Consider the following 56,387-nt stretch of genomic DNA (forward strand, 5'->3'; position numbering starts at 1 on the left):
GCTGGCCATGGCCGCATAGTTTCTACTTTTGAAACCCGTGCAAAACGGGGGCATTACCGCCCCGGCCCTGGTGAAACGCTTAGCGCTGGCAGGACTGCACAGCGTGCCGGGGCGGGCGCGCCGCCGGCCTGCCTGAGCGGGGCCCGGGCCTGAAGCCATGACGGCGCGCCAACACGGCAACCGTCAGAGCCGCCAGGGCCAGGCCGGCCAGCACGCGGGGAAACGCCGTCAGGCCATGGCTTTGCAGCAACACCCCGCCCATCGCCCCGCCCCCCGCGATGGCGCTGTTCCAGATCGTCACGCTCATGGATTGGGCGGCATCGGCGGCTTCGCCGGCGCTGTCGGCCAGCGCGGTCTGCAACAGCGTGGCGGCGCCGCCGAAACTCAGGCCCCAGAGGATCACCGCCAGATACACCGTAGCCGCATGCGTGGCATCCGCCATCAACAAGACCGCCGCCGCCACAAACAGCACGAGGCTGCTCAACACGCACCGACGCAAGCAGCGATCCACGACCAGACCAGCCAGCCACAGGCTCAGCAAGGCGCAGAGACCGAACACCAGCAACACCTGATCGACCTGTGCGCCAAGACCGGCCTGCGCCACGAATGGTGCGACATAGGTGTAGAGCATGTTGTGCGCCAACATCCACAGCGCCGTGGTCAACAGGATGGCGCGCAGACCCGGCAGCCGAAACACCGCCCTCAGGGTCTGCTGCCCCGCGGCCACCTGGCCCGGAAAATCGGGCATGCCGCGCAGCACGCCGACCAACAACAACACGGTCACCGCAGACACCAGGCCGAAAGTGTTGCGCCATCCGATCGCCTGGCCCAGCCAGGCTCCCAGCGGCACACCCAGCGACAGCGCCACCGGCGTGCCGGCCATCGCCACCGCCATTGCCCGCCCCTGCAGCGCCGGCGCCACCATGCGCCGGGCGTAGCCGGGCAGCAAGGTCCATGACAAGCCCGCCGCCAGACCGGCCAGCAAGCGCGCCGCCAGCGTGAGCGGGTAACTGCTGGAAAGCGCGGTGATGGTGTTGAACACAAGAAAGCCGATGATGGCCATCAACAGCACCGAACGGCGGCGCCAATGACGGGTGGCCAGGGTCAAGGGAATGGCCGCGACGATGGAGCCCATCGCATAGACGGTGATCGTCTGCCCGGCCAGGGCCTGTGACACGCCCAGCCCCTGGCTGATCTGCGGCAACAGGCCGGCCGGCAGGGTCTCGGTCAGGATGCCGACAAAGCCCGTTGTCGCCAGCGCCAGCAGACCCGTATACGGCAGGCCTGGGCCGCCCGGCTCAGCCTGGGAAGCACTGGCCGCGTCCTGGGCATCCATGCCCGCTTTCTGCCTCAGCGACATGCGGCCCCCATCCCGGCCGGGTGTTCTGCACCACCGCCCGCCGGGCCCGCCCTGCCAGACCCTGTGCCAATGACGCTCCCTGAAACACCCGCCCTGAAGACCCTCATGTCGACCCTCAATATATATATCGATTGGTACATATATTGGCGAGGCCAGCGTGCGTTGTCAACGACTTATGTATCAAGTAGTATGGATATCACAGCACAAAGGAAATCCGCCATGGCACAGATGGGCCGTCCCCGCCGCTTTGACCGCGACGCCGCCTTGGAACAGGCCATGCACCTGTTCTGGGAGCATGGCTATGAATCCACCTCGCTGGCCCTGCTCAAGGCCAATCTGGGCGGAGGCATCACCGCCCCCAGCTTCTATGCCGCCTTCGGTTCCAAGGAAGCGCTGTTTCGCGAGGTCGTCGAGCACTACCTCGCCACGCATGGCCAGGTGAATGCCGCGCTCTGGGACGATAGCCTGCCGCCGCGACAAGCCATCGAGCAATCGCTGCGGCGCTCGGCCAGGATGCAGACCGGGCGCGGTCATCCCAAAGGATGCCTGCTGGTGCTGTCGGCCAGCACCTGCTCGCCCGAGAATGAACACTTGCAGCAGTTGCTCGCCAGACAAAGGGCGCGGACTCACGACGGACTGCGTCGCTGCGTGCAGCGCGCCGTGGACGCCGGCGAGCTCCCCGCCGATACCGATGTGCGCGCCCTGACGGCAGTCTTTCAGACCTTCCTGAACGGCCTGAGCCTGCAAGCCCGCGATGGCGTGCCCGGCACGGTGCTGGACGCCGCCGTCACACAGCTGTTTCAGGGCTGCTGGCCTGCGCAGGCCAGCTCCCCTGCGTAAGGCCTTGCGCCCCGGGCGGCCCATGACCTTGAATGCCGCCTCGCCAGCCGGGCGCTGCCCGACGGCAGGCGCAGCCCCTCAGAACGGCCAGAACATGGGGATGAACACAATTCCCAGCACCCAGAAGATCAGGTTCAGGGGCAGCCCCACCTTGATGAAGTCGGCGAAACGATATCCACCCGCGCCGTACACCATCGTGTTGGTCTGATAGCCCACCGGCGTGGCGAAGCTGGTGGATGCGGCAAAGGTCACCGCAATCAGAAAAGGCGTGGCGTCCACCTCCATCATCCTGGCCGTCGAGATACCGATGGGCGTGAGCAACACGGCAGCCGCGGCATTGCTCATGAACTCGGTGAGCAGCAAGGCCATCAGATATACCGCGGCCAGCACGATCAGCGGCCCCTGCTCCCGGACCAGCCCCACGGTATTCTCCACCAGGAACTGGGCCGCGCCCGTTTCGCTCATGGCCATCCCGAGGGGCAGCAACCCGGCCATCAGGATGATGATGCGCCAGTCGACGGCATCATAGACATCGTCGGCCTTCAGGCAGCCGGCCAGGGTCATCGCCACCGCGCCGATCAACGACGTAATGCTGATCGGCACCCAGCCCAGCGCCGACACCAGAATCACCAGCGCCATGGTGGCCAGTGCGAACGGCGCGCGCCAGCCCATCTCCTTTTCCGCCTCGCGTTCGGACAGCACGATCAGATTGCCATCGCCGCGCAGATCGGCAGCTTCGGCCGCCGGCGTCAACACCAGCAGGATGTCGCCCACCCGCAAGCGCACTTCCTTCAGCTTGTCGCGCAGCACCTGGCCGCGGCGATGGATGCCCAGCACCGTGGCATTGCGATGCCAGCCGGCGCCCAGGCTGGCCAGGGTGCGACCGCTGATGCGCGAACGCGGCGCGATCATGACCTCGGTCAGCACCTGTTCGACCTCCTCGAAGGAACGCTGCTCCAGCTTGAACTGGGGGTCCACCTCCAGCCCTGCCTCCTTGCGCAACTCATCCAGCTTGGTCCAGTCGCCGCGCGCGAGCAAGACGTCGCCCGCCTCGATCTGCTGTTCGCGCGGCCCCCATACCTTGGCGTCGCCGCGCAACAGCTCCAGCACGAACACCCCGTATTCCTCGCCCAGCTTGGCGTCTCCGACCGACTGGCCGATCAGGGAGGAATCGGGCATGACGCGCAATTCGGTGATGTACTTGCCGAGTTCATATTGCTCGACCAGCTCGCCGCCGCGCGCATCGGGCAGCAGCCAACGACCGACCGTCAACAGGTACAGACAGCCCACCCCCATGCAGATCAACCCCAGCGAGGTGAACTCGAACATGGTGAAGCCAGGATGGCCATGCTCGCGCGCGATGGCATTGACCAGCAGGTTGGTGGAAGTCCCCACCAGCGTGCAAACCCCCGCCATCTGCGAAACATACGACAGCGGAATCAAGGCCTTGGAGGGCGACATGCCGATACGCGCCGTGGCCGCCATCACGATCGGGATGAACACGGCCACCACGGCGGTATTGTTCACAAAGGGCGCAATCGCCGCCAGGATGAGAAACAACACCAGCAGAAACTGGAACGGCGAGCGCGCCCGGCCCAACAGATCGCCGATGCCGGACAAGGCGCCACTGTTCTGCAAGCCTGCCGCCAGCACGAACATCGCCGCCACCGTTATGGTTGCCGGATTGCTGAAGCCCGCCACGGCCTGCTCCGGCGTCACCAGCCCCAGCACCGCCAGCGAGCCCAGCACCAGCAAGGCAATCGCATCGATCCGGAGTTTCTCGGTTGCGAACAGAACGATCGCCACCAGGGCCAGACCCAATACCACCGCGATCTCGGTCGTCATGCAGCATTTCTCCTTTTCTTGTTCTCTCGACCGGGCTTGCCGCCCTGCCTCATGGTAGCGTCCTTGAGGCAAAGCCGGCGCTCCAGCAACAGCTCGGCGGGATTGTTACGCGGAGATACGGTTCAGGGACGGGCTCGGCGCAGCAACACCAGGCCGCCCAGCGCGCACAGCCCGGCGGCAAAAAACCCGGTTCCATAGCCGTGCGCCTGGATGACGAGGCCGATCACCGGCCCGGTCAAGGCATAAGAGGCATCCTGAAAGCCGGCGTAGAAAGCCATCGCCGTGCCGCGCTCATGCGGGCTGCAGCGTCCGGCGGCCAGCGTACCCAATGCCGGGAAGGTCAATGAGCAACTGCCGCCGACCAGGGCCACGAATAGCAGCGCCCAATACTGATTGGGGGCCAGGGCCAGCAACGCCAGGCCCAGCGCCTGGCAGGCCAGCGACAGCGCCGCCAAGCGCTGCAGGCGATTGCCCTGCAGCAGGTGGCCAAGGCTCAGGCGCACCGCCACGAACGACAGCCCGAAAAGCGATAGCGCCACCGTCACCATCGACCAGCCCGAAGCCGCGAAGTACAGGGAGACGAAAGCTTCGATGGAGACAAAGCCCACCCCGTGCAGGAACAGCACCGCGCCCGGCACCAGCACCTTGCCGAAGACCTTGCCGCCGGCCGCCTTCTGCTCGCCATGGCGGACCTCGTCGGTTACCGTCGCCAGGGCGGCCAGGGCCAGCAGCGCGACCACGACAGCCACGCCCCCCGCAGCGGCCAGCCCCCAGAGCTTGAACAGCACAATGCCCACCGGCGCGCCGCAGGCCACGGCCCCGTAGATCGAGATACCGGTCATCGCCAGCACCCGCGCCGTGCTGGATTCGCCGAGCTTGTCGATGGTCCAGACGATGGCTGCCGTGATCAACGTGCCCACGGCCACGCCCTGAACGATGCGCGCGGCCACCAGCAATGGCACCGTCCCCTCGAACGCCTGCCCGCCGAGCGCCAGCAGTGCGCCATACAGAGCCAACGCGCCCAGGCTCACGGCCACGCAGCGGCGCGCCCCCGAACGCAGCAGCCTGCCCACGAACACCCGGCTGCCCAGGGATGCCAGGAACTGCGCCCCGATCACCATCCCGACAATGCTGTCGCTGGCCCCCAGCTCATCGCTGATGAACAGCGGCAAGGCGCCCAGCGACAGGCCGACGACAAAGAAGCAGGTAATGACGGCGAACTGAATCCGCACGACATCAAATCGGGATGGGAGGGAAGATGGCATTCGAACCCCAGAGACTGGACAGGGGCCGCGCACCCACGCTAGCGCCCTGCCACGATTGAGCAGTGCGCGTTGGTTGACGTTAACGCTTACGGTGCATGATCCGGACGATGCGGGTGAGCCCGCCGCCCGGATGCCACTGAGAATAGTTTACCTGCGGACCGCGGGACAGGCCAGCACCGCCGGCGGGCCGGGCCGCCCTGCCCGCCCCGGCCTCAGCGCGGCACCTGGTAAAACCGCAACTTGTCCGGGTCGATCTCCAGGCCCAGCCCCACGCTGTCGCCCAACACCAGATCAAAGGCGTCGTAACTCACAGGGGCGCAGGCCACATCGTCCTTGAGCAGACGCGGGCCAAAAAGCTGGCAGCCCCAGGCCAGTGACGGCAGAGTGGCGAACAGCTGCGCGCAGGCGGAAGTGCCTATGCCACCTTCCAGCATGGTGCCGCCGAACAGCGAAATCCCGGCCGCCTCGGCCACGGTGGCGACCTGGCGCGCGCGCATCAGGCCACCATGCTTGGACACCTTGATCGAGAAGGCATCGGCAGCCGCCTCGCCGGCGAAGGCCATGGCGTCCTGCAGGGTGCACACGGCCTCGTCGGCCATGATGGGCACCGTGAAGCGCGCTGCCAGCCGCTGCATGGCCGCGCGGTTCCACGCCGGCACGGGCTGCTCCACGGCATCGATGCCGCCGGCCTCCAGTCGCTCGATGCACCAGCTTGCGGTGGCCTCGTCCCAACCCTGATTGGCATCGACCCGCACACTGGCATGCTCGCCAAGGGCCTGCTTGATATCCAGCGCGCGGCGCACGTTCTCGGCCGGCTCCCCCTTGCCCACCTTGACCAGGAACAAGCGGTGCGAACGGCTCTCCAGCAGCGACTGGGCCTCTTCAATGTCGCGCCGCGCCTCGCCATGGCCAAGCACCCACAGGGCCGGCATCCTTTGTCGGAGCGCCCCGCCCAGCAGGGTGGCCACCGAGACGCCCAGTGCGCGTCCGGCACAGTCCAGGCAGGCCATCTCCAGCGCCGCCTTGGCATAGGCATGGCCAGGAATGGCCGCATCCATACGGGCATGTATCTGCATCAGGTTGCGCGGATCGGCGCCCGCCAGGGCAGGCACGAGACAGGCGTCGATGATGTGCTGGACGGTGCCCGGCGTCTCCGCGCCATAGTGCGGGATGATGGACACTTCGCCCAGACCCGCGATGCCCTCGTCCGTGAACAGTTGCACGATCAGCATGTCGTGATCCGTCAGGGTCGCCATGGCCAGGCGGTGCGGCCGCCTCAGCGGCAGGGCAATCCGCGTGGTGACGATGCGTTCAATCTTCATGGCGGATGCCTCCATAGGCCAGCGGCCGTTTGTCCAGGAAGTCGGCCACGGCGCGCTGGTGGTGCGGCGTCGAACGACAGTCGGCCTGGGTGCGGGCCTCGAACGCGAGCAGCGACTCCAGCGAACCCGAGTGCTCCGCCAGCAGGGCCTGCTTGATGCCCCGCATCGCCACCGGCGAGGCCTGGGCCAGCTGGCGGGCCACCGCCATGGCGCGCACTGACAGACGCTCGGGCGCGACCACTTCGGCGCACAGCCCCAGCTCATGGGCCTGAACCGCGCTCAACTCGCGCGCGCCCAGCATCAGCGCCTTGGCTCGCAACGGCCCCACCAGCCGGGGCAGTGTATACAGTGCCCCGCAATCCGGAATCACACCCAGCCGCAGAAACGGCAGCCCGAAGCGCGCCCGGTCACTGCACAACAGATAATCGCAGGCCAGCGCCAGGCTCAGGCCGGCGCCGAAACAGCAGCCGTCAATAGCCGCCACCACCGGGCAGGGCAGATAGGCCAGGCCGCGCACCACGGGATGGTATTCCTCCTCAAGGCGGCGCTGGCTCTCCTGCGGGGAAACGTCCCCGCCACGCATATCTTCGATGTCTCCGCCCGAGCAGAAATGCCCGCCGTTGCCGGCCAGCACCAGTACCCGGGGCGGATCCTGGGCCAGCGCCTGCAACTGGCAGGCCAGCGCGCGCCGCAAGGCACCGTCCAGAGCATTACGGCGCGCCGGGCGGTTAAGTCGCAACAGCCCGATGCCCCCCTCTTCCTCGTAATGCAGGACGGCCTCTTCCTTCAGACGAAGATCAACTGTCATGGAACGCTTACCTCCGAAAGAAAAGAAGGCGGCATGGCCGGCGCCGCACTCAAGCGCGCCACGCCGTGGCTCAGCACCATGGCATTGCGCGGCAACGCGCAGGCGTCGAAATGGATCAAGCCGTCGGCTTCCTGCCACAGACGTACGCGCAGACGCTCACCCGGGAAGACCGGCTGCGAGAAGCGCACGTCCAGTCGCGCGAGGCGCTCCGCCCCGGCCTGCCCGCCGAAGCACTGCATCACCGCCCGCGCCGCCAGGCCATAGGTACATAGCCCATGCAGGATCGGGCGATCGAAGCCCGCGGCGGCGGCGACGGCCGGATCGGCATGCAAGGGGTTCATGTCGCCGTTCAGGCGATACAGCAAGGCTTGCTGCGGCAAGGTGCGCAACGCCATTTGGGCATCCGGTGCGCGCGCCGGGCAGGCAGGCAAGGCCTCGGGCGGCGTGTCGCCGGCGCCGAATCCCCCGTCGCCACGGCAAAACGACGTCTGCTCCAGCTCGGCGACCTCGTGCCCGGCCGCATCCGTGAGACGGCGTCGCACCACTACCAGCGCTCCCTTGCCGGCCCCCTTGTCCGTCACATGCGTTACTTCGTGCCGGGCCGTGAGGGTTTCGGCAGGCAACAGCTCGCGGTGCAAGCGCATGCGCTGCTCGGCATGCACCATGCGCCGCCAGTCGATGCCGGCAGCCGGATCGCGCATCCACAAGCCGGGATAGCCCACCGTTACGGCAAAGGTCGGAAACACGCGCGGCGCCTCGGCCTGCAGAAATCGCAAGTGGCGCGCATCCAGGGGATCCTCGCCCAGGCCCAGCGTGGCGGCGTAAAGCAATACATCGCGCACGTCGTGGCGCTGCTCGATGACCGGGAACGCCCAGCGACGGATCGTCTCGTAGGAGATCGCCATGGTCTCAGATCGGATCCCAGCCGATGACTTCCGGAGACCGCTCCAGCGCCATGAAGCTCGAATGCATGGCCGGCAGGGCGACCTCCGCAATCGACTGCGCCGACCATCCCTCGCTCATATGCACCGAGCGCACCGGCCGGGGCTGGCTCATCAGCATGATCTCGTTGGCGCGCACCGCGAAGATCTGCCCATTGACTGCGCTGGCCGCCTCGCTGGCCAGAAAGACCGCCATCGGCGCGATCTTGTGCGCCTCCATGCGCTGGAACTTCGCCACGCGCGCTCGCTGCGCTTCGGTCTCGGTCGGCAGCGAATCGGTCATGCGGCTCCAGGCAAACGGCGCGATGCAGTTGGAACGCACGCCAAAACGCGCCATGTCGAGGGCGATCGATTTGGACAGCGCGACGATGCCCAGCTTGGCGGCGGCATAGTTGGCCTGCCCCAGATTGCCGATCAAGCCGGAAGTCGATGTCATGTGCAAGTAGGCGCCGGACTGCTGATCCTTGAAGTACGGCGCCGCCGCCCGGCTCACGAAGAACGTGCCGTTAAGGTGCACGTCGATGACCGCGCGCCACTCCTGCTCGCTCATGCGAAAGAACATCCGGTCGCGCAGATTGCCGGCATTGTTGACGACGATGTCCAGCCGGCCATAGGTATCCATGGCAGCCGTGGCAATCTGCTGGGCGGCGGCCCAATCCGAAACCGAGTCGGTGTTGACGATGGCCTCGCCCCCGCTGGCGCGGATCTCATCGACCACGAGCTGGGCTGCCGAACGATCCCCGCCCGCGCCATCCAGCCCCACCCCCTGGTCGTTGACCACCACCTTGGCGCCGGCAGCCGCCAGGCCCAACGCAACACCCTTGCCGATCGCTCCGGCCCCGCCGGTGACGATGGCCACCTTGCCTGTCAGTTCTGTCCGCATGCCACGCTCCGCTCCGCTTCAAATACGCCCGCCGCCAGATGCCGGCGGGTCGCCAGGTACTGCGCTTCCAGTCTGTCGACCACCGTCGCCACCGGGGGAAGATCATCGATCTGCCCCACCCCCTGCCCCGCGCCCCAGATATCCTTCCAGGCCTTGGCCTTGGAGCGCCCATCGGCAAAACTCATGCGGGACTTGTCACCGCTTGGCAGCTCGTCCGGGTCCAGACCCGCGCGCGTGATGCTCTCGCGCAGATAATTGCCATGCACGCCCGAGAACCAGTCGCTGTAGACAATATCGTTGGCCCCGGCGCGCAGGATGGCAGCCTTGTAGGCATCGCTGGCATTGGCCTCCTGCGTCGCAATGAAACGCGTGCCCATATAGGCGAAGTCGGCGCCCATGGCCTGTGCCGCCACGATGGCCTGGCCGGTGCCCAACGCCCCCGACAACGCAATCGGTCCATCGAACATCCGGCGCAACTCGCCCACCAGGGCAAAGGGCGACAGCCGCCCCGCGTGGCCGCCTGCGCCCGCCGCCACGGCGATGATCCCGTCCACGCCCGCCTCCAGCGCCTTCTCGGCATGGCGCAGGCTGATGACGTCATGCAGGATGATGCCGCCATAGGAGTGCACCGCATCGACGATCTCCTTGACCGGCGCACGCAGCGAACTGATGATCACCGGCACCTGGTGCGCCACGCAGGTCCGCATGTCCGCCTCCAGACGGACATTCGACGTATGAGAGATCTGGTTCACCGCGATCGGCCCGATGATGGCCTGCGGGTCGCGGCGGGCGTGATCCGCGAGCGCCTCGCGCAGCAAATGCAGCCACTCGTCGAGCAACTCGGCCGGGCGGGCGTTGAGCGCGGGAAACGAGCCCACGATGCCGGCCTTGCACTGGGCCAGCACCAGCTCGGGATAGCTCACCGTGAACATCGGCGCGGAGATGACCGGCAGGCGCAGGCGGCTCAGTGCCGCCGGCAGGCGGCGGGGGGAAGTGGTCAGGGTCATGGGTTCAGACTTCAATTCAGTGTCACGCCCGAGGCTTTGATCCGATCGGCCTGGATGCGCGAGTCGGATTCCAGAAACGCCTTGAACTCGGCCGGATCTCCGGCCACCGGGACATAGCTGTAGGCATCGATGTTCTTGCGGCGGAACTCCGGATCGGCGATCACCTCGCGGACATCGGCGGCAATCTTGGACACCAGGTCCGGCGGCGTGCCGCGCGGCGCCAGCAGGCCGATGTTGAACACCGCCTGGATATCCTGCAGCCCCGCCTGCGTGAACGTCGGGACCTCGGGCAGCGAGGCGCTGCGCGACGGCGCGGAGATGGCCAGGGCTTTGAGCATCTGTTTGCGCACATGCTGCTCGATCACCGAGACGCCCAGCACGGCCGCATCGACCTCACCGGAGATGACGTCCGGAATCAGGTTGGAAGCGCCCCGGTATGGCACGTGCGTCAGCGAAATGCCCTCCTGCCGTTCCAGCGTCACGATGGGCAGATGCGCGATCCCGCCGCCGCCCGTCGAGCCGTAGCTCAAGGGCTTGTCCGCGGCAGCGCGCGTCTTGGCCAGCTTGACGAAATCCTGCATCGTCTCGACCGGCAGGCTGCTTGACACGAAGAACACCAGCGGCAGGCTGACCATGCGCGAAATCGGCACAAAGTCTTTCTCCACCGAGTAGGGAAGCTTCTTGTAGAGATGCGGGCTCATGGTCAACGCCGCCTCCGTACCCGCGAACAGCGTATAGCCGTCAGGCTGGCTCTTGGCAACGGTGTCGGCGCCGATGATTTCATTGGCCCCGGGCTTGTTCATCACGATCACCGGCTGGCGCCATGTATCGCCCAAACCCTGGGCCACGGCCCGGGCAAAGTTGTCGACTGGTCCGCCGGCGGAATAAGGCACGACGATCGTCACGGGCCTGTTGGGATAGCCCTGCGCCTGGCTGCCGCTGGCAGCAAGCAGGGCCGCCGCGCCCAGCAGGCGGGCAAGGGAGCTAGATAGCATGATGGTTGTCTCTCCGTTGTTGTTGTGCGTGGAATCTCAAAGGCTCAGCTCAGCCAGGCCTGCGCAATATCAGCAAGGGACTGTTCCCCTCCTGAATCACCCGTCCCTTTTCATCGACGAGCTGCAGATGGCGCCCCAGGCGACCGGTGCGCGCGCTGCTGCCCTGATGCACCTGCGTGATGGTCATGTGCAGGCTCAGGGTGCAGCCCACCGTGATGGGTAGCCGGAACTGCCAGTCATCGAGCGACAGCATCCCCACCGCCGACCTGTCGAAAATCCCCATCTGGTGCATGAAGCCGGTCAGCAGGGCGATACCGAAAGCCCCGGCCACGATGCGCTCGCCAAAGCGGGTTTGCGCCGCGAACACGGCATCGGCATGAATCGGGTTCCAGTCGCCCGACAGCATGTTGAAGAACGTCAGATCCGCTTCGGTGACCGTGCGCCCGGAACTGCTGAAACGCTGGCCCACTTCAAAATCTTCGAGATACATCGTCATGTCGCCCTCCTTGCATCGTTGCCCTGCTCGGCAGCCAGACGCTCCTCGGCCTGCTTGCGCAGCAGGACACGGGAAGTCTTCAGCCCGTTGACCCCCACCGTCTGTGGAAAGCCCTCGACGATCCAGACCCGGCACGGCACCTTGAATCCGGCCACGGACAACCTCAGGCGCGCCAGCAACGCCTGCGGCTCGAAGCTGCCCTCGGGACTTGCCACCACAAAAGCCACCGGCCGGGGCTGGCCATCGACATCGGCGCTCACCACATGCGCATCCTCGACCCCCTCGTGCTGTTTGATCGCCTCCTCGATCTCCTCGGGATTGACCAGATGGCCGCCCAGGCGCATGGCGTCGCCCAGCCGCGACATGAACACGAAGCTGCCATCGCCGCGCAGATAGCCCAGGTCGCCCGTGCGGAAGTAGCCCTCGTGCATCGCCTGGGCGCTGGCCTGCGGATTGCCGAAGTACCCCACGAAGTTGCCCGGGGACCGTATCTCCAGCTCACCCGGCATGCCATCAGGCAGCAGGGCGCCGGTCTGCGTGTCGCGCACGCGCAGGCAGGTCTGTTCAGCCGCCATGGGGCGCCCCCCGCCCAGCAGCCGCTCCTCGAGGGGCAAGCTGCCCGGCTGCGCCGAGAACAGGGCCTGCACCTCGCTGGAGCCATAAAGCCCGTGCAAAGGCATCCCGCGCTCGACACACTCGCGCGCAAAGGGCCCGAAGCTGGACGTGAACGCCCCGAAGCCGAAGTAGCGCGCATGCGGAAACGGGCGGGGTCCGGCAGCGCCCTGCGCCAGCCGGCGGAACATCTCGTCGCTGCCGAAAGCATGGGTCACGCGCTCGGCCTGCATGAGCGCCACTGCCTGCGGCGCGTCGAATACATCCTGGATGACCACCACCGCGCGGCCGGCCAGGGCAGCCAGCACGCTGTTGAGCCCGAACACCCCGCACATCGGCAACATCGCCAGCAACACGGCGTCGGGTTGATCCAAGCCCAGAACCGCCGCGCAGCGACGCGCGTGACCGATCAGGGTGGCCTGCGTATGCATCACCAGTTTGGGTGCCTTGGTCGTGCCCGACGTGGAGAACAGGATCACGACGTCTTCGGGATCCGAGCCATCGGGCTCAGGGCCGGGCGGCATCGCGCCAGCCCCGAATGCCCGCAGCGGCCAGGCGCAGGCCGGGGCCGGATCAGCCGGCGTCTCCAGCACGGCGACCTCTTGCAGTCCGGGCGCGGCCGCCGGCGTGACGTGGGCAAGTATCCCCAGCGCGTCCAACCGGGGATGCTGCCCATGGGTGATCAGCAGCCTCGCCCCGCTGGCACCCAGCAGATAGGCGACCTCGTCACTGCGGTAACGCGTATTGATCGGAATGGCCCTGGCCCCCAGACGCGCCAGGGCCAGCAACAGGGCAATCCACTGCGGACTGTTGAGCAACCACAAGGCCACCGCATCGCCGCGCCCGATACCGCGGCTGCGCAGCCAGGCCGCCGCCTGGTCCACGCTCTCGGCAAAGGCCTGGTTGCTCCATCGTCGGCCGTCCTGCACGAAGGCAGTGGCCTGCGGCTCGGCCCGGCATCGCGCCTCGATCAGGCGGGACAATCGCATCGTTTCCATGAGCTCCCTCACGCCCGCTCAAACACGGCGGCCACGCCCTGCCCGCCGCCCACGCACATGGTTTCCAGCGCGTAGCGGGCGCCGCGCCGTTTCATTTCGTGCAACAGGCTGGCCATGATGCGCACCCCGGTCGCGCCGATCGGGTGCCCCAGCGAGATGCCGGAGCCATTGACGTTCACCCGGGCGTGATCGTGCAGTCCCCATTGCCGCAGCACCGCCAGCACCTGGCAGGCAAACGCCTCATTGACCTCGATCAGATCCATGTCCGCCAAGGACAAACCCAGTCGCGCCATCAGCTTCGCAGTCGCCGGCACCGGCCCCATGCCCATGGTGGCCGGCTCGCAGCCCGCCGCCGCCCAGCCGACCAGATATCCCATCGGCTCCAGCCCCAGGCGCTCCAGTTGGTCTTCGGCCACCACCAGGCAGGCGGCAGCGGCATCGCTTTGCTGGCTGGCATTGCCGGCCGTCACGACCCCGCCGTCCAGCAACGGCCTCAAACGCGCCAGGGCGGACAGACTGGCCTCGGCGCGCACGCCTTCATCCTTCTCGAAACGCAGCGCCGGTCCCTTGCGCTGCGGCACATCCAGCGCCACGATCTCATCGCGGAACAGGCCCTGGGCATGCGCCGCGCTGGCGCGCCGGTGGCTCTCCAGCGCATAGGCATCGGATTGTTCACGCGTAATCGAGAACGCCTGCGCAACGTTCTCGGCGGTCTCTATCATTCCCGAGATCACCCCGAAACGCTCCACGGGCTGCGAACGTTCGCGACCGCGCTCCAGGCGGTCGTAGAAGCTGCCGCTGCCGGCGCGCTTGCCCCAGCGCATATCCATCGAGTAGTACTCGATGTTGCTCATGCTCTCGACGCCGCCGCACAGCACCACGTCCGCCGCGCCGGTCTGCACCATCATCGCCGCCGAGGCCACCGCCTGCAGCCCGCCGCCGCAACGGCGGTCAAGCTGCATGCCCGGCACCTCCACCGGCAGACCCGCGTGCAACGCTGCCCAACGCCCCACACAGGGCACCTCGCTGTTGGCATAGGATTGCGCAAACACCGCATCATCGATGCGCGCCGGGTCGATCCCGGAGCGCGCCACGACCTCCCGGACCACACTGGCGGCCAGGTCCTCGACCGGCATGGCACGCAGCGCGCCGCCAAATGCGCCGACGGCGGTTCGTACGGGCGCGACGACCGCCGCCCTTCTCAATTTGTTCATAGGATTGCTCGTTGTGGAATGCCGGAATGCGGCGGAATTACTCAGGCGACAGGCCGGCCTGCTTGACCAGCTGCGCGTGGATCGCCAGTTGCTGCGCCATCAATGGCCGCAAGGCTTCCGGCCCGCCCTGCTCCAGCGGAAAGCCCAGGCTGTCCATCTGCGCCTGCACCTGCGCATCGGCTGCGGCACGGTTGAAGGCAGCGGCGATGCGCGCCACCACCGCTGGCGGCAGCCCTTTGGGTCCCAGCACCCCTGCCCATGACGTGATCGGAAGCCGCTCGAAGCCGCTTTCCTCCAGCGTGGGTGTCGACGGAAACACGGCACTGCGAGTCGTTGACAGCACCGCCAGCGCACGCACCCGGCCTTCCTTCACATAGGGCAGGCCAATGGTCGTGCCGATCATCGCATCCACGCGGCCGGCCAGCAGATCCATCATGGCAGGCGGCTCCCCCTTGTAAGGCACGTGCACCATGTCCACGCCCATACGCCCCTTGAGATGCGCAAACGTCACCTGCCCGGTGCTGTTGCCGGTCGCGTAGTTCAGCTGGCCCGGGCGCCGCTTCGCATACTCGGCAAACTCCGCCAGCGTGCTCACCGGCAGATCCTGCCGCACATAGAACACAAAGGTGAAGCGCCCGATATCCGCGATGGGCGTGAAATCGGCCATCACGTCATACGGCGGTTGAATGCGCAATGCCGGCAGCAAAGAAAGATTGCCCGACGTCGCCAGCGTGATCCGATAACCATCGGCGGCGGCCCGCGCCACATCCTGCGCCGCCAACTGCCCTTCTGCGCCCGGCTTGTTTTCCACCACGATGGCCTGGCCCAGATAGGTCTGTGCCCGCGCGCTGAGGGAGCGCGCCACGCCATCGGTCGTCGAGCCTGCCGGAAACGGAACCACCAGCGTGATCGGCTTGGACGGAAAGTCAGTTCCGGCCAGCGCGCCCGCGCTGCAGGCCACGGCCAATCCCAGACAAAAACAATGCAGAAACGATCGCAACGTGAGTCTCCTGTTGTGGTCCCTCTGAACGGGGTAATGCATTGTCAGACCCTGACACCACAACCGGAAGCCCTACGCGACGCAAGGCATTGATGCGAACTACGCACCAATGCTGCTATGTTTTCGAACGGAGGGCTCCATGGACACCGATAATTTCCTGTTTTTCGCAACACTGGCCGAATCTCAAAGCCTCACCGACGCCGCGCGGCGCCTGAACATCGACCGCTCCGGCGTCAGCCGCAAGCTCAAGATGCTGGAGGCCCAGGCGCAGGCGCAACTGGTCGTGCGCGACACCCGCAACATGGCCCTGACGGCGCTGGGCGAGGCCTTCTATGCCCGCTGCTTGGCGATCCGCGACGAGATCGCGCGCGCCCGCGACATGCTCGACAGCCGCAAAGGCCTGATCCACGGCCCCCTGCACGTCAGTTGTCCGCCCGCCATCACTCGCACCTTGCTGGCCCCGGTGCTGCGCACCTTCTGCCATCAGCATCCCGCGATTTCGCTGCAGTTGACACTGCAGCCGGGCCCGATCGACCTGATCGACAAGCAGATCGACGTTGCCATCCGCTTTACCAACGCCCCCGAACCTCAATACGTCGCCCGCCCGCTGGCCACCACCGACTGGTTGCTGTGCGCCAGCCCGGCCCTGGTCCGGGATCATCCACCCGAGACGGTAGAAGCGCTCGACGCCCTGCCCTGGCTGGGCATTCGCAACCGGATGGAAATCAGCCTGCAGGGCCCTGCGGGCCCACACCGGCTGCTGCGCACCTCGCGCATGTCTTGTGGCGACTACGCCATGCTGCGCGACCTCTGCCGCGACGGACTCGGGGTCGCCATGCTCCCCGCCTACGCCGCCGCGCAAGGGCTGGCCGATGGCAGCCTGCTACAGGTACTGAAGGACTACCCCATCCAGCCCACGCCAGGCAGCACCCTCTACGCCATCACCCTGCAGTCCCGCTACATGCCCCCCCAGGCCCGCGCCCTGGTTGCCTACCTGAAAGAACAGGTTCGACTGAACGCCTGGGAAGGACTTACTGCGGTGGACTGATCTGGAAGCCGGTGGACAAGCCCACCGCAAACAGTGTCTAGACAGCCAAGCGGCGCATCGTCAGTCCGATGATGGCCGTGGCGATCAATTGCATGCCTGCAACCACGTAAAGGCCTACCGCCACACTGCCGGTCCACTCCTTGAGCCAACCCATCATGAACGGTGTGGCAAAGCCCGCCAGATTGCCCACTGAATTAATCAGTGCAATCCCGCCGGCTGCTGCCGTTCCTGTGAGGAAAGCTGCCGGAATAGCCCAGAAAACCGGGAAAGCCCCCAGCACGCCAATGGCCGCGACGCTCAGGCCCACCATGGCCAGGACCGGACTTCCGATATAGGCACCGCTCAACGACAAACCTACAGCACCGACCAGCGTGGCGCCGGCGCAATGCAGGCGCCGTTCCCTGGTGGTGTCCGAATGGGCCCCATTAACGACCATAGCTGCCGTGCCAAGCATGAATGGAATGGCCGAAAGCAAGCCGATGTTCAACGCCCCCTGTACACCCAGCTCACGCACAATGGATGGCATCCAGAACGCGAGCGTCGCATTGCCGCCCACGATGCAGAAATAAGCAGCGGTGCAGAGCCAAAAGGCCGGCAAACGCAATGCCTGAGTAAAGTTGGCATGCCTGCTCGGATCCAGGTTTTCACCCTCTAGCTCCAGGGTCAACGCAGCCCGTTCTGCTTCGGTCAACCAGCGTGCCTGTTGCGGACGATCCGGCAGGTAAGCCAACACCACCAGACCTGCGATTACCGACGGGACGCCCTCCAATACGAACAACCATTGCCAATTGCGCAGGGGCGCCACGCCATCCATTCCGCTCATGATGAGACCGGCAAGGGGCCCCCCCACTATGCCGGCAAGGCCGAACGATGTCATGAACCAGCCATTGATCCGCCCGCGTCGCCCCGATGGAATCCAGTACGTCAGAAATAGCATTACTCCCGGGAAGAAGCCTGCCTCGAATGCACCAAGCAGGAAGCGCAACAGGTAGAACGTGGCAGGCGTCGTGACGAACGCCATCGCCATCGACGTCACCCCCCAGAGAATGGTGATTCGTGCCAAGGTCTTCCGGGCACCGATGCGCTGCAATAAAAGATTGCTTGGCACCTCGAAAAAAAAGTAGCCGATGAAGAAGATGCCGGCGCCCAGGCCATAGACCGCCTCACTAAATTGCAGGTCCTGCAGCATCTGCAATTTGGCAAAACCCACATTGACGCGATCGATCCACGCCAGCAGGAACAGGAAGATCAAAAAGGGGATGAGACGCCAGGCGACCTTGCGGTGCATCCCGCCAGGGTCAACCGCCGGTTCGGCATGGCCGAACGGCGCAGAGGGTGGTTGTTGGGAAACGGCATCCATGGAAATTCCTCGGTAGAGCGGATCAGGGGGAGCGTCCTGGCCCGCCTATACCGGGACAAGGTCACGCAAGCAGATACTTTTGTCTGCTATAAATATATTTTGCCATTTTATAAAAATACAAAGATCAGGATTTACCCGCGGAGACCACCCATCCCTCAGGCCAGCAGGTTCTTCGGCAGCGCCGCGACAAAAGACGCAAAATTGACCGAACCCTGTCCCGGGCTCATATGGCGGGCCATCAGCTCGGCCGCACGGCCGGGCTCCTGATCCTGGATCGCAGCCAGCAATTGCGCATGCTGCTCCCAGGACGATGCGAGCCTTCCAAAGGCAGAGAACGCGTGCAGTCGATAAGCCCCGGTGCGCGAGCGCATCCGGAGAATCTCCTGGCGCAGGTAGGGATTGCGGGCCCCCGCGTACAGGGCCTCGTGAAAGCGCCGGTTGTGTTCCTGCCAGGCGTCGGTGTCTTCGCGCCGCACCACGGCGGCTGCGCGCTCATGGATGACGCCGAGCTCTTCGCGCTCGGCCGGGGTCATCCGCTCGCAGGCCAGCCGTGCGCCGATCCCTTCCAGCTCTGCCAACAGCTCCCACATGGCCATCAACTGGGCCACGTCCATCTTGGCCACCACCATGCCGCCGCGCGGCAGACTGGCCACCAGCCCTTGGGCCTGCAATTGCAACAAGGCTTCGCGTACAGGCGTGCGAGAAACATCATAGGTCTGCATCAGCAACTGCTCGTCAACAGAGTCCCCCGGCAACAGGCTGCCGTCACGAATGGATTCCTCGACGGACAGACGAATGCGTTCAGCGACCTTCATGGCGGATTCCGAGAGAAGAATAAAGAAAATCAACCTGCTTCATAGTATTTTCTTGACTTATATAAATATATTTATGAGACTAGACTTTTATTTTAAGAGCAAAGCTTAGCAGGAGGTGACGACCATGAACGACTCGTTCAAGCAGGATTGGCAGAGCTGGGTGGCTTTGGTGTGCGCAACGAATGGACTTGCCGCCACCCCTGCCATGCAGGCGGCCATCGCACGTACCCTGTTACGCCTGGCTGTTGTGCAGTCCGAGATTCCAGTTGCGGAACATCAACATGACTGAGCCCGTGCACGCTCTCTCCGTCAGCGAAATGCACCTCCGCCACAGCCAGACACCGGAGGCACGACGCGCTGCACTGATCCTGGCGCAGGCCGCCGCCTTCCGGGAACACATAGCCTCGCCGGGCTGCGTCACACGATGTGCCCCACTCGAGTCGCTCGGTGCTCCCACCAATGGGTTGCTGCAAGGTGTCGCGCTCGCCCACAAAGATGTTTTCGAAACCGGATGGCAAGCACCAGGTTGTGGACGTCCCCGGCGTCACCAGACGCCCGGCCCCATCGCGACGGTGTTGCGTCGTCTGCAGGCGCACGGCGCACTCAACCTCGGCACACTAGCCATGGCCGAGCATGCTTGCGGCGCGACGGCTGAAAATCCCCACCACCCCGTACTACTCAACCCCCTCGACCCGACAGCCGCCCTGGGCGGATCCTCCAGCGGTTGCGCTGCTGCAGTCGCTGCGGGTCTGGTCCCGGTTTCGCTTGGCACGGATACGGCCGGTTCAGTCCGCATGCCGGCCGCGACCTGCGGCCTGATCGGCCTGAAGCCGACTCGAGGCCTGCTACCGTCGGATGGCGTAGCGGCGCTGGCACCCACACTCGATACCGTGGGCCTGGTAGGCCGCGATGCTCTCGATACAGCCTACGTCTACGCTTCCCTGCTGAGTCCTGGCTCAGCAGAGCCCGACCTGCCCAAGCATGCATCCGAAATCGAGGCCGCCGTCTCCCGCTCACGCCACTGGCGGATCGCCTCCGCCCTGTCCGCAGACGAAACCCGCAATGACGTGCTTGCAGCCACCACCGCCTTCGAACAGCGTTTGCGGATCACAACCCGACTTCATGCCTGCGCCGCCCCCGACCTGGAGCGCCTGAATCGACTGGCGCAGATCGTGCTGCACGTCGAGGCAGCCGCCACGCTCGCCGGCGATGTTCGCCATGAACTGGCCACGCTAGCGCCTTCCACCCAAGCCATCGCCCTATCAGGCTGGGCGATCCCGGCGATCTGGTACCGCTATGCGATAGCAAGCATCGAGCCGTTGCGCCGAGCCTTCCTCGCCCGCCATCTGGCTGGCGCCGACCTGTTCCTTACACCCTGTCTGCCGCAAGGGGTACCGGACCGCGACGATGTCACCACCACCAGCGCAGGATTCCAACCGCGCGCGCTAGCGGCGCTGCATCGCCACCATGCCTACGTCAACTACCTGGGACTACCGGCACTGGTCATGCCCATCGGCATTGATGCACGGGGACGCCCGATCTCCATACAGGCGCTGGGCGCGCCTGGCAGCGAAGCCCTGCTGCTGGCCTTTGCACACCAGTTCGCCCTACCTTTTTCCACTATCCTGCAACCCTGACCCCGGAATCCCATGGCCAGAATCAATGCCTCCACCCCTCTCTCCCGCCTGCGCGTGCTGGATCTCTCGCGCGTACGGGCTGGTCCGACCTGCGTGCGTATCCTGGCCGACTTCGGAGCCGATGTGATCCGTATCGAACCGCCAGCCGGCATAGACCCGAACGAAGCCATGTTCGCTGCCGACCGCAATGGTGGCGACTTCCAGAATCTGAATCGCAACAAGCGCTCCATGACGCTGAACCTGAAAAAGCCTGCAGGGCTGGCCGTGTTCAAACAATTGGTCGCCACCGCCGACGTGGTGGTCGAAAACTGGCGTCCCGACGTCAAGACGCGCCTGGGTGTGGATTATGAAACCTTGCGTGCCATCAACCCTCGCATCATTCTCGCCAGCATTTCTGGCTTCGGCCAGGATGGTCCCTACGCCCCTCGCCCGGGATTTGACCAGATAATCCAAGGCATGGGCGGGCTAATGTCCGTTACAGGCTTTCCAGGCGGCGGCCCCTTGCGAGCCGGGCTGGCCGTGGCCGACTGCAGCACCGGTATCTATGCGGCCGTCGGCATTCTGCTTGCCTTGCTAGAAAGGGAACACTCTGGCCAAGGGCAATGGGTCCACAGCTCCCTGCTGCACACCCAGATCGCCTTGATGGACTTCCAGGCCGCACGCTACCTGAACGACGGAGACACCCCGGTACAAGCCGGCAACGACCATCCGACTAGCAGCCCCATGGGGCTGTTCGAGGCCAGCGACGGTACCTTTAATCTGGGAGCATCTGGCGAAGGAAACTGGCGCCGGCTGTGCGAATGCCTGGACAAGCCGCAATGGCTGGACGATCCACGCTACGCGACCGAAAAACTCCGGGTACTCAACCGCACAGCGCTCAATGCTTCCCTCGCCAGGTGTTTCAGCCAACATACCGTCGCTCATTGGGTCGAACGGCTTAATCAGATCGGCGTGCCGGCTGGCCCGGTCTACTCCATCCCGCAGGTCTTCGATGACGCCCAGGTCAAGCACCTGGCTGTTGCGCAGTCCGTGGCAGACGACACAGGCCACGAATACCACCTGATCTCGCAACCGGTCACCCTGACCCGTACTCCGGCTCATATCGTCCGGCCTGCCCCGGGCTGGGGCGAACACACCCGGGAAATGCTGGCCGAGCTGGGCTATCAGGACAACGAGGTCGAACACCTCTATGACGAAGGTGTCGTATGACTAGCGGGAAAATCAAGGTCGACCTGCAAGACGGCATCGCCGCACTCACGGTCGACAACGCCGAACGGCGCAATGCCATGACCCTGCACATGTGGAAGCAACTCGCTGAGGTCTTGCGGGAACTGGCGCAGACCCGCATCCGCGTACTGACACTCACGGGTGCCGGCACCCGTGCTTTCGTGTCAGGCGCCGACATCAGCGAGTTCGGACAGACACGCGACGGCCATGCAGCCGTGACCTGCTACAACGAGGCGGTCGCCGAAGCCCAGTTGCAACTGGCGCAATTCCCTGCCCCGACGGTCGCATTGATCCGGGGCGCCTGCATGGGTGGCGGCATCGGCCTGGCGTTGGCTTGTGACCTGCGCTACGCCAGTGCCAGCGCTAGCTTTCGTATGCCGGCAGTCCGCCTGGGTCTTGGATACGGCCTGGAGGATATGCGTCGCGTGGTCCAGGTCATGGGGCCTGCCGCAGCCTTCGAGCTGTTCTATACCGCCCGTACCCTGAACGCCGGCCAAGCCGAACGCCGCGGCTTGATCCAGGAGTGTTTTAACGAGGACGATTTCTCCCGCCAGACCTGGGCGCGCGTCCATGGAATCGCCTCCCACGCCCCCCTCTCCCTGCGGGCGGCAAAGGCCACCATACTGGCGTCCATTAGCGCACCCGACGCCCGCCAGCTCGATACGATAGCGGCCCTGGTACAGCAGTGTTTCGATAGCGAAGACTACGCCGAAGGCCGCCGGGCGTTCGCCGAGAAACGCGAGCCGCGTTTTCTCGGTCTCTAAGCAACCCTGATCCGTGACCTCCCTGCCATGAACAATCCACGCATCCCATTTCTGCTCTCCAGCCAGCGCCCGCCGCTGGCACCACTCGACGGTAGCGCCATCCTGGTGCACTTGGTGGTCAATGTCGAACACTGGCCCTTTGACCAACCCATGCCGCGCACGCTGCTTACCGCCCCACACGGCCGCGAGGCGGTACCCGACATCCCCAACTTCAGCTGGGCCGAATACGGCCTGCGCTGCGGACTGCCGCGCCTCATCGACGCCATATCCAGCCGCGGCCTGCCAGCCTCGGCCAGTCTGAACGCCTCGGTCATCGACGCCTACCCACAAGTTGCTGAAGCGCTGCTACGTGCGGGTTGGGAATTCATCGGCCACGGTATCCACCAGCGGGCAGTCTCGCCACAGGACCGCGATGACGAGGCCCACAACATCTCGGCCGCATTGGGGCGTATCGAAACCTTTACCGGAACCCGTCCCCGCGGCTGGCTCTCTCCCGGCTTGCGTGAAACCCCGGACACACCCGACCTTCTGGCACGTGCCGGCATCGACTATCTGTTCGATTGGTGCCTGGATGACTTGCCTAACTGGATGCAAACTACATCCCGTCCTCTCCTGGCCTTGCCCTATGCACTGGAGTTGAACGACTCAGTGATCCACGCGGTCGAGAAACACGCCACCGGCGAATTCGGTCGACGCGTAGAAAAAACCCTTGATCTATACGCGGCAGAGGCCCGCGCTGCCGGCTGCCCCCGCATCCTCACGCTAGGACTGCATCCACACCTGATGGGTGTGCCTCATCGCTATGCCGATCTGGTCGGCATGCTCGACCTCCTGCAACAACACCCGATGACCACCTTCGTAACAGGCAACGCCCTGCATGACTGGTATATGCAACAGATTCCCGCTCCCCACATGGACTCCCCGGCATGAGCGCGATTGACACCCTGATTAACCACTTATTGCAGTTGCGCTACGAAGATCTCCCGCCCGCCGCCACCGATGCCGCCAAGACATTCATCCTGGACGCCATCGGTGTCGGCCTGTCCGGGTCTCGTCATCCGCGCATGCCCGCACTGCGGCAGGCCGCCAGAGCGCTCGGCAATGGTACGGAAGCCACCGTATGGGCGAGCGGCGAACGCCTGCCCTTGGCCTCAGCAGCCATGTTGAACGCTTACCAGGTCTTCAACCAAGAGTTCGATGCCATCCATGACCGCGCCGTCGTTCATGCCTTCGCCTGCATCGTACCGGCCGCCATAGGCTACGCGGAGCGAGAAGGCGGCATCAACGGTCGGCAACTCATTACCGCCATCACCGCCGGACTGGACTTCGCGATCTACGTCGCACTGGCGCAGCGTGCGCCAATGCGTTTTTTCCGGCCTGCCATGTGTGGGGGCCTGGGCGCCACCGCTACCCTTTGCAAACTCGCTGACCAGGATGAAGAGACCACCCGCAACGCGCTCGGTCTTGCCTACAGCCATCTTTCTGGCACCATGCAGGCACATATCGAAGGCTCCCCCGCCGTAGGTCTGCAGGTGGGCCTGAACGCCCGCGCCGCAGTCACGGCCTTCGAGCTGGCACGAGCCGGATTCCCGGGTCCCCGCGATATCCTGGAAGGCCCCTATGGCTACTTTGCCCTCTACGACGCCGGCCAGGCCGACTGGGCTGATGTGCAGGCCGGGGTCGGCCGCAACTTCCAGATCACCCGGATGAGCCACAAACCCTACCCCACAGGTCGCGCCACCCATAGCGGCATCGCCGCCATGCTTCAGTTAAAGAATGAGCACGCCCTGCAGGCCGACGACATCGAGCATGTCATTGTTTACGCCTCCTCACTCATTGTCAGGCTCGTCGGCCGCGACGCCCACCCTGGCATGGACTCCGCTACCGCCCGCCTCTGCATGAGCTACACCATGGCCACCGCCTTGTTGCGCGGCCGCGTCGGCATCTCAGACTTCGATCCGGAAGCCCTCACCCACGCCCCAACCTTCAAACTGGCTGCTCGCATTCGAGTACTCGACGATGGCAACCCCGATCCCAATGCCATGAGTCCCCAGCGCATCGAACTGCGCCTCAAGGACGGCCGCCAATTCACCCTCTTTATGCCGGTGTACCCGGGTAGTCCCGAGCTGCCCTTGAGCCTGGACGAACAGAACGCCAAATTCCACGCCTGCTGCTCCTCCGCCCAGCCGCCGCTGACAAAAGACCAGGCTCACGCACTAGCGCGCTGTCTGCGCAACCTAGATACCCTGCATGACGTCAGGGAAATCTCCCAACGGCTAAGCGTTGCACCTTAGTTCCCTCCGGATCAGCGCATCAAACATGGCACCACTTGCCAGCGAGCCTGGCGATGAAATCGGAAAGACACGAGAGCGTGCTGTCTCTTACCTGCATCGCATTTGGCAAATCACGTCACCACTGCCCATCACTGTCCGCCACCGCCCGCCCGATACTGCTCGACCCATTTGACGGTCTTTTCAATGCCGCCAAAGGGAAAGAAATGCAGACTCACCGGCCCGTGGGTGTCGGTCAGTTCGGCGCCCAGGCGGTCCACGAACCGGTCGGGCCCTGCCGTGGCAAAGAGCTTGCCGAGGGAGAGCCCATACTTGGCCCACATGGACGCGCAGGCGCTCACGCCGCACAGCGCGGCATAGCGCGCCAGCACCGCGACGCCGGCCGGGCCCGGCACGCCCAGACGCACGGGGCATCGGATGCCGCGCTCGCGCAGCGCCAGCAGCCAGGCCAATACGGCATCGGCATCAAACGCAAACTGCGTGACGATCAGGGGGCTCATGCCACGCTGCGCAATATTGCCGCATTTGCGCTCGAGCACCGCCCAACGATCGGCCGGGCTCATCACCGGATGGCTTTCGGGATGGCCGCCCACCCCGATCTCCTTGATCCCGGCCCGCTCGAAAACGCCGGTCTCGATCAGGGACGCACTGTCGCCAAACGGCCCCAGGGGCGAGGCCGGGTCTCCCGCGATGACGAAGCACCGCTGCACTGCGGCCTCGGCCACGGCACGCGCCACGAAGGATTCCAGCTCGACCTGCGACGCAATGCGGCGCGCTGACAGATGCAGCATGGGCTCAAAGCCCAGCGCGCGCACCGCAACGGCCGCCGCCAGCCGCGCGTCGTCATCCTGCCCCGGCAGATAAGGGATGGCAATGCTCGTCCCCGGCGGAATCCGCGACGCTGCGGTGCGCAGCGCCGGCAGGTCCTTCACGCCGACCTCCAGCGAATAGGCCTCGATGAGGCGGCCGGCATGCCGGCGGATATCAGGAGAAATCAAAACCGTTGGCATGCTTGCCGGACATCAGGGAGGCAGGAAAAAAACGTCATGACATCGCCGCCACCGGCTGGCGGGCCAGGGCGATGAAGGCGCGCACATAATCAATGGCGATATCGGCTTCGCGCGCTCCCAGGAAAATATGCTTGGCGATGCCTCGTGCCCCCAGGCGCAGGGGCACCACATCCATCTTGGCCGCATACTCCTCGACCAGCCAGCGCGGCAAGGCGGCCACGCCCCGCCCGCTGGCCACCATCTGCAGCATGATGTCAGTGGTTTCGATGGTTTTGTGGCGCCGGGGCGTGACGCCTGCCGGCAGCAGGAACTGGTTATAGATATCCAGCCGCTCGATATCGACCGGGTAACTGATGAGCACTTCGCGCGTCAGTTGTTCGGGTTTGACATAGGCGGCCGACGCCAGCGCATGGCCCCGGGGCACGACCAGTACCTGCTCGTAATCGAACACCGGCTCGAACTTCAGGCCCGGCTTGTACAAGGGATCGGGCGTGACCAGCAGATCGATTTCGTACCCGAAGAGCGCACCTATGCCGCCAAACTGAAACTTCTGTTTCACGTCCACATCCACATCCGGCCAGGCTGCCAGATAGGGCGACACCACCTTGAGCAGCCACTGGTAGCAGGGATGGCATTCCATGCCGATACGCAGCGCGCCCCGCTCGCCCTGGGCAAACTGGCCCAGCCGCTCCTCGGCCAGGTCCAGCTGCGGCAGCACGCGGTTGGCCACCGCCAGCAGATACTGGCCAGCCTGCGTCAGCCGCAAACTGCGGCCTTCGCGCAGCCAGACCTCCGTGCCCAGCTGCTGCTCCAGCTTTTTCATGCTGTGGCTCAGGGCCGACTGGGTCAGGTTCAACACACCAGCCGCGGCGGTCAGGGAACCCTGCTGCTCGACCTGCTGCACGATACTGAGATGGATACGCTCAAGCATTCGAATGAGTGAATTTCATGGATACGTGAAATAAATCCATTTTACTTCATGATCTCCCCTGGCTACCATCGAGTCCTATTTTTGTTTGCACCATGCAGAGGCGGCCACGGCGCTGACGTTCCCCCTGAACGCAGGGGAATACCAGCCCGGCTGGCCCGCCGCGCTGCAGCGTTTTGCGCAAGGTGCGCCGCTTCGGCCGGCTCCGGATGGCCTCGCCCGCTGCGGACAGCACTCCCCCCTTGCCGGGGCGGGGAAACGCAGACGCACAAGCGGCTGAACGCAGCCACCGCAGACAAAGACCAGGGGCGAAGCCAGGGACAAGACCCGGGCGCCGCACAGATCAATTCCCATAGAAGTAGCAATGACACATCCACTGCGCGTCGTGGCGGTTTCGGGCGGCATGCAACGCCCCTCCAAGGCGGCGGCCCTTACTGAGCACCTGCTGGCGCTGATTGCCCAGGCCCTCCCCTGCGAGGCCCGCCTGATCGAACTGGGCCAGCTGGCGCCGCACTTTTCGGGCGCCGTCTGGCGCTCCCACCTGCCCGATCTGGTGGAGCAAGAACTGGCCATGGTCGAACAAGCCGATGTGCTGGTTGTCGCCACGCCGGTGTACCGCGGCTCTTATACCGGGCTGTTCAAGCACTTCTTCGACTTCATCCACCAGGATGCGCTCATCGACAAGCCCGTCCTGCTGGCTGCCACCGGCGGCAGCGAGCGCCATGCGCTGATGATCGATCACCAGTTGCGCCCCTTGTTCAGCTTTTTCCAGGCGCGCACCTTGCCGTTGGGCGTCTACGCGACCGACAAGGATTTCATGGACTACCGCGTGCATGACGAAGCCCTGATCCAGCGTGCCCGGCTCGCAGTCCAGCGGGCCCTGCCCCTGGTCGGGCTGACCCATCAGCCCGGATCCGCCCAGGCAAAAGAACGGGCGGCGGCCTGAAGCGGCAGCGCCCGCCAGGCCATACAGAAAATCAACACACCGGCTTCCTCTGCGGAAACCATTGCATCAGATAACAATGAACCAGAACTTTGCCTTCAGCCTCAAGAGCCTGCGTTTTGACGAGGATTACCAGCCCTCCGACAACACGCGCCTGACCACCAACTTCGCCAATCTGGCCAGGGGCGCCAGCCGCCAGGAAAACCTGCGCAATACCCTGCGGATGATAGACAACCGGTTCAACAGCCTGGCGCAATGGGACAACCCGACCGGCGATCGCTATGGCGTAGAACTCGACATCATCTCCGCGGAGATGAGCGTCGACGCCGACGGACGCCATGACACGTTTCCGCTGATCGAAATCCTGGAGACGACCATCGTCGACAAGAAGACCGGCCAGCGCATCCCGGGCATCGTAGGGAACAACTTCTCCTCCTATGTCCGCGACTACGACTTCAGCGTCTATCTGCTGCAACACAACCAGAACCAGCCCACTTTCAGCACCCCGGACGATTTCGGTGACCTGCACGGCAAGCTGTTCAAGCACTTTGTGGACTCCAGCGCCTACAAGGCCCGCTTCGGCAAGCCGCCGGTCATCTGCATCAGCGTCTCGACCAGCAAAACCTATCAACGCACCGACAACCAGCATCCCATTCTGGGCGTGGAATACCAGCAGGATGCGTTCTCCTCGACGGACCAGTACTTCGAGAAAATGGGCCTGCAGGTCCGCTTCTTCATGCCGCCCGGCAGCGTGGCGCCCCTGGCCTTCTACTTCCAGGGCGACCTGCTGAACGACTACAGCAATCTCGAGCTGATCGGCACGATCAGCACGATGGAAACATTCCAGCGCATCTACCGGCCCGAGATCTACAACGCCAACTCGCCGGCCGGCAAACGCTATCAGCCCAGCCTGAAAAACGCCGATTATTCCTCGACGCAGATCGTCTACGACCGCGAAGAGCGCAGCCAGCTCGCCGTCAAGCAGGGCAAGTTCACCGAAGAGCACTTCATCAAACCGTACAAGAACGTACTCGACCAGTGGGCCGCCGCTTACGCGCTCTGATCAACCCATAACAAACTGACTCATTCCTATGAAAACCCTCTTGCCCACCTCCACCGCAGGCAGCCTGCCCAAACCCTCCTGGCTCGCCGAACCCGAGAAACTCTGGTCGCCCTGGAAACTGGAAGGCGACGCTCTGGCCGAAGCCAAACAGGACGCCTTGCGCATCGCCCTGCAGGAGCAGCAAAGCGCCGGCATCGACATCGTCAGCGACGGTGAACAGACCCGCCAGCACTTCGTCACGACCTTCATCGAACACCTCAGCGGCGTCGACTTCGAAAAGCGTGAAACCGTGCGCATCCGCGACCGCTACGACGCCAGCGTCCCCACCGTCGTGGGCGCGGTCAGCCGCCCCAAGCCCGTCTTTGTCGAGGACGCCAGGTTTCTGCGCCAGCAGACCAGGCAGCCCATCAAGTGGGCCCTGCCCGGCCCCATGACGATGATCGACACGCTCTATGACGCTCACTACAAGAGCCGCGAAAAACTCGCCTGGGAATTCGCCAAGCTCCTGAACCAGGAGGCCAAGGAACTCGAAGCCGCCGGCGTCGATATCATCCAGTTCGACGAACCCGCCTTCAACGTCTTCTTCGACGAAGTCAATGACTGGGGCATCGCCACCCTCGAACGCGCGATCGAAGGCCTCAAATGCGAAACTGCCGTCCATATCTGCTACGGCTACGGCATCAAGGCCAACACCGACTGGAAAAAGACGCTCGGCTCCGAATGGCGCCAGTACGAAGAGTCCTTCCCCAAACTGCAGCAATCCGGCATCGATATCATCTCGCTGGAATGCCAGAACTCCCACGTGCCCATGGACCTGATCGAACTCATCCGGGGCAAGAAAGTGATGGTGGGCGCCATCGACGTGGCCACCAACACCATCGAAACCCCGGAAGACGTCGCCAACACCCTGCGAAAAGCCCTGAAGTTCGTGGACGCCGACAAGCTCTATCCCAGCACCAACTGCGGCATGGCCCCCCTGCCCCGCCACGTCGCCCGCGGCAAACTGCACGCCCTGGCCGCTGGCGCGGCCCTCATCCGCGGCGAACTCGGCGTCTGAGGTCCTGCACCTGCGCGGCCATCTCCCATGAAGGTCGGGCAGCGCCGCCGGCAAAGCACCCGCCTTTCCCCCGGCAAAACAAAAAAGGCGCTTCGGCGCCTTTTTTCTTTGCCGGCAAGATCACCCGGCAGCGATCCGGCAGCAAACACGCCTGAACGAACCCGTTTTCCCGGCACAGCCTGGAATGCGCAAGCTCGCCCAATCGCAGTCAAGCCAGGCCCGGATCGCGCGCCCCCGCAACCAGGTCTCGGGATAATCGTGACCGGCGCAGGGATATTGCAGGCCAGAACCTGCGCTTGCAGCGCCGCCCAGCCAGGTCGGGACGCCGCCTTGATTTGAGTTTAAATACCCAATAATCAATAATTTCAGATTCCTGGCAAGCCCGGAGGCGGTTAAGGGCTTCGCTCAACCGCCACGGAACTCCTCGGGGAAACGCAGAGGCGGTCAGGCCCCCGGCTTGATGTGCAGATCAGATTGAGAAGACGTGTTCCGCTTGATTTTCGCCCGGCGATACCGCTTCGGAACACGCATCCACTGCCTCCCCGCCCACCGCCTGATGCCTGCGTCCTGGCGAAACCAAAACAACGTAGCAATCCGGATCGGCGACGACAAACAGGCCGGCAGAAATGCCGCTCCCGCGGCCTTCACATTCACGCCCTACCGGAGCGGCGCCAAGCGCGATATTCCAACGCCGCCCTGGATCGACAAGACTGAGCGATGAGCGACCCGAAACACCGAAATAACTCGTGGCATACGCCAGCGAGCGTCAATCCTCACGACACGGTTTCCCCGTTTCGTGACAGCTCGGGTACGACGCAGCCTCCCCCACCGCCACACACCCGGCCCAGCGTGGCACACGGGGAGAAAAAAGAATGGACGCCCTCGTGGTGGGGCCGTCATCTGACCCGGTCGGCAGATTGGCATCTGCGTCTGGATCACCTGAAACTCAGCTTGACGGTGAACGGCCGTGTCTACCCGGTCAACGTCGAAGATGAAAGCGCCTACCGCATCCATGCCGGAACATTCTGGACGGATATCACGCTCCACCCCGGTCAAAGCCAGGAAATCAAAGCCGATGGCCTGCCCAATGCGCAAGGCAGCACCCTCATTCAGGCGCTCAATCTCGCTCTGGCAGAGAAACGCCTGCGCGAGGACCTGACGTTTATTCAGAACGGGCAACGCAGCATCGATGACTGGCTGAGCCTCAAGACCCGCCAGGAACGTAGTTGCGCGGAGCAACGACGCTGGTTCACGCATGAGCAACAAGCGGCCTTGCTGGCAGCGCGCCCGGACATTCCGCTCGACGCGCTTCGCTCCCGCCTGAAGAAGCCCGGCGTGGCCACGCGTCTGGGAGCCTCGGCCGCGGCAATCGAACACTCCCTCGCCGCCTGGCAAACCGACCATGCAGCCCACTGGGCCACGCTCAATGCCGCCCATGTCGAACGAGAGCTGGTCGCCTGCAAGACACTGCTGGACCGCGTGGAGAGCAAACCCCTTACCCCGGAACAGGCTCGCGCCGTCGTGTGTTTTGACAACCGCGTGCAAGTCATCGCCTCTGCCGGCTCGGGCAAGACCTCCACCATGGTGGCCAAGGCCGCTTACGCCATCCATCGCGGCTTGGTTGATCCCAAGCGCATCATTCTCCTGGCATTCAACAAACAGGCTGCGCAAGAACTCAAGGAACGCGCGGCCCAGGCATTCGAACGACTGGGAATGAGCAATGTCGAAGTAGCAGCATCCACCTTCCACGCGCTGGGTCTGCGCCTCATCGGCAAGGCGACGGGAGAGAAGCCCGATATTCCCGACTGGGCCACGGACCCGGCCGGCGGCGTGCGCATGCTCACCGGGATCGTCGATCAATTGAAAGACAGCTCTCCCACGTTTCGCCGTCAATGGGATCTGTTCCGCTTTGTCTTCGGCCGCAGCCTGCCCCCCTTCGGCGCACCGGAAGCCGCTGACGTATGGGACGCCCAGGGCCAAGGCGCGCTGCTCACCAACCGTGGCGAACGGGTAAAGAGCATGGAAGAGGTCATGATTGCCAACCTCCTCTTTCTGAACGGCGTGAATTACCGCTACGAGGCACCTTACCCCCACCGCACCGCCGACGAAGAGCACCGCCAATACAAACCCGACTTCTATTACCCCGACATTGACCTGTACCACGAGCACTTTGCCCTCAACGCCGAAGGCAAGCCGCCAGAACACTTTGCAGGCTACCTCGACGGGGTCATCTGGAAGCGCCAACTGCATGCGGAGAAAGGCACGGCCCTGTTTGAAACCACCTCCCACGGCTTACGTGACGGCGACGACCTCGCCCGCCTGGAACGGGAGCTGACCGGCCGCGGGCTCGTGCTCGACCCCAACCCGGACCGGAAAATTCCAAACGAGGGACAACGCCCCCTGGAATCACTCGAACTGATCGGCTTGATGCGCACCTTCATGAGCCACGCCAAAAGCAATGGATTGCGCCCGGCGGATTTGCAGCGAAGGCTGGACGACATGCCCAAAGGCAGCTTCAAGCTTCGCCACCAGATGTTCCTGGATCTCGCCACCCCTGTCATGAAGGCATGGGACGAAGCGCTCGCGGCCGAGAGCGCGATCGACTTTGAAGACATGCTCAACCTGGCCGCCGATCATCTGGAAAATAACCGCGTGGCATCCCCCTACGACCTCGTGATGGCCGACGAATTTCAGGACGCCTCCCGTGCCAGAGCCAGGTTGTGTCGCGCCCTGGTGAGAACTTCAGGCCGATTCTTTTTTGCCGTCGGCGACGATTGGCAATCCATCAACCGTTTCGCGGGGGCCGACGTCTCCGTGATGGCGAATTTTAAAGACTGGTTCGGCCATGGCCAGGTGCTCAAACTCGAACAGACCTTCCGTTGCCCTCAGGCGCTGTGCGACGTATCGGGTGCATTCGTATCCAAGAATCCCAACCAACTCCCCAAACGAGTGCACTCGTCCACACCGGCACAGGGCCCGGCACTCCAGGCGTTTCAAGTCGACAACAAAGGCGAACTGGCCGACGCCATCGACCAATTCGTCATGGACTTGGCCCGGGGTGTGCGCGAGGGCACGATCCCATTGGGGCGCAACGGAAAAATTTCCATTTATGTGCTGGGCCGCTACAACGCCGATCGGCAATATGTGCCGGCCAACCCGGAACGCTTCAACCGCTGGGTGGAAATATCGTTCCTCACCATTCACCGCGCCAAAGGCAGTGAAGCCGACTACGTCATCCTGCCGGAGATGATCAGCGCCCCGCGCCGGCGTAGCTTTCCCAACACCCGCACGGACGACCCGGTGCTGGAGCTGGCCATGCCCAGGGCAGACAACTACCCCTTGGCAGAAGAACGCAGGCTGTTCTACGTGGCCCTGACCCGGGCCCGGCGCGGCGTGGCAATGTTCACGGCCCAGGGCCAATGCTCGACATTTCTCCGGGAGCTTCAGGAAGAGGGAGCCGTGGCCCTGACTGACATGCAAGGCAAGCCCGTCCAGGAAGACCGCTGCCCGGCTTGCAAACAGGGCGCGCTGGTCCTACGAACGGGCCCCTACGGAACATTTAGCGCCTGCTCCAATTACCCGGTGTGCAGCTATAAGCCCAAGCCGCGCAATATCGCCTCGCCGCCACTTGCAGCGTCACCTGCATCACCTCGCCCCTTGAAGCCGGTGCGCACGCCCGCCGCGTCGCGCGAGCTTCCGGATCCCTCCGCCCCCCGGCCGAAACGGACATTCTCCGCCCTGTTTCAGTCCTTTAGCGCTGGGGTGGCAGAGATCAGCCATCACATCTCTCGCGCCAGTGCCCTTCAAGCGGGCACGTCAGAACTCAAGCATCAACTCTTCGCCGAAAAGACCGCCATCGAAAGTGCCCTGGAAATGGCTAGAACGGCAATCGAACGCGAAAGGCACATGCAAAACCCGCACTTCAAAGAAGTCTACGAACGACTGACCGCCGCCGTCAGGGGCCAGGGTAACCGCACTCCCGCTGCGCCCAGCCCGGCAGACGAAACCCCTCTGCCCTCTTTTCTGCGGACACAGCGCCACCCAGACGAAGAGTTCGAAGCAGTCATTCAACACGCCTTCGACGACCTCCAGCAAGAACGTGAAGCCTTCCTGTCGGTCATTCATGGTGAGTTGACGAGCGACCCGCTACTTCGCCGCCACTTTCTCGTATCACTGGAAAAACTCAAGGCCGGGCGCTACCAATCCGCCCTCGACCCCGGCGCATCCTGGGCACGCCATCGCTGATCAACCCGGCCGGACACACACAGCCGAGGCGCAGGCGGCTACCCCCGGGGAGGCCGCCGCAGAGCAAGCAGAAACCTGTCTGGCCTCGTCGTGCCAGGGCAGAAACGAACGTAAGCGGGGTGCCGGCATTGTCCAATGCCGGCACCCCGCTTACGTCCGGCCGACTCTACTTTAGTCAAGCCATCCCATCCCATCACGCTCACAATAGACGTTCAGCGACACCCCCTGCGAGCCGCGAGGCTTACTCCGACACCTTCCTCACAAACTCCGTTTTCAGACTCATCGCGCCGAAACCGTCGATTTTGCAATCGATATCGTGGTCCCTGTCGACCAGCCGGATATTCTTCACCTTGGTACCCACCTTGACCACCCCGGCCGACCCCTTGAGCTTCAGGTCCTTGATGACCGTCACGGTATCGCCGTCCTGCAGCACATTGCCCGCCGCATCACGATAGACCTTCTCATCGTCACCCGCGGCAGCACCCGCCTCCGAGGCCGACCACTCATGGGCGCACTCCGGACAGACGAGCATGGCTTGGTCTTCATACACGAAGGTGGAATTGCATTTCGGGCAAGGCGGCAAAGTAGTCATTGATCTCGCGTGCGGTAAAACATTCAAAGTCAGGACAGCCAAGTATAGCCCCCGGGGGTTTATTGCTGCCTTGCCGCCTGGGGCGGTGCACTACACGGCGTGCCAGCACGATAGTTTGTCGCCGCTAATCCCCAGGAAAAACGAATGCTATCGTGAGCCGCTATGAACACGACTGAACTGGCGAACCGGGGCTCCATACCGCATCCTGCCTATATACCAAATACTGTGATGCCGTTGAGATGCGCGTCGACCGTTCCGTCGCTGGCTCTCGAAACTGTGTAGACGAGTGACCTTGCATCAAGAATGCGTAAAACACGGTGAGCTGGCTGGAGCACACCCAAACCTGGACAAGATGACAAAGCTGCCAAACCAAGCAAGCGGTATTGCGAAATGCATAACCCAAAGCGCAGCGATGAGGCCCGTCGCGCCTATCAACGCGACCGAAGATTCATGGCAGGGTATGAGAGTTTGATGGAGGCCATCTGGTCGCAAGGCATCAATAGCGGCTCTTTGCCCACTTGGGATATCGAGGCACACGCTTACGTCCGGCGCGAGGCCTACCGGCTTCTCCAAGAAATCCAATCGCCCAAAGCAGCTGCCAGCACTATTGACGATCTCCTCGCCCAAGGGTTGAGTCAAGCAGCCATCGCCCGTGAGCTCTGCGTCTCACGTCAGGCTGTTTCGGCTGCTATCAAACGTCACAAGCACAGGGAAACCCTCTGAATCGATCACGAACGATACTTGCAAGGTAACTAATCAGAAAACCGAGCTTACCGTCCCTGGTCCACTCATGTGATGGCAGCTTTCGATCCAAAGCTATTTATCACTTTCTCCTGTGGTAGCGTTGTATTTCACGCTTACCAAGGGGTTCTTCAATGCTGATAATCTTTGGCGGTCTACCGGGCTCTGGGAAAAGCACCATTGCGCAGCTTTTAGTGCAAAGGCGACCCGCTGCTTATTTGCGCGTCGATGCAATTGAACACGCTATCCTCCAGTCGGGAGGCCAAAAAAGCGTTGGCCCGACAGGGTATATGGTGGCCTATGAACTCGCCACATCGAACTTGGAGCTAGGTGTGCCGGTGATCGCCGATAGCGTGAATCCACTGAAAATAACCCGACGCACTTGGCGCGAAGTGGCAATCAAAACGGCTTCACCATTTATCGAAGTTGAAGTTGTGTGTTCGGACCGGGTAGAGCATAAGCGGCGAGTGGTGAGCCGGAAGTCCGATATCCCTGGATTCAAGCTACCGACATGGGATAGCGTTGTCTCGCGAGACTATGAGCCGTGGCAATCGATGCGTCTGAAAATAGACACAGCACTAACCAGCGCGGATGCAGCCGCAGAACTGATTTTGAAGCAATGGAGCGTAGCTCCCGCAAACTGCTAAATGTCTGCTTCTGGCCGATAGCCGCCCAGCGTAACTCCTTGCAACATCAAGGTAGATGGTAATCCCCCCTGACACCAGGTTTGATGCCATGAAAAACTCATGCTTGGCACTGCCTGAAGATGCGAGACAGTACCACACCAAAAAATAAAAAAGCCCGCAATTACGCGGGCTTAACGGCTTTTTATGCCGTGTCGTGCCTGGCCATGCCAGACGCGGGATCACTCCCACTCTATTATCAATAGTCATAAAATTTTCATATAAATCAATAGATTAAGAAATATAACTAATTAGATACCATGAAATATACCATGCCCATCACCTTACCTGGGACGCGCCGCTCAGGCGGCGTTCGACCTCTCCTTTCGATTGCTCACTGAGTCGGGCTTTCTTGGTGTGATGCAAGATGATACAATCTCGGGTTAATCGAAGTATCGTAACCTGACGCCATAGCGTCAGCCATTATTGGAGTCCTTGCCAGTGTAACTACCAGTCTCGCAGCGAGCCCGCTTTTTCAGATATCAATCTTCGCTCGCACGAGGCTGAACGTACGACTGGCTGCGCCTTGCAGGCCCCCATCGTCTGGGGCCGTTCTCTTTTTCGGGGCCGGGAAAAGGAGCATTCGCGCCTTCGGTTCGTTCCAGCCTGCGGTGAGCCCACACCCCGGAACAGAACTAATGATGAAATCTTTACGCCAGGACTGGCTATCCAATGTCCGGCACGACCTACTAGCGGGCATCGTTGTCGCGCTGGCCCTGATTCCCGAAGCGATTGCCTTCTCAATCATTGCAGGCGTTGACCCCAAAGTCGGCCTGTATGCCTCTTTCTGTATTGCCACCGTGATCGCCTTCGCAGGCGGGCGGCCCGGCATGATCTCGGCCGCCACCGGCGCGATGGCGCTGCTGATGGTCATGCTGGTCAAGGAGCACGGCTTGCAATACCTGCTGGCCGCCACGGTGCTGACTGGCGTGCTTCAGATCATTGCCGGCTGGCTCAAGCTCGGCGCGCTGATGCGCTTCGTTTCCCGGTCGGTCATCACCGGCTTCGTCAACGCGCTGGCCATCCTGATCTTCATGGCGCAATTGCCCGAGCTGACCAACGTCACTTGGCACGTCTATGCCATGACGGCGGCTGGCCTTGGGATCATCTACCTTTTCCCTTACGCCACCAAAGCGGTGCCTTCGCCTTTGGTTGCCATCGTAGTGCTGACGATTGTTGCCATTGTCCTGGGCATCGACATTCGGACTGTCGGCGATATGGGCCAGTTGCCCGATAGCCTGCCGATCTTCCTGCTGCCCGATGTGCCGCTGAACCTGGAAACCCTCGGGATCATCTTCCCTGTGTCGGCGACCCTTGCGGTCGTCGGCCTGCTCGAATCCATGATGACGGCTTCCATCGTCGATGACCTGACCGACTCCAACAGCAACAAGAACCGCGAGTGCGTGGGCCAAGGTGTGGCCAACATCGCCTCCGGCTTCCTGGGCGGCATGGCGGGTTGCGCCATGATCGGCCAGTCGGTTATCAACGTGAAGTCCGGTGGTCGAGGACGACTCTCCACGCTGGCCGCCGGCGTGTTTCTGTTGCTGATGGTCGTGTTCATCGGCGACTGGGTTTCCCGCATCCCAATGGCTGCATTGGTTGCGGTGATGATCATGGTCTCCATCGGCACCTTTAACTGGGCTTCAATCCGCGACCTGCGCAAGAACCCCAAAAGCTCCAGCGTCGTCATGCTGGCAACCGTGGCCGTGACCGTTAGCACGCATGACCTGGCGCAAGGCGTGCTGGTCGGCGTGTTGCTGTCGGGCTTCTTTTTCGCCCACAAAGTGGGCCAGATTCTCCGCGTAACTTCGCGCGCCGAGGACGAGGGGCGCACCCGCACTTACACCGTGACAGGGCAGGTGTTCTTCGCTTCGGCAGAACGCTTTGTCAACGCCTTCGATTACAAGGAAGTCATCGAGAAGGTGCGCATTGATGTGAGCCGCGCCCACTTTTGGGACATCACCGCCGTCAGCGCCTTGGACAAAGTGGTCATCAAGTTCCGGCGCGAGGCCGCCGAGGTGGAGGTCATCGGACTGAACGAGGCCAGCACCACGATGGTGGACAAGTTCGCCGTGCATGACAAAGACGGTGCCGACGACATTTTGATGGGCCATTGAAAGGGGACACAATCATGAAAAACGAAAACAAAGTCTTGGCCTGCGTGGATCAATCCCGCTTTGCCTACTACGTGGCCGACTACGCCGCATGGGCGGCTCGACGCATGGACGCACCGCTGGAGTTCCTGCACATCATCGACCCCCATCCCGAGCAGGGATCGGGCGAAGACCTTAGCGGAGCCATCGGCGTCAACGCGCAAGAGGAACTGCTGGTCAAGTTGTCGGAAGAGGACGAGGCCCGTGCCAGAAATGCCCGCGAACAAGGTCGCATCTTCCTGAACCAACTGCGTGAGCGTGCCATCGCCGCCAGCGCTACATTTGTGGATGTTCGCCAGCGTCACGGCGAACTGGAAGAAACCTTGGTCGAGCAGGCCGAAGGCGTGCGCCTGTTGGTGCTAGGTCGCCGTGGAGAGTCCGCAGACACAACGCAACGGGATCTAGGGCGCAACGTGGAACGTGTCGTGCGGGCCTTGAACAGACCGATCCTGACTGTCACCGACGATTTTCACGAGCCGCAGCGCGTGATGATCGCCTTCGACGGTGGCATCGTCACCCGGCGCGGGGTGGAAATGGTCGCCGGCAGTCCGTTGTTTCGTGGCCTGCCGATCACGCTGCTGATGGCAGGCAAGGAACGCCAGGACGCACCCAAGCAGCTTGATTGGGCAAAAACCACCTTGGAGGCCGCAGGCTATGAAGTCACGGCCCTACTGACTCCTGGTGACGCGGAAACCGTGATTGCGACGGCAGTGAAGGAACAGGCCATCGACATGCTCATCATGGGCGCGTTCGGCCACTCACCGCTACGCAGCCTGTTGTTTGGGAGCAAGACCGCTGACCTGCTCCGCTCTTCGACCATTCCCACACTCTTGTTGCGGTAACAGCGCCGGGCGGCGGCCATCGTCGGAACCGGCGATGGCCGACCGGGGTCGCTGAGCTGGTCATGAAGAATCACGCACGCCTGACCTTTCGCGTTGGTGTCGGGCTATGGCCTCCACCACGGTTTCGCCCTCGCGTAGCCCGTACAACTCGCCGGAATTGGTAGTGGAGATGAACGCGGGCAGATCGGAACTTGGGCCATCATCGTCCAGGAAGGCAGGTTCATTGGTGTTCATTGACTTAACTCCGGAAGCAATATTACTGTTATATGAGACAACAAATAATAGTCGCTAAGGGTTTCAAGAGAGGTACAAGCATGAACAAGAAAGAAACCGAGGAGGCGATTGCAGATAGCCGTACCGTCACGGTTGGCCCGGTGCGCTACACGATGGCCGAGTTGCTGGCCGGCGCGGAAGCCTCCGGGGCTTACCCGCTACCGCCCGAGGAACGGGAATGGGTCGATGCTCCACCAGTAGGCCGAGAATGGCCCAATGATGAGAGGTAGAAAGGCGGCCACTGGCCGCCTTTCTACATTTGCGCATTTACTCAAAACGTCATTAGCCACATGCTTGACGCAGGGCTTTTATAGCCTCCTGAAAATCTGCCCTGGTCGCCCGGCCCGTTTCGGCCTGGTAGTACACCACCATAAAAGCATTAGCGACGGCTTCGGCCAATGGCCCAAGGCTCCGCGCTTCCGCTTGGTTGATGTACTCCAAAGAAGAAAGAATAGCCGCTGCTTGATGCACTGCTTGCCCTGGTTCGATAATATGTTGTGTTGTCATGATTCACCTCTCCAGTAGGTGTTGATTGAAAGTGCCGGGCTGGTTGTGGCCAGCCCGGTGCGCCTACAGGTACAGCCCCGCCGCCTCCGCGAATGCTGACCGTTCATTCCTACCGCCATTAACCTCAATACTTACCGGCTTAGTTTCGATCTCTCGCATGAGGGCTGGCCGTGATACAAAAGCGGCTGTTTCCGCCTCTGCATCGACCGCGGTCGATTGGTCGCCCAGCGGCGAAACAAATACCTGGCTGACTTCTTCCCTTGGCGCTTCATCCAGGGCCGCCAATGCGGCCATGTATGTTGATGTTGTCATCGTGCTACCTCCTGACTTCGTTACTATCTGGGCCAGAGTCGCCACCCAAGCTATTACCCTCGAACTGGCCAGATTGGCCGGCTTCTTTCGGCTCCATGCTTTCGCGTATCGAAGCAGCCAGCTTTCCGCTTGTGGTTTCGCTCACTCGCTCTTGGAATCCCTGCTTCAATTGAGAGCCGACACCCTTGGCCAACTCGGAGGCCGTGCCTGTGGCCAGCTTCGCGGCCCTGGCAAAGCCGCCACCGCGTGAGCTACTGCCGCTATCACCAAAGCCAGCCGCTTGCGCAAATGGCGTGTCGCCGGTGCCGGCTTCATCGCCACCGCTTCCACCACTGCTAACCACTGACCCCATGCTGGACATGTCACCGCCGGCTTCCATACTCGCCGATGCTTTCTGAAAAGCCGCCTGGAGTGCACTTGCTCCTCCGGCAGCACCGGCAGCGGCACCCATAACGGCTTTACCTGCCAGGGCAGCGCCGCCAGTTGCCATACTGGCCGCCGTCACCGCTGCCCCAACTGCGGCACCCGCACCGAAGTTTCCAATTCCACCGGCTGCGCCTATACCACCACCAGACACAAGACCAGAAATCATCGGCGGAATTTTGTTGACCAGGAAAAGCAAGATGACCGATATAACCAACATCACGGCCAGTTCCTGGGATGCCAGGTTCTCGCTGATCTGCGTGTAGTAGTGATTGATGAACTCTTTGCCGATCGCAACCAGCAGCACCATTGCCATAAGCTGCGCGGCCAGGCCCAGCACGGTCTTGTAGTAATTGATCGCCATGTCGGAAGTCCAACGACTTCCACCAAAGCCAAGGAAGAACACACCGGCATACAACAGAATCCAGGCCGATGCGAGCAACAGCAACAGGTTGACCGCAATCAACGCCAGGACAAACAAAACAGCCAGGGCCATTAGCTCCATAACCAGAGCAGTTGCCATCTGCCGCCATCCCAGCTCCGAGGTCGCCTGTACCGTGCGGTTGTATAACTCGAAACCAAGATCAAGGATGCTGGAAGGCCCAAGATTGCTATTGGAAAGCCCCCCCGCCTGCGCGCCCAGGGTTTGCAATGACTGAACAATCGTACCGGCGATATTCATGCCCTGGTTCGCATTCGTCAGCAGCCACCAGAAAAAGCCGGTGAAGATCGTGAAGCGAACGAACTCTGCGAAGAACTCGCCAATGTCGGCCTTGCGCAAAGCCATCATGCCGAATGTCCAGACCATCGAAATCACAACCAACGTCCAGAACAAACGCGATGCAGCGGACTCAATAGCCGGCCCCCACGTTGCAGCAGCATCATGAAAACGCTTGAGCACATCATTCATAACACCGCTGCTACTAAGCTCCTGCGCCATTGCAGGCTCAGCCAGCACCACTGTGGTGACCATCATCAAGCCGCCTAAAGCAATTTTCTTTCTCATGGCGACCACCTCAATAATCATCTTTAGGGCTGGGCTTGAACTCCCACTGACGCATCTGCTTGGACTTCTGGAATGCCCTGCATTCCTCGGTGAAAGCCGCTCGGTTCGCTTCGCTGCGCATTTCATTCAGTGCTGCCTGGAACGCATCAGGGGCACAAGTCGCCGCGTTTGGTTCGGGCATCCTTTCCTTTTCACATCCAGCCAACAACAGCACCGCAGCCGCAGTAGTAAATAAGATTTTTTTCATCTCACCGCCTCCCTAGTAGTTGTCTGCCGGACTCGGGCGAAACGTCCAGGTACGCATTTGCTCGGCCCTGGCATCGCCTCGCGCCTCAGCATCGAGTTCTGCTGCAATCCGGGCTGCTTCTGCATTGTGTTGGGCGGTCAACATGGTGCGAATCTGCAAGAGCTGATTGGCCTGCTGGCTGGCGAGCTGGTTGGCGTAGCCGATGGCCTGTAGCTGGCCAGTCGCACCCTGGGCTGCGCCTTGCAGCCGCTCCAGGGTACGGGCGTCATCCTTCAAAGCCTTTTGCTGGTCGGCCACGGTCTGAAACAGGGCATCGTTAGCCTTCTTTTGCGACTCTGACGCCAGGCGGCGGTTTTCAGCCATTGCAGCCCGCTCTGCATCCGTGCATCCACCGCTGCCGTTGAAGCATGGCGAGCTGCGGTAATAGGCCACGTCCTGAAACTTGGCCAGGTAACGATCCAGGCTGCCTAGCTGGTTCTCGTAATAGGCCAGCGTGTTTTGCGCGGCAATCAGCCGGTTGATCGTGGTCTGCGCCTGATCCCAGATATACGCGGCTGGGGCCATCGTGTTCTGGAGCTGATTTTCGTACTGCTGCAACTGGGTCTGATACTGCTCGATCTGCTTGAGCGTCTGCGCTACAGACTCGATAGCAGTCATGATGTTCTGGGTCAGGTTGCCGCCGTCAATGACGGGGATACCGGCCTGAACCGGTGGTATAGACACAGTGATGATACTGGCTGCCAGTGCGACGGATCGCAATGTCCAGCGGTTGAAAATCCGATTTTTTGAAGTTTGCATGGCTTGGCCTCCAATTACTAATGAATGCCTTATGGTGCCTAGCAATGCATCTTGATTCAGCCTAATAATTGGCCGAATAGGTTGACAAGAATTTAGCCGCTAAAGTCATGGTTCGGCTCTCGGCCGTACCACGGCTTTCATGACGCGCCCCATTTCGTCCTGGGTGGCCTCAATCCGGCCCAGCAGCGCCAAGATGGTCGCCTCGCCAAATTTCGCCGTCCGCACGTCATCGGTCAGCCAGAGTTTCAGCAGGCCGCCAAGTCGGCCAAGGTCGCCATTGATCCGGGCCAGCTCGCGCACGCGCTCGTAGTCGGTGATGCCCTTGACCTCATAGCCCTGGCCAACGGCCAGCAGAAACGCAGACAGGCTCAAGCCTGCCGCTGCCGCGTTTTTTTCAATAAGCGCCCGCTCTTCGGGCAAGCAATACACCTTGATCGGCGTGCTGCCCTTGCGCGTGACGCGATTGCTTTCATCCATCGTTCAACCTCGCTTTCGTCTCTGCCGGCGGTAGCCGACCAGCCCCGCAGGGCAGGATTCCCGTTGAGTGCCCACGGCGCGAATAAGGGACAGTGAAGAAGGACGACCCGCTTGCGGGTGGGCCTACTTCACCCATCCTGCCCGCATCCCAGCCACTATTGCAAATCTAGTGGATATCGAATGCGAGGCGTTTTATCGTCAAACAAATACCGATTCTTAGCAACATGCTCATAATCGCCAAAGAATCGGCATGTAATCGGCGTGGTCGCTTAATAATCGCTGTTAAATCGGCCTTAAATCGAAGTCCAGAATAGCTAGAAATCGAAAAACCCCGTTCGCCCCAACGGGGCGAGTTGGACGCCAAGAAGGAAGGCATAGCCCGCCCCTCAAGTGTCAATGAACACAAGAAATTCGCCTCCCCTCCCGTCATACCACTAAGGCGACGTATTGATACTTGAGGGGCAACCTTTTCGGATGTTGACACCTTCACGCAGGTTACTAGCGACGCGCATCCAGCACGCATGGTTCATTCCTGCTTGGTAATAATAAGAATAATAATCTTCTTATTATTCTTACCGAACGGATGGGCATCGCTTAGCCATTTCAATTTTTGAGATAAGGTTCGGTACAGATAACCCATAAGCACGCACAGCGGCCCTCCAGCGTTGTTAGACGCCGTTTCGGCTTCAGCGCATAGGTAAGACACCCCGCTTGCCTTCGTCTCTCACAAGGCGTTTTAGAAGCCACTGAATACATATTCTCTTCTTGGCGTTAAACCATCGGCCTATGGCCGATTGAGAAAGCCCGCCAGGGCTTTAGTGGCAAGGTCAGAACGCGCCCTCAAGGCGCGAGCTGCACCGCGCATGATGGATTATCTTTAGATAATCTTAGATCGATTTCTCAAACTCCCCGCAAAGCCTTGCCCCACCTGGGTTTTCCAGATCGGGACGGGTGGCGTTACGACGGTGAAAGGGTGACGTTACGACGGTAGGCGGGTGGTGTTACGACGGTGAACAGGTGCTGTTGCCGTGTGGCCAGGCCTCTTGATTTCCCATTTTCCCTTGGCGTACTCGTTTACTATCCAGCCCACGGCGGCAAGCTCGGCCAGTGCCTTGCGAGCGGTCTGGCGGCGTGTTTTAAGTGTGTTGGGGTTGGTGACTTCATCTGGCCATACATAGCCGCAAAGCGTGCCCAGCTCCACGCGCCCGGATTTGCCAGGGTCGATCCAGCCGCATAGCCGTTGGTGCATCAACCGTGCCGGGTCAGTCTGTAGCACCCGCACTTCCGCCATGTCGATACGGGCATATGGACGATGCCCCAGGATCGCTTCGGCAATGCGCGGATTCAGGGCAACCCATAGCCTACCGTCCGCTTCGTCAAAGGCGTGGCTCATCAGATGGAACGCGGCTTGCCGCCGGCCCTTCGTCACAAGAATGGTGACGTTCGACATGCGTAGCAGGCTAGCTTTGAGCGCCTTGATGTTGTCGCCGCTGTCCGTCATGCCCGTTTCTGAAAGCAGCTTAGTCAGACTCTCACGGACAACCAAGCCGTCTTGCTCAATGGCTTCGAAACGGGGCTCAAGGAATAGCCGTAGCTGCCGCCCGGTCTCACTGGTCGGTTCCGGGGTCAGCAAGATGCCGTTCGGCCCGCCAAGGGCCACGATGCCTTGCAGAAGGCGCATGTCATCGGCCCCAAGAGGTTCGAAACCAACGAAGCGCATGGATTCGTCTTCACCAAAGGTGTAGGTCACGTCCAGCTTGCCCCGTTTGCGCTCGCCACGCTTGAGGCTGCGAAATAGGCCAGGTGCCAAACAGTGCGCGGGATCATGTCGAACGTGGGTCAGGTCATGCTTAGGCTTCTTCACGCGGCCTCCTTTTCACCTTGCACTGCCGCTCCAGTACAGCAGGCTTCAACACGCCGCCGTCGTGCCGTCTAAACCAGAGTTGTTCTTGAAAAGGTGCGCCATAGTTGGCCTTGCTGACGCCAAAGCGAACAAAATACCCACGCTGACAATCATCGACCCCCAGTATCTCGGCCTCGCCTTGCGTCATGCCGGATAGGTACGATTGCCAACGGATGTTATCGACCAGAACGGATGATCCTCGGCTGGCCTGCTGTTGGTCGCCAGCACCTACCATAGCCGCACCTTTGCTCGCGTGATGCAGAAAAACGATAGAGCAACCTGTATCGGCAGCTATGGCCTCCATGCGCCCAATTACCTGCGCCATAGGCCCGCTCGCGTTCTCCTCCTCAATGTGGAAGCGTCGTAGCGTATCCAGAATCATCAAACGGCGGCCTTCAGCGGCTCGATTGAGAGCATCGAACCAGCTAGAAGCCATGATGTTGGGGCATTTACCGATCAAGGGTTCAATGAGCAAACCATCAGCCACGGCTTGCCGTTCTGCGCTGCTGAGATGCGACCCAAGGGCGTGCAGACGATGGTGAATAGCAGTCGGTGGATCTTCAGCAGGTAGATACACCACCTGGCCCTTGGAAACCTCGCCTATTTCAAGCAAATCAGGCCCGCCGGCAATCTGCACGGCCAATTGCAGGGCCAGCATGGATTTACCAGCCCCACCAGGCGATACAAGAGCACCAACAGTACCCGCAACCATATTAGGCAGGACGTAATCAACGGGCGGCGGCAATTCTGTGAAAGCCGCCATCAGGTCAAGAGCCATATAGCTAGCCCTCTACAGGGCCAGGTCGAGCCGCCTGAGCACCAGACGACTTACGAGCCTCAATCCAACTCTCTACCTCTGACAAATCCCAGGCAACATTCCTACTGGTGAGCGCGATACGGCGTGGAAATTCTCCTCGTTGCTCCAGGTTGTAAATCGTTCTTGAAGATAGTGGGATCATCTCCAAGAGTTTCTTCCTGTTGATGAGCACCATGTTTTCTGTTGTTTGCATAGCTTGGCATCCAGTTGCTAACGAATGCCTTATGGTGCCTAGCAATACAGCTTGATTCAGCCAAATAATTGGCTAAAATGGTTGACATGAAGAATGAGCCAAAAATCGTCATATGGGAAAATTGCGACCCATGCACCTCAGAAGCTCTTAAACAGTTTGAGGAGCGATGGCAGCCGTACTCCGTATCCTCGCGGCGCTACCCCATCATTCGATTGATCGAAGAAGTGATCGACCCCGCCGTGACGGCCTACATGGCAGCTCTTCCTGCGAGCTATAGCGGCTATATCCCTGGCGCCGGTACAGGCGTAGCTTTCAGCGCAATCATCCGACTGGTGGGATTCGAGGCGATGGTTCGTGTGCAGCGTCAGTTGCTGCGCCAATTCATCAAGACAGAGGATAAGCAAACCCCAAGAGACCAGCGCTTTGTCGCCACCCTAGAATCTTTAGTCGGACTGGTTTGGGACTGTGCATGCAAACGTCCGAAAAAGTCAGCGCCGACAAGTGGAGTCAACCTGAATAGCCAACGAAAGCATGGTTTTTGCGATTTCTGTGGAAACTTGACCGAGTTTGCATCCTTCATGGCGACGGTAGCTGACGAACAGATCAATGATGCTGAGCTGGAAGACCATCGAAAGCTTGAACTCAGCCACCAGTTTTGCGCTGAGCACCGTCCGAAGCTAGCAAATGGCGAATGGAATCCGGCATATCGCCAAGCCAAAAGATCTCATATGCACTTCAACCTCGAACTTGCCAGGCTTAACCGCCAATGCGCAAGACGATCTACGCCACAGGCGGCATCCGGCGACCCGTTGGTGGATAGCTATTTCTACCACTACATGTTGGCGCAGACCGTCCAGCCAGCCGACAAAGCAGAACTACGCAATCAGGCCCGCTTAATGGCGGATTCAAAACTATCGGATCGTAAAAAACAGATGCTGGTACTCCAGCACTCTGGATTCAATCAGTCGGAGATTGCTCGAAGGCTTGGCATCGGACGCCAAGCCGTGTCCAAGGCATTGGCACTAATTCCTAACGCATTCCACTTGAAGAAGTAGAACTCCAAGGAAAATTTTAGCGGCTAAAAAATCAGTGGGCATTCTACGCAGTCCACTCGTCAATCATGTCCGCCCAATCCTGCAACATCTCCGCGCGTTGCTCACGGTACTCTGCCTTGTTGTACACGGCCCTCACGCCCTTCTGTTCATGCGCCAGGCACTTCTCGATCCAGTCAGTGTTGTAGCCGGCCTCATGCAGCAGTGTGCTGGCTGTGCGCCGCAAATCATGCGGCCCGAACTTAGCAAGCGTCTTCCCGTCTTTCTGCGCCGCTTTGTATGTCAGCGTCAGTACCTGGTTGAGTGTGGCACTGCTCATGGGCGCGTCCGAGTCGTACCGTGATGGCAGTACAAAATCGGAACCGCCGGCAAAGGTTTTCAGGGCAATGAAAATATCCAGCGCCTGCCGCGACAGGAATACCAGGTGCGGGTTACGACGCTTCATCCTTTCCTTCGGAATCGTCCAAAGCGCTTCGCTAAAGTTGATCTCGCTCCAGGTCGCGTTGGTTAGTTCGCTCTTGCGCACCATCGTCAGCAATAACAGCTTGGCCGCCGCACGGTTTGTTGGGCTTGTGCCCACTCGCTCCATGTACTGGTACATCAGCCCGATTTCTTCTGGCGTCAACGCTCGGTCACGTGGCTCGAATCGAGCGATGCTTGTTGGGCGCACCAGTTCTGCCGGGTTTTCGACCTTCTGCCCACGCTCGATGGCCCAGCGAAATACCTGCAACACGATTTCACGCACATGAACGGCGGTGGCCGGTGCGCCTCGCTCAACAATGGCATCAGTCAGCGCCCGCAAGTCTTCGTGGGTGATCTCCACCAGCTTCTGATTGCTGAATTTCGGCTTCAGCTCACGCTCATAAACCGAGCGGCGCATATCGCGGGTGGAGTCGGCCATCTGGTAGCCACGCAGCCACTTCTCCGCCCAGGCACCGAACGTCTCTGCATCTTTGACCCGCGCCTTGTCTCGGGCTTTCTCCTTGGCCGGCGACTTGCCCGCCGCAACCATCTTCTTGGCGTCACCCAACAGCTCGCGGGCTTCGGCCAGGGCGATGCCACCGACACCATAACGCCCAAAGGTGATGGTCTCCTGCCGACCGTTGATTGAGTAGTTGTAACGGAACGAGATGGAGCCGGCTGGAGTCACTGCCACATAGAGACCTTCCCGGTCATTCACTTTGTAGAGTTTGTCCCTGGGCTTGAGATTGCGCAGCTTGGTATCGGTCAGCATGTACCTTGTCCTTCTTCGTCTCCGATACCATGCTGAAAAAACCTCGAATTTATCGTATTTTTTCTTTATTAAACAGTGACTTATAGAATATTGATACCATTAACACACAAAAGAACGCAGCATGGTATCGGCATCAATCATGGCATCGCCAAACCATAATACCAGCTTTAATGCCATGCTCAAACGGTGCTTGGCGCTTCCCCCCGTTGCCAGATCGTGCCAGACACAAACACAAAAAAGCCCGCAATTACGCGGGCTTAGCGGCTTTTCATGCCTTCAGATGCCTGACCGTGCCAGACGCGGGATCATTCCCACTCGATCGTCGCCGGCGGTTTGCTGGACACGTCGTAGACCACACGGTTGATGCCGCGGACTTCGTTGATGATGCGGGACGAGACGCGGGCCAGCAGGGGGTGCGGCAGGGGCGCCCAGTCGGCGGTCATGAAGTCGAAGGTCTGGACGGCGCGCAGCGCGACGACGTATTCGTAGGTGCGGCCGTCGCCCATGACGCCGACGGACTTGACGGGCAGGAAGACCACGAAGGCTTGCGAGGTCAGTTCGTACCAGGTCAGGTCGCTGGCGGGGTCCTTGGTGTTGCGCAGTTCTTCGATGAAGATGGCGTCCGCCTGACGCAGGAGGTCGGCGTATTCCTGTTTGACTTCGCCCAGGATGCGCACGCCCAGGCCCGGGCCGGGGAACGGGTGGCGGTAGACCATCTGCGGCGGCAGGCCGAGGGCTACGCCGAGTTCGCGGACTTCGTCCTTGAAGAGTTCGCGCAGCGGTTCGAGCAGTTGCAGGTTGAGCGTGTCGGGCAGGCCGCCGACGTTGTGGTGCGATTTGATCGCCACGGCCTTGCCGGTCTTGGCGCTCGCCGATTCGATGACGTCAGGGTAGATGGTGCCCTGGGCAAGCCATTTGGCGCCCTTGAGTTTGCCGGCTTCGAGCTGGAAGACCTCGACGAATTCGCGGCCGATGATCTTGCGCTTGGCTTCGGGATCGGAGACACCGGCCAGCTTGCCCATGAATTGGCCGCTGGCGTCGACGTGAATGATCTTCACGCCCATGTTCTCGGCGAAGGTCTGCATGACCTGCTGGCCTTCGTTCAGGCGCAGCAGCCCGTGGTCCACGAAGACGCAGGTGAGCTGGTCGCCGATGGCGCGGTGAATCAGCGCCGCGGCCACGGACGAGTCCACGCCGCCGGACAGGCCGAGGATGACCTCGTCGCTGCCGACCTGTTCGCGGATGCGCTCAACGGCTTCGGCGATGTAGTCGGGCATGTTCCAGTCACCGGTGCCGCCGCAGATCTCGCGCACGAAGCGCGAGATGAGCGCCTTGCCCTGCACGGTGTGGGTGACTTCGGGGTGGAACTGCACGGCATAGAAGCGGCGCGTTTCGTCGGCCATGCCGGCGATCGGGCAGGACGGCGTGGAGGCCATGACCGTGAAGCCGGGCGGCACTTCGGTGACTTTGTCACCGTGGCTCATCCAGACCTTGAGCATGTCCTGGCCGGCGTCGTTCTGGAAGTCGGACAGGCCGGCGAGCAGCTGGGTGTCACCCTGGGCGGCGACTTCGGCGTAGCCGAACTCGCGATGGTCGCTGAAGCTGACCTTGCCGCCCAGCTGCAACGCCATGGCCTGCATGCCGTAGCAGATCCCCAGCACGGGCACGCCGGCCTCGAAGACGGCGGCGGGCACGCGCATGGAGTCGGCATCGTAGGCCGAGGCATGGCTGCCCGACAGGATGATGCCCATCAGGCCCTGGCCGGCCTGCTCGCGCACGAAGTCGTCGCTGACGTCGCCGGGATGGATTTCGGAATAGACGCCAGCCTCGCGAACGCGACGGGCGATGAGCTGGGTGACTTGCGAACCGTAGTCAAGAATGAGGATGCGCTGATGCATGGTGACTCTGCCGGTTGGAAATAAAAGCGCACCGGCCAGAACGGTTGAGCTCTGCCGGTGCGCGGTGCATTACGAATATTGACCTGATCGAAGCAGATCAGTCGGCGCGGTAATTCGGCGCCTCCTTGGTGATCTGCACATCGTGGACGTGCGACTCGCGTACGCCCGCTGCGGTGATCTCGACGAACTGCGGCTTGGTGCGCATTTCTTCGATGGTGGCGCAACCGCAATAGCCCATGGAGGCGCGGATGCCGCCGACCAGCTGATAGATGATGGCCAGCACGCTGCCCTTGTAGGGCACGCGGCCTTCGATGCCTTCCGGCACCAGCTTGTCGGCGTTGTTGGACGGATCCTGGAAGTAGCGGTCTGCCGAACCGTCGGCCATGGCGCCCAGGCTGCCCATGCCGCGATACGACTTGTACGAACGCCCCTGGAACAGCACGACTTCGCCCGGCGACTCTTCGGTGCCGGCGAACATGCCGCCCATCATGCAGGCCGAGGCGCCTGCGGCAATGGCCTTGGCCACGTCGCCCGAATAGCGGATGCCGCCGTCGGCGATGAGGGTCACGCCAGTGCCTTCGAGGGCCTTGGCGACGTCGGAAATGGCAGTGATCTGCGGCACGCCCACACCGGCCACGATGCGGGTGGTGCAGATGGACCCGGGGCCGATGCCCACTTTGACGCCATCGGCGCCGGCTTCGACCAGCGCGCGGGCGGCTTCGGCGGTGGCGATGTTGCCGCCGATGACTTCCACCTTGGGATAGTGCTGCTTGACCCAGCGCACGCGCTCGATCACGCCGGCGGAGTGGCCGTGCGCGGTGTCGACGATGATGACGTCAACGCCGGCGGCGACCAGTTTCTCGACGCGCTCTTCGGTGCCGGCGCCCACGCCGACGGCCGCGCCCACGCGCAACTGGCCCTGGGCGTCCTTGCAGGCGTTGGGGTGCTCGGTGTTCTTGACGATGTCCTTGACGGTGGCCAGGCCACGCAGCTCAAAGGCGTCGTTGACGATCAGCACGCGCTCCAGGCGGTGCTTGTGCATCAGGGCCTGGGCTTCGTCAAGCGTGGCGCCTTCGTGCATGGTCACCAGGCGTTCGCGCGGCGTCATGATTTCGCTCAGCGGCTGGTCCAGGCGGTCTTCGAAACGCAGGTCACGGTTGGTGACGATGCCGACCAGCTGGCGACCCTGCACCACGGGCAGGCCCGAGATGCCGTGCTGGCGCTGCAGCGCGATCGCGTCACGCACCTTCATGTCGGCGGTGACGGTGATGGGATCGATGACGATGCCGAATTCATGGCGCTTGACGCGGGCAACTTCACGGGCCTGTTCGTCGGCGCTCAGGTTTTTGTGAATGATGCCGATGCCGCCTTCCTGGGCCATGGCGATCGCCAGGCGCGACTCCGTCACGGTGTCCATGGCGGCGGAAACCAGCGGAATATTCAGGGTGATGTTACGGGTCAGGCGGGTGGCAAGCGATGTGTCGCGCGGCAACACATTAGAGAAAGCTGGCACCAACAACACGTCGTCGAAGGTGAGGGCTTTTTGAACGAGACGCATGAGGAAACTCCGGGCGCAAAGCAAGATTATACGCCGATCAGCCCGGCTGACTAGGGATAGCCCCTATAACCCTTGCCCCGATATGTCCGTGCCCGAGGGCCGACAATCAGACTTTCAGAAAGCTGTCGCGTACCCGCCACATTTTACCCGGGTAATTTGACAAGACACGGGGGCTTGCGGCACATTTCAATTTTACCCGGATTTAATTATGAGTACGCACTTCACCGCCTTTCTCGACAAGCAGCGCATCGCGCATGGCTCGCCCGCCGAGGTCGCCCTGGCCTTGCATGGACGCCCGGCCGGCCAGGTGCTGGTGTTCGATGATGCCACCGGCCGCCAGACCGAGCTGGAACCGCAGCACAGCCCGGCCAGCGAGGCGCCGGCCAGCCCTGCCCCGTCGGTCGACGCCGTGCGCAGCCGCGGGCGCCCCCGGTTGGGCGTGGTGGCGCGCGAGGTGACGCTGTTGCCGCGCCACTGGGAGTGGCTGGCCAACCAGCCCGGCGGGGCATCGGTCACGTTGCGCAAACTGGTCGAACATGCCAGCAAGCATCCCGACACCATGACCCGCCAGCGCCAGGATGCCGCCTATTATTTTTTGTCAGCCATCGCCGGCGATCTGCCGCAATACGAGGCGGCGCTGCGGGCGCTGTACGCCAACGACCGCGATGCCCTGAACACCTGCATGGCAGGCTGGCCGGCCGATATCGTCACCTATGCGCTGGCCCGCCTTGAGGGGCGCTGAGACGGCCCTTCCCGTCGGTGCATGGCGGGGTCGGCGGCGATGACGCGACGGTTTTCTCGTTAAACTGCCGCTTTGGCCCGGGCCGTCTGCGCCCGCCCCCGCCTGTTCCACGATGTCCAAAACCTACGAAATCCGCCCCGACCAGTCGGTCGAACTGCTTAAAGCCCTGCACATCCTGACCCGCGACGGCAAGATGAATCAGGATAGCCGGCGCAAACTCAAACAGGTGTATCACCTGTTCCAGTTCATCGAACCGCTGCTGGCCGAGGTCAAGGCCAGGCGCGGCCGCGTGACCCTGGCCGACCATGGCGCCGGCAAGTCGTACCTGGGCTTCATTCTTTACGACCTGTTCTTCAAGCAACAGGCCGACGACTCGCATATCTACGGCATCGAGACGCGCGAGGCGCTGGTGCAAAGCTCGTGCGACCTGGCGCAGCGCGCCGGCTTCGGCGGCATGAGCTTTCTGAATCTGTCTGTGGCCGAGTCGATCGTCTCGCCGCTGCTGCCGGAAACCATCGATGTGGTGACCGCGCTGCACGCCTGCGACACCGCCACCGATGACGCCATCCGCTTTGCGCTGACCAAGCGCGCCAGTCATATCGTGCTGGTGCCTTGTTGCCAGGCCGAGGTGGCCGCCGCCCTGCGCCAGCACAAGGCGGCGTCGCTGGGCGACCCGATGGCCGAGCTGTGGCGCCATCCGCTGCACACGCGCGAGTTCGGCAGCCAGCTCACCAATGTGTTGCGCTGCCTGCAACTGGAAGCGCATGGCTATCAGGTCAGCGTGACCGAGCTGGTCGGCTGGGAACATTCGATGAAAAACGAGCTCATCATCGCCCAGCACAAGCCGGGGCGTCCCCGCCGCAAGGCGGCAGAGCGGCTGCAGGAGATCCTGGAACGCGTCGGCCTGCCTCAATTGCGCGAGCGCTTTGCCGCGCCCGAAGACCTACGCGAGATGGCCGACCGCTGAGGCGGCCAGCGGCCTCTCAGTGGTCGCGCGGCTCGCCGCGCATCAGCCTCGCCCAGCCCTCATGGCCCAGGGCGCGCAGCGTCTCGATATTCTTCTCGTAGATCTCCGAGGCATCGGGAAAGGCCTCGACCGCCCGGTCGATGCTGTCTTCGCGCAGCAGATGCAGGATGGGATACGGCGAACGGTTGGTGTAGTTCTCGATATCGTCGGGCTCGGTCTCGGCGAACTGGAACAAGGGGTGGAAGGTCGCCACCTGCAGCTCTCCCACCAGCCGCATGCGCTTGAGCAGGCGCTCGGAGATCTCTTCAAAATCATTGAAGTCGTAGAAGTCCGGCAGCGCCTCGGGCAGGATCAGCAACGTGGTGTCGATCACTTCGGGATCGGCCTGCGACAGCAGCAGTAGTTCTTCTTCGAGATCCTGCAGCACGCCTTCGGCGTCTTCGGCATCGCTCACGGCGTAACGCACCTGGTCCTTGACCTGGACCGCCTTGGCGAAAGGACAGAGGTTCAGGCCGATGACCGCGCGGTCAACCCAGGCGCGCACCTCGTCGGCGACCTCGCCGGCAGCGGGAGTATTCAAAATCATGGGATATCCGTGGTGATGGGCCGGCTGGCTGCCGGCCCGTGGCGGGGGCCCCTGCCCCCGTTGCGGCTGTCAGGCCTGCGGCATGGCGGCCATGGTCTGGGCCACGGCTGCGGTCAGTTTCTTGCCATAGGGCACATGCAGGAATTCATTGGGCCCGTGGGCATTGGACTTGGGGCCCAGCACGCCGCAGACCATGAACTGCGCCTTGGGAAAGCCCTTTTGCAGCAGGCTCATGAGCGGGATGGTGCCGCCCTGGCCGATGTAGCCGCAGGGCGAGCCATAGTAGGCCTGCGAGGCCTCATCCAGCGCCTTGGACAGCCAGGCCGAGGTGCTCGGTGCGTTCCAGCCCGTGGCCGCGCCTTCGTTGGCATGGAAGATGACCTTGGCGTTGTAGGGCGAATCGGCTTCCAGCAGGGCTTTGATTTCCTGCGAGGCAGCGACCGCATCCACCAGCGGCGGCAGGCGCAACGACAGCTTGAAGGCGGTGCGCGGACGCAGCACGTTGCCCGCGCTGCTGAGCGGCGGCAGGCCCTCGGCGCCGGTGACCGACAGGGTCGGGCGCCAGGTGCGGTTGAGCAGGGCCTGTTCGGGTTCGGTGGTCATGGGCAGCACGAACCCGCCCTCGGCCCCGCAGCTCCAGGGAAAGCGCCGCCAGACTTCGTCGCCCAGGATCTGCGCCGTCGCCTTGACCTGCTCGATGCGATCGGCCGGGATTTCGCAATGCAGGCTTTGCGGCAGCAGGCGACCGGTGGCGCTGTCTTCGAGACGGTCGAGCAGATGGCGCAGGATGCGAAAGCTCGACGGCACCACGCCGCTGGAGTCTCCCGAGTGCACGCCCTCGTCCAGAACCTGGACTTCCAGGGTGCCGGCCACCATGCCGCGCAACGAGGTGGTCATCCAGAGCTGGTCATAGTTGCCGGCCCCCGAGTCCAGGCACACCACCAGGGACACGTTGCCCAGACGCTCGCGCAGCGCATCGATGTAAGGCAGCAGGTCATAGCTGCCGGATTCTTCACAGGTTTCGACGATGCCCACGCAACGCGGGCGCGGCACGCCCTGCTTGTCCAGCGCCATGATGGCGGTCAGCGAGGCGTAGATGGCGTAGCCATCGTCGGCGCCGCCCCGGCCATAGAGCTTGCCGTCTTCGTACTTGGGCGTCCACGGGCCGAGGTCGGAGCGCCAGCCCGAGAACTCCGGTTGCTTGTCCAGGTGGCCATAGAGAAGCACGGTATCACCGTTGTCCTGGCGCGTGGCCGGTACATCGAAGAAGATCACCGGCGTGCGGCCCGGCAGGCGCACCACTTCGAGCGTCAGGCCACGCACCTTCTGGGCCTCGACCCATTGCGCGGCATCGCGCACCACGCGTTCGATGAAGGCGTTCTTTTCCCAGTCGGCATCGAAGGCCGGGCTTTTGGCCGGGATGGCGATGTAGTCGGTCAGTGCTGGAATGATCTCGCGGTCCCACTTGTCATCGACGAAAGCCTGCAGGGCTTGCGGATCGAGCGTGGGTGGCAGTGCGTCGTCGGGTACACGGGCGTTCATGGCGGTTCTCCGGTTGGGAGCGGGGTAAGGCAAAACGATATTCTATGCCTCAAATGCCGCGCCCTCGACCCTCCGGCCCGGAGGCCCGGCCGGCCTTTGGCGGCACGACCGGGTCCGCAAGAAGGCTAGACCGCCGATACGCGGGCCGCCGAAGCGCTTGCTGCCGGCGCGCCGGCGGGGGTTTCCACGATCGAGGTCAAGGGTGGCTCGGCCGCAAGCAGGGCCCGCAGATCCGGTACGGGGCGCCTCAGTTCCTCCATGCCGGCGAAGGCCTCTTCCATCGCCTGCGCGGCCGCCAGCAGCTGCCGGTCGCCCCGGAAGCGCCCCACGATCTGCAGGCCGAAAGGCATGCCATGGGTATCCCGCCCGCAAGGCAGCGTCAGGGCCGGATGGGTAGTGAGCGTGATCACGTAGGTCAGCGCGAGCCAGCGGTAGTAGTTCTCCTGGCGCTTGCCATCGACCGTGACGGCATAGAGCTGTGTCCAGGGGAAAGGCGACACCGGCGTGGTGGGCGACAGGATCAGATCGTAATCGTCGTAGACCCGCTGAAAGCGCCGGATCAGGCGGGTCTGTTCGGCCTGGGCCCAGGCGCAATCCTGCAGGCTCATGGCCGCGCCCATCTCATAGTTGGCGCGCGTGTTGGGGCCGAGGCTGGCGGGGTCTTTCTCGTAGGCGTCGCGCATGCCTGCCACGAAGGCCTCGGCACGCAACACGTCAAAGCAGCGATGCGCCTGGCCGAAGTCGATCTCGACCGGGTCGCAGGCGGCGAACAGGTGCTTCATGGCCGCGATCCTGGCGCGGAAGGTCTGGCGGATCTCCGGGTCGACGTCACACACGCCGAAGTCCTCGCTGTAGGCCACGCGAAGG

General features: G+C 62.5%; 55 protein-coding genes (1 of these 55 running past the window's edge). 21 read left to right on the top strand and 34 right to left on the bottom strand.

The window, feature by feature from the left end:
* Nucleotides 1-79 precede the first annotated feature (79 nt).
* Nucleotides 80-1,336 (bottom strand): MFS transporter, encoded by a 1,257-nt coding sequence (locus A7V84_RS19435; RefSeq protein WP_115638940.1) that lies wholly within the window; start codon nt 1,334-1,336, stop codon nt 80-82.
* A 243-nt stretch (nt 1,337-1,579) separates the two neighbouring features.
* Between A7V84_RS19435 and A7V84_RS19440 the strand changes: the two genes are divergently transcribed.
* Nucleotides 1,580-2,200 carry a TetR/AcrR family transcriptional regulator gene (locus A7V84_RS19440; protein WP_025517364.1) on the top strand — a complete coding sequence of 207 codons (621 nt, stop codon included), beginning with the start codon at nt 1,580-1,582 and terminating at the stop codon, nt 2,198-2,200.
* A gap of 78 nt (nt 2,201-2,278) precedes the next feature.
* Here A7V84_RS19440 and A7V84_RS19445 read toward each other — a convergent pair whose 3' ends face one another.
* The 12 genes from A7V84_RS19445 to A7V84_RS19500 form a co-directional block, all read right to left on the bottom strand.
* Nucleotides 2,279-4,045, bottom strand: a complete 1,767-nt coding sequence (locus A7V84_RS19445) for an SLC13 family permease (protein ID WP_033534017.1) — start codon at nt 4,043-4,045, stop codon at nt 2,279-2,281.
* Nucleotides 4,046-4,167: 122 nt separating this feature from the next.
* Nucleotides 4,168-5,277, bottom strand: coding sequence for an MFS transporter (locus A7V84_RS19450; RefSeq protein WP_052125574.1), 1,110 nt, complete (start codon nt 5,275-5,277; stop codon nt 4,168-4,170).
* 245 nt (nt 5,278-5,522) lie between these two features.
* Complete coding sequence (locus A7V84_RS19455) at nt 5,523-6,632, bottom strand: muconate/chloromuconate family cycloisomerase (protein WP_082833009.1); 1,110 nt, start codon at nt 6,630-6,632, stop codon at nt 5,523-5,525.
* Nucleotides 6,622-7,440, bottom strand: coding sequence for an enoyl-CoA hydratase/isomerase family protein (locus A7V84_RS19460; protein ID WP_025517370.1), 819 nt, complete (start codon nt 7,438-7,440; stop codon nt 6,622-6,624). The genes A7V84_RS19455 and A7V84_RS19460 overlap by 11 nt, the downstream gene beginning before the upstream one ends.
* Complete coding sequence (locus tag A7V84_RS19465; protein WP_063492121.1) at nt 7,437-8,345, bottom strand: MaoC family dehydratase; 909 nt, start codon at nt 8,343-8,345, stop codon at nt 7,437-7,439. Before A7V84_RS19465 ends, A7V84_RS19460 begins: the two co-directional genes overlap by 4 nt.
* A 4-nt stretch (nt 8,346-8,349) precedes the next feature.
* On the bottom strand, nt 8,350-9,264 hold the full coding sequence (locus tag A7V84_RS19470; protein WP_063492120.1) for an SDR family oxidoreductase: 915 nt from the start codon (nt 9,262-9,264) through the stop codon (nt 8,350-8,352).
* A complete protein-coding gene (locus tag A7V84_RS19475) occupies nt 9,249-10,271 on the bottom strand; it encodes an NAD(P)H-dependent flavin oxidoreductase (protein WP_051348304.1) in 1,023 nt (340 codons plus the stop codon). Before A7V84_RS19475 ends, A7V84_RS19470 begins: the two co-directional genes overlap by 16 nt.
* An 11-nt stretch (nt 10,272-10,282) precedes the next feature.
* Nucleotides 10,283-11,266, bottom strand: a complete 984-nt coding sequence (locus A7V84_RS19480; RefSeq protein ID WP_063492119.1) for a Bug family tripartite tricarboxylate transporter substrate binding protein — start codon at nt 11,264-11,266, stop codon at nt 10,283-10,285.
* A gap of 49 nt (nt 11,267-11,315) precedes the next feature.
* A complete protein-coding gene (locus A7V84_RS19485) occupies nt 11,316-11,762 on the bottom strand; it encodes a MaoC/PaaZ C-terminal domain-containing protein (protein ID WP_063492118.1) in 447 nt (148 codons plus the stop codon).
* Nucleotides 11,759-13,372: an AMP-binding protein gene (locus tag A7V84_RS19490; protein WP_063940027.1), complete on the bottom strand. Its 1,614-nt coding sequence runs from the start codon at nt 13,370-13,372 to the stop codon at nt 11,759-11,761. Before A7V84_RS19490 ends, A7V84_RS19485 begins: the two co-directional genes overlap by 4 nt.
* 8 nt (nt 13,373-13,380) lie before the next feature.
* On the bottom strand, nt 13,381-14,577 hold the full coding sequence (locus tag A7V84_RS19495) for an acetyl-CoA C-acetyltransferase (RefSeq protein ID WP_063492605.1): 1,197 nt from the start codon (nt 14,575-14,577) through the stop codon (nt 13,381-13,383).
* A 46-nt stretch (nt 14,578-14,623) separates the two neighbouring features.
* Nucleotides 14,624-15,586, bottom strand: coding sequence for a Bug family tripartite tricarboxylate transporter substrate binding protein (locus A7V84_RS19500; RefSeq protein ID WP_025517382.1), 963 nt, complete (start codon nt 15,584-15,586; stop codon nt 14,624-14,626).
* A 139-nt stretch (nt 15,587-15,725) separates the two neighbouring features.
* Between A7V84_RS19500 and A7V84_RS19505 the strand changes: the two genes are divergently transcribed.
* Nucleotides 15,726-16,634, top strand: coding sequence for a LysR family transcriptional regulator (locus A7V84_RS19505; protein WP_162269654.1), 909 nt, complete (start codon nt 15,726-15,728; stop codon nt 16,632-16,634).
* A gap of 37 nt (nt 16,635-16,671) precedes the next feature.
* Here A7V84_RS19505 and A7V84_RS19510 read toward each other — a convergent pair whose 3' ends face one another.
* Nucleotides 16,672-17,994: an MFS transporter gene (locus A7V84_RS19510; RefSeq protein ID WP_063492116.1), complete on the bottom strand. Its 1,323-nt coding sequence runs from the start codon at nt 17,992-17,994 to the stop codon at nt 16,672-16,674.
* 155 nt (nt 17,995-18,149) lie between these two features.
* Nucleotides 18,150-18,809: a GntR family transcriptional regulator gene (locus A7V84_RS19515; protein ID WP_063492115.1), complete on the bottom strand. Its 660-nt coding sequence runs from the start codon at nt 18,807-18,809 to the stop codon at nt 18,150-18,152.
* A gap of 124 nt (nt 18,810-18,933) precedes the next feature.
* On the opposite strand from A7V84_RS19515, the gene A7V84_RS21280 reads away from it, so the two are divergent.
* Genes A7V84_RS21280 through A7V84_RS19540 form a run of 6 tightly spaced genes read left to right on the top strand, consistent with a single transcriptional unit; the run spans nt 18,934 to nt 24,731 of the window.
* On the top strand, nt 18,934-19,098 hold the full coding sequence (locus A7V84_RS21280) for a hypothetical protein (protein ID WP_156507935.1): 165 nt from the start codon (nt 18,934-18,936) through the stop codon (nt 19,096-19,098).
* Entirely contained in the window at nt 19,091-20,446 is a 1,356-nt protein-coding gene (locus A7V84_RS19520) for an amidase (RefSeq protein WP_063492114.1), read from the top strand. Before A7V84_RS21280 ends, A7V84_RS19520 begins: the two co-directional genes overlap by 8 nt.
* Nucleotides 20,447-20,458: 12 nt before the next feature.
* The gene (locus A7V84_RS19525; RefSeq protein ID WP_063492113.1) at nt 20,459-21,655 is read left to right on the top strand and encodes a CaiB/BaiF CoA transferase family protein; all 1,197 of its coding nucleotides are present in this window, start codon (nt 20,459-20,461) and stop codon (nt 21,653-21,655) included.
* Nucleotides 21,652-22,437: an enoyl-CoA hydratase gene (locus A7V84_RS19530; RefSeq protein ID WP_063492112.1), complete on the top strand. Its 786-nt coding sequence runs from the start codon at nt 21,652-21,654 to the stop codon at nt 22,435-22,437. Before A7V84_RS19525 ends, A7V84_RS19530 begins: the two co-directional genes overlap by 4 nt.
* Nucleotides 22,438-22,464: 27 nt before the next feature.
* Nucleotides 22,465-23,367, top strand: coding sequence for a polysaccharide deacetylase family protein (locus A7V84_RS19535; protein ID WP_063492111.1), 903 nt, complete (start codon nt 22,465-22,467; stop codon nt 23,365-23,367).
* On the top strand, nt 23,364-24,731 hold the full coding sequence (locus tag A7V84_RS19540; protein WP_063492110.1) for an MmgE/PrpD family protein: 1,368 nt from the start codon (nt 23,364-23,366) through the stop codon (nt 24,729-24,731). The genes A7V84_RS19535 and A7V84_RS19540 overlap by 4 nt, the downstream gene beginning before the upstream one ends.
* 128 nt (nt 24,732-24,859) lie before the next feature.
* Here A7V84_RS19540 and A7V84_RS19545 read toward each other — a convergent pair whose 3' ends face one another.
* Nucleotides 24,860-25,738, bottom strand: coding sequence for a methylenetetrahydrofolate reductase (locus A7V84_RS19545; RefSeq protein ID WP_063492109.1), 879 nt, complete (start codon nt 25,736-25,738; stop codon nt 24,860-24,862).
* Nucleotides 25,739-25,772: 34 nt separating this feature from the next.
* Nucleotides 25,773-26,669 carry a LysR family transcriptional regulator gene (locus A7V84_RS19550; RefSeq protein ID WP_025517387.1) on the bottom strand — a complete coding sequence of 299 codons (897 nt, stop codon included), beginning with the start codon at nt 26,667-26,669 and terminating at the stop codon, nt 25,773-25,775.
* A gap of 361 nt (nt 26,670-27,030) precedes the next feature.
* Between A7V84_RS19550 and msuE the strand changes: the two genes are divergently transcribed.
* The 5 genes from msuE (at nt 27,031) to A7V84_RS20900 (ending at nt 33,974) form a co-directional block, all read left to right on the top strand.
* On the top strand, nt 27,031-27,612 hold the full coding sequence (msuE, locus tag A7V84_RS19555; protein WP_025517389.1) for an FMN reductase: 582 nt from the start codon (nt 27,031-27,033) through the stop codon (nt 27,610-27,612).
* A 76-nt stretch (nt 27,613-27,688) separates the two neighbouring features.
* A complete protein-coding gene (locus A7V84_RS19560; RefSeq protein WP_025517391.1) occupies nt 27,689-28,672 on the top strand; it encodes a DUF1852 domain-containing protein in 984 nt (327 codons plus the stop codon).
* Nucleotides 28,673-28,700: 28 nt separating this feature from the next.
* Nucleotides 28,701-29,729, top strand: a complete 1,029-nt coding sequence (locus tag A7V84_RS19565; RefSeq protein ID WP_063492108.1) for a methionine synthase — start codon at nt 28,701-28,703, stop codon at nt 29,727-29,729.
* A gap of 484 nt (nt 29,730-30,213) precedes the next feature.
* Complete coding sequence (locus A7V84_RS21285; protein WP_127070806.1) at nt 30,214-30,450, top strand: hypothetical protein; 237 nt, start codon at nt 30,214-30,216, stop codon at nt 30,448-30,450.
* Entirely contained in the window at nt 30,447-33,974 is a 3,528-nt protein-coding gene (locus tag A7V84_RS20900) for a UvrD-helicase domain-containing protein (RefSeq protein ID WP_082833007.1), read from the top strand. Before A7V84_RS21285 ends, A7V84_RS20900 begins: the two co-directional genes overlap by 4 nt.
* 241 nt (nt 33,975-34,215) lie before the next feature.
* On the opposite strand, the gene A7V84_RS19575 is transcribed toward A7V84_RS20900, so the two are convergent.
* Entirely contained in the window at nt 34,216-34,566 is a 351-nt protein-coding gene (locus A7V84_RS19575) for a zinc ribbon domain-containing protein YjdM (protein WP_063492107.1), read from the bottom strand.
* A 471-nt stretch (nt 34,567-35,037) separates the two neighbouring features.
* Here A7V84_RS19575 and A7V84_RS19580 point away from each other — a divergent pair, with 471 nt between their 5' ends.
* From A7V84_RS19580 to A7V84_RS19590, 4 genes are all read left to right on the top strand, one after another.
* Nucleotides 35,038-35,289: a helix-turn-helix domain-containing protein gene (locus tag A7V84_RS19580; protein WP_052125566.1), complete on the top strand. Its 252-nt coding sequence runs from the start codon at nt 35,038-35,040 to the stop codon at nt 35,287-35,289.
* Between the two features lie 152 nt (nt 35,290-35,441).
* Nucleotides 35,442-35,954 (top strand): P-loop nucleotide/nucleoside kinase family protein, encoded by a 513-nt coding sequence (locus tag A7V84_RS20905; protein WP_082833006.1) that lies wholly within the window; start codon nt 35,442-35,444, stop codon nt 35,952-35,954.
* Between the two features lie 674 nt (nt 35,955-36,628).
* Complete coding sequence (locus tag A7V84_RS19585; RefSeq protein ID WP_082833005.1) at nt 36,629-38,107, top strand: SulP family inorganic anion transporter; 1,479 nt, start codon at nt 36,629-36,631, stop codon at nt 38,105-38,107.
* A gap of 14 nt (nt 38,108-38,121) precedes the next feature.
* A complete protein-coding gene (locus tag A7V84_RS19590; RefSeq protein WP_082833004.1) occupies nt 38,122-38,985 on the top strand; it encodes a universal stress protein in 864 nt (287 codons plus the stop codon).
* 60 nt (nt 38,986-39,045) lie between these two features.
* Here the strand turns inward: A7V84_RS19590 and A7V84_RS21290 are convergent, their stop codons facing one another.
* On the bottom strand, nt 39,046-39,219 hold the full coding sequence (locus A7V84_RS21290) for a hypothetical protein (RefSeq protein WP_022960387.1): 174 nt from the start codon (nt 39,217-39,219) through the stop codon (nt 39,046-39,048).
* Nucleotides 39,220-39,299: 80 nt separating this feature from the next.
* Here A7V84_RS21290 and A7V84_RS20915 point away from each other — a divergent pair, with 80 nt between their 5' ends.
* Entirely contained in the window at nt 39,300-39,488 is a 189-nt protein-coding gene (locus tag A7V84_RS20915) for a hypothetical protein (protein ID WP_022960386.1), read from the top strand.
* Between the two features lie 52 nt (nt 39,489-39,540).
* Here A7V84_RS20915 and A7V84_RS20920 read toward each other — a convergent pair whose 3' ends face one another.
* The 9 genes from A7V84_RS20920 to A7V84_RS20935 all read right to left on the bottom strand — a co-directional run bounded on the left by A7V84_RS20920 (nt 39,541) and on the right by A7V84_RS20935 (nt 45,941).
* Complete coding sequence (locus tag A7V84_RS20920) at nt 39,541-39,765, bottom strand: type I toxin-antitoxin system ptaRNA1 family toxin (RefSeq protein WP_022960385.1); 225 nt, start codon at nt 39,763-39,765, stop codon at nt 39,541-39,543.
* Between the two features lie 63 nt (nt 39,766-39,828).
* Nucleotides 39,829-40,077, bottom strand: a complete 249-nt coding sequence (locus A7V84_RS20925) for a hypothetical protein (protein WP_082833003.1) — start codon at nt 40,075-40,077, stop codon at nt 39,829-39,831.
* A 4-nt stretch (nt 40,078-40,081) separates the two neighbouring features.
* Nucleotides 40,082-41,506, bottom strand: coding sequence for a P-type conjugative transfer protein TrbL (gene trbL / locus A7V84_RS19595; protein ID WP_063492601.1), 1,425 nt, complete (start codon nt 41,504-41,506; stop codon nt 40,082-40,084).
* A gap of 10 nt (nt 41,507-41,516) precedes the next feature.
* Complete coding sequence (gene trbK, locus A7V84_RS20930; RefSeq protein WP_022960382.1) at nt 41,517-41,753, bottom strand: entry exclusion lipoprotein TrbK; 237 nt, start codon at nt 41,751-41,753, stop codon at nt 41,517-41,519.
* A gap of 12 nt (nt 41,754-41,765) precedes the next feature.
* Nucleotides 41,766-42,551 carry a P-type conjugative transfer protein TrbJ gene (gene trbJ / locus A7V84_RS19600; RefSeq protein WP_063492106.1) on the bottom strand — a complete coding sequence of 262 codons (786 nt, stop codon included), beginning with the start codon at nt 42,549-42,551 and terminating at the stop codon, nt 41,766-41,768.
* 105 nt (nt 42,552-42,656) lie between these two features.
* On the bottom strand, nt 42,657-43,028 hold the full coding sequence (traJ, locus tag A7V84_RS19605; RefSeq protein WP_022960380.1) for a conjugal transfer transcriptional regulator TraJ: 372 nt from the start codon (nt 43,026-43,028) through the stop codon (nt 42,657-42,659).
* 979 nt (nt 43,029-44,007) lie between these two features.
* Nucleotides 44,008-44,892 (bottom strand): replication protein C, IncQ-type, encoded by an 885-nt coding sequence (gene repC, locus A7V84_RS19610; RefSeq protein WP_022960378.1) that lies wholly within the window; start codon nt 44,890-44,892, stop codon nt 44,008-44,010.
* Entirely contained in the window at nt 44,879-45,709 is an 831-nt protein-coding gene (locus tag A7V84_RS19615; RefSeq protein WP_063492105.1) for a helicase RepA family protein, read from the bottom strand. The genes repC and A7V84_RS19615 overlap by 14 nt, the downstream gene beginning before the upstream one ends.
* 4 nt (nt 45,710-45,713) lie before the next feature.
* The gene (locus A7V84_RS20935; protein ID WP_028968554.1) at nt 45,714-45,941 is read right to left on the bottom strand and encodes a helix-turn-helix transcriptional regulator; all 228 of its coding nucleotides are present in this window, start codon (nt 45,939-45,941) and stop codon (nt 45,714-45,716) included.
* A 77-nt stretch (nt 45,942-46,018) separates the two neighbouring features.
* Between A7V84_RS20935 and A7V84_RS20940 the strand changes: the two genes are divergently transcribed.
* Nucleotides 46,019-46,996, top strand: coding sequence for a helix-turn-helix domain-containing protein (locus A7V84_RS20940; RefSeq protein WP_082833002.1), 978 nt, complete (start codon nt 46,019-46,021; stop codon nt 46,994-46,996).
* 43 nt (nt 46,997-47,039) lie between these two features.
* On the opposite strand, the gene A7V84_RS19620 is transcribed toward A7V84_RS20940, so the two are convergent.
* From A7V84_RS19620 to guaB, 3 genes are all read right to left on the bottom strand, one after another.
* Nucleotides 47,040-48,227: a tyrosine-type recombinase/integrase gene (locus tag A7V84_RS19620; RefSeq protein WP_063492104.1), complete on the bottom strand. Its 1,188-nt coding sequence runs from the start codon at nt 48,225-48,227 to the stop codon at nt 47,040-47,042.
* Nucleotides 48,228-48,532: 305 nt separating this feature from the next.
* Nucleotides 48,533-50,125: a glutamine-hydrolyzing GMP synthase gene (gene guaA / locus A7V84_RS19625; protein ID WP_025517405.1), complete on the bottom strand. Its 1,593-nt coding sequence runs from the start codon at nt 50,123-50,125 to the stop codon at nt 48,533-48,535.
* 97 nt (nt 50,126-50,222) lie between these two features.
* Nucleotides 50,223-51,683, bottom strand: a complete 1,461-nt coding sequence (guaB, locus tag A7V84_RS19630; protein WP_025517406.1) for an IMP dehydrogenase — start codon at nt 51,681-51,683, stop codon at nt 50,223-50,225.
* 208 nt (nt 51,684-51,891) lie between these two features.
* On the opposite strand from guaB, the gene A7V84_RS19635 reads away from it, so the two are divergent.
* Together A7V84_RS19635 and A7V84_RS19640 are read left to right on the top strand one after the other, a co-directional pair.
* Nucleotides 51,892-52,425, top strand: coding sequence for a DUF2239 family protein (locus A7V84_RS19635; RefSeq protein ID WP_063492103.1), 534 nt, complete (start codon nt 51,892-51,894; stop codon nt 52,423-52,425).
* A gap of 112 nt (nt 52,426-52,537) precedes the next feature.
* The gene (locus A7V84_RS19640; protein WP_063492102.1) at nt 52,538-53,392 is read left to right on the top strand and encodes a class I SAM-dependent methyltransferase; all 855 of its coding nucleotides are present in this window, start codon (nt 52,538-52,540) and stop codon (nt 53,390-53,392) included.
* A gap of 16 nt (nt 53,393-53,408) precedes the next feature.
* On the opposite strand, the gene A7V84_RS19645 is transcribed toward A7V84_RS19640, so the two are convergent.
* From A7V84_RS19645 to A7V84_RS19655, 3 genes are all read right to left on the bottom strand, one after another.
* The gene (locus A7V84_RS19645; protein WP_033534006.1) at nt 53,409-53,978 is read right to left on the bottom strand and encodes a DUF1415 domain-containing protein; all 570 of its coding nucleotides are present in this window, start codon (nt 53,976-53,978) and stop codon (nt 53,409-53,411) included.
* A gap of 69 nt (nt 53,979-54,047) precedes the next feature.
* A complete protein-coding gene (locus tag A7V84_RS19650) occupies nt 54,048-55,520 on the bottom strand; it encodes a M20 family metallopeptidase (RefSeq protein ID WP_025517412.1) in 1,473 nt (490 codons plus the stop codon).
* 125 nt (nt 55,521-55,645) lie between these two features.
* Nucleotides 55,646-56,387: part of an amidase coding region (locus A7V84_RS19655; protein WP_235815957.1), annotated on the bottom strand (this coding region is incomplete at its 5' end). Its footprint extends 621 nt past the window's final position; the window shows 742 of its 1,363 annotated nt.

The organism is Bordetella trematum (assembly GCF_900078335.1).
GTDB classification, from domain to species: Bacteria; Pseudomonadota; Gammaproteobacteria; order Burkholderiales; family Burkholderiaceae_B; genus Bordetella; species Bordetella trematum.

What these genes read in the sequence shown, in the direction of transcription:
- A7V84_RS19565 (WP_063492108.1), top strand. Translation starts at nt 28,701, where the DNA reads ATGAAAACCCTCTTGCCCACCTCCACCGCAGGCAGCCTGCCCAAACCC.
- A7V84_RS19585 (WP_082833005.1), top strand. Translation starts at nt 36,629, where the DNA reads ATGATGAAATCTTTACGCCAGGACTGGCTATCCAATGTCCGGCACGAC.
- A7V84_RS20900 (WP_082833007.1), top strand. Translation starts at nt 30,447, where the DNA reads ATGAGCGACCCGAAACACCGAAATAACTCGTGGCATACGCCAGCGAGC.
- msuE (WP_025517389.1), top strand. Translation starts at nt 27,031, where the DNA reads ATGACACATCCACTGCGCGTCGTGGCGGTTTCGGGCGGCATGCAACGC.
- A7V84_RS20925 (WP_082833003.1), bottom strand. Translation starts at nt 40,077, where the DNA reads ATGACAACATCAACATACATGGCCGCATTGGCGGCCCTGGATGAAGCG.
- A7V84_RS19545 (WP_063492109.1), bottom strand. Translation starts at nt 25,738, where the DNA reads ATGCCAACGGTTTTGATTTCTCCTGATATCCGCCGGCATGCCGGCCGC.
- A7V84_RS19575 (WP_063492107.1), bottom strand. Translation starts at nt 34,566, where the DNA reads ATGACTACTTTGCCGCCTTGCCCGAAATGCAATTCCACCTTCGTGTAT.
- A7V84_RS19535 (WP_063492111.1), top strand. Translation starts at nt 22,465, where the DNA reads ATGAACAATCCACGCATCCCATTTCTGCTCTCCAGCCAGCGCCCGCCG.
- A7V84_RS19435 (WP_115638940.1), bottom strand. Translation starts at nt 1,336, where the DNA reads ATGGATGCCCAGGACGCGGCCAGTGCTTCCCAGGCTGAGCCGGGCGGC.
- A7V84_RS19440 (WP_025517364.1), top strand. Translation starts at nt 1,580, where the DNA reads ATGGCACAGATGGGCCGTCCCCGCCGCTTTGACCGCGACGCCGCCTTG.
- A7V84_RS19590 (WP_082833004.1), top strand. Translation starts at nt 38,122, where the DNA reads ATGAAAAACGAAAACAAAGTCTTGGCCTGCGTGGATCAATCCCGCTTT.
- A7V84_RS19480 (WP_063492119.1), bottom strand. Translation starts at nt 11,266, where the DNA reads ATGCTATCTAGCTCCCTTGCCCGCCTGCTGGGCGCGGCGGCCCTGCTT.
- A7V84_RS19520 (WP_063492114.1), top strand. Translation starts at nt 19,091, where the DNA reads ATGACTGAGCCCGTGCACGCTCTCTCCGTCAGCGAAATGCACCTCCGC.
- A7V84_RS20905 (WP_082833006.1), top strand. Translation starts at nt 35,442, where the DNA reads ATGCTGATAATCTTTGGCGGTCTACCGGGCTCTGGGAAAAGCACCATT.
- traJ (WP_022960380.1), bottom strand. Translation starts at nt 43,028, where the DNA reads ATGGATGAAAGCAATCGCGTCACGCGCAAGGGCAGCACGCCGATCAAG.
- A7V84_RS19525 (WP_063492113.1), top strand. Translation starts at nt 20,459, where the DNA reads ATGGCCAGAATCAATGCCTCCACCCCTCTCTCCCGCCTGCGCGTGCTG.
- A7V84_RS19580 (WP_052125566.1), top strand. Translation starts at nt 35,038, where the DNA reads ATGGAGGCCATCTGGTCGCAAGGCATCAATAGCGGCTCTTTGCCCACT.
- trbJ (WP_063492106.1), bottom strand. Translation starts at nt 42,551, where the DNA reads ATGCAAACTTCAAAAAATCGGATTTTCAACCGCTGGACATTGCGATCC.
- trbL (WP_063492601.1), bottom strand. Translation starts at nt 41,506, where the DNA reads ATGAGAAAGAAAATTGCTTTAGGCGGCTTGATGATGGTCACCACAGTG.
- A7V84_RS19460 (WP_025517370.1), bottom strand. Translation starts at nt 7,440, where the DNA reads ATGACAGTTGATCTTCGTCTGAAGGAAGAGGCCGTCCTGCATTACGAG.
- A7V84_RS19650 (WP_025517412.1), bottom strand. Translation starts at nt 55,520, where the DNA reads ATGAACGCCCGTGTACCCGACGACGCACTGCCACCCACGCTCGATCCG.
- A7V84_RS19455 (WP_082833009.1), bottom strand. Translation starts at nt 6,632, where the DNA reads ATGAAGATTGAACGCATCGTCACCACGCGGATTGCCCTGCCGCTGAGG.
- A7V84_RS21280 (WP_156507935.1), top strand. Translation starts at nt 18,934, where the DNA reads ATGAACGACTCGTTCAAGCAGGATTGGCAGAGCTGGGTGGCTTTGGTG.
- A7V84_RS20940 (WP_082833002.1), top strand. Translation starts at nt 46,019, where the DNA reads ATGGTTGACATGAAGAATGAGCCAAAAATCGTCATATGGGAAAATTGC.
- A7V84_RS19645 (WP_033534006.1), bottom strand. Translation starts at nt 53,978, where the DNA reads ATGATTTTGAATACTCCCGCTGCCGGCGAGGTCGCCGACGAGGTGCGC.
- A7V84_RS20920 (WP_022960385.1), bottom strand. Translation starts at nt 39,765, where the DNA reads ATGACAACACAACATATTATCGAACCAGGGCAAGCAGTGCATCAAGCA.
- A7V84_RS19560 (WP_025517391.1), top strand. Translation starts at nt 27,689, where the DNA reads ATGAACCAGAACTTTGCCTTCAGCCTCAAGAGCCTGCGTTTTGACGAG.
- A7V84_RS19510 (WP_063492116.1), bottom strand. Translation starts at nt 17,994, where the DNA reads ATGGATGCCGTTTCCCAACAACCACCCTCTGCGCCGTTCGGCCATGCC.
- A7V84_RS20935 (WP_028968554.1), bottom strand. Translation starts at nt 45,941, where the DNA reads ATGCAAACAACAGAAAACATGGTGCTCATCAACAGGAAGAAACTCTTG.
- guaB (WP_025517406.1), bottom strand. Translation starts at nt 51,683, where the DNA reads ATGCGTCTCGTTCAAAAAGCCCTCACCTTCGACGACGTGTTGTTGGTG.
- A7V84_RS19505 (WP_162269654.1), top strand. Translation starts at nt 15,726, where the DNA reads ATGGACACCGATAATTTCCTGTTTTTCGCAACACTGGCCGAATCTCAA.
- A7V84_RS19615 (WP_063492105.1), bottom strand. Translation starts at nt 45,709, where the DNA reads ATGGCTCTTGACCTGATGGCGGCTTTCACAGAATTGCCGCCGCCCGTT.
- A7V84_RS20915 (WP_022960386.1), top strand. Translation starts at nt 39,300, where the DNA reads ATGAACAAGAAAGAAACCGAGGAGGCGATTGCAGATAGCCGTACCGTC.
- A7V84_RS19540 (WP_063492110.1), top strand. Translation starts at nt 23,364, where the DNA reads ATGAGCGCGATTGACACCCTGATTAACCACTTATTGCAGTTGCGCTAC.
- guaA (WP_025517405.1), bottom strand. Translation starts at nt 50,125, where the DNA reads ATGCATCAGCGCATCCTCATTCTTGACTACGGTTCGCAAGTCACCCAG.
- A7V84_RS19635 (WP_063492103.1), top strand. Translation starts at nt 51,892, where the DNA reads ATGAGTACGCACTTCACCGCCTTTCTCGACAAGCAGCGCATCGCGCAT.
- A7V84_RS19465 (WP_063492121.1), bottom strand. Translation starts at nt 8,345, where the DNA reads ATGGCGATCTCCTACGAGACGATCCGTCGCTGGGCGTTCCCGGTCATC.
- A7V84_RS19640 (WP_063492102.1), top strand. Translation starts at nt 52,538, where the DNA reads ATGTCCAAAACCTACGAAATCCGCCCCGACCAGTCGGTCGAACTGCTT.
- A7V84_RS19475 (WP_051348304.1), bottom strand. Translation starts at nt 10,271, where the DNA reads ATGACCCTGACCACTTCCCCCCGCCGCCTGCCGGCGGCACTGAGCCGC.
- trbK (WP_022960382.1), bottom strand. Translation starts at nt 41,753, where the DNA reads ATGAAAAAAATCTTATTTACTACTGCGGCTGCGGTGCTGTTGTTGGCT.
- A7V84_RS19470 (WP_063492120.1), bottom strand. Translation starts at nt 9,264, where the DNA reads ATGCGGACAGAACTGACAGGCAAGGTGGCCATCGTCACCGGCGGGGCC.
- A7V84_RS19515 (WP_063492115.1), bottom strand. Translation starts at nt 18,809, where the DNA reads ATGAAGGTCGCTGAACGCATTCGTCTGTCCGTCGAGGAATCCATTCGT.
- A7V84_RS19550 (WP_025517387.1), bottom strand. Translation starts at nt 26,669, where the DNA reads ATGCTTGAGCGTATCCATCTCAGTATCGTGCAGCAGGTCGAGCAGCAG.
- A7V84_RS21290 (WP_022960387.1), bottom strand. Translation starts at nt 39,219, where the DNA reads ATGAACACCAATGAACCTGCCTTCCTGGACGATGATGGCCCAAGTTCC.
- A7V84_RS19530 (WP_063492112.1), top strand. Translation starts at nt 21,652, where the DNA reads ATGACTAGCGGGAAAATCAAGGTCGACCTGCAAGACGGCATCGCCGCA.
- A7V84_RS19445 (WP_033534017.1), bottom strand. Translation starts at nt 4,045, where the DNA reads ATGACGACCGAGATCGCGGTGGTATTGGGTCTGGCCCTGGTGGCGATC.
- A7V84_RS19490 (WP_063940027.1), bottom strand. Translation starts at nt 13,372, where the DNA reads ATGGAAACGATGCGATTGTCCCGCCTGATCGAGGCGCGATGCCGGGCC.
- A7V84_RS19620 (WP_063492104.1), bottom strand. Translation starts at nt 48,227, where the DNA reads ATGCTGACCGATACCAAGCTGCGCAATCTCAAGCCCAGGGACAAACTC.
- A7V84_RS19485 (WP_063492118.1), bottom strand. Translation starts at nt 11,762, where the DNA reads ATGACGATGTATCTCGAAGATTTTGAAGTGGGCCAGCGTTTCAGCAGT.